Origin of the sequence: Streptomyces sp. NPDC047042 (assembly GCF_040644035.1) — a bacterium.
GTDB lineage: Bacteria > Actinomycetota > Actinomycetes > Streptomycetales > Streptomycetaceae > Streptomyces.
Window position 1 is genome coordinate 1 of sequence record NZ_JBEYVP010000059.1, and the last position, 54720, is coordinate 54720.

Annotated in this window: 41 protein-coding genes; 33 read left to right on the forward strand and 8 right to left on the reverse strand. The window is 70.7% G+C overall.

Annotation, left to right across the window (positions count from 1 at the left end; genetic code table 11):
- The first annotated feature begins 145 nt into the window (after positions 1-145).
- The 7 genes from ABZ855_RS43825 (at position 146) to gatB (ending at position 9726) form a co-directional block, all read left to right on the forward strand.
- A complete protein-coding gene (locus ABZ855_RS43825; RefSeq protein ID WP_360818113.1) occupies positions 146-1147 on the forward strand; it encodes a methionine synthase in 1002 nt (333 codons plus the stop codon).
- Positions 1148-1162: 15 nt separating this feature from the next.
- On the forward strand, positions 1163-3358 hold the full coding sequence (ligA, locus tag ABZ855_RS43830; protein WP_360818116.1) for an NAD-dependent DNA ligase LigA: 2196 nt from the start codon (positions 1163-1165) through the stop codon (positions 3356-3358).
- 219 nt (positions 3359-3577) lie between these two features.
- Positions 3578-5959: a bifunctional diguanylate cyclase/phosphodiesterase gene (locus tag ABZ855_RS43835; protein ID WP_360818119.1), complete on the forward strand. Its 2382-nt coding sequence runs from the start codon at positions 3578-3580 to the stop codon at positions 5957-5959.
- A 183-nt stretch (positions 5960-6142) separates the two neighbouring features.
- Entirely contained in the window at positions 6143-6439 is a 297-nt protein-coding gene (gene gatC, locus ABZ855_RS43840) for an Asp-tRNA(Asn)/Glu-tRNA(Gln) amidotransferase subunit GatC (protein WP_037622623.1), read from the forward strand.
- A gap of 5 nt (positions 6440-6444) precedes the next feature.
- Complete coding sequence (gatA, locus tag ABZ855_RS43845) at positions 6445-7950, forward strand: Asp-tRNA(Asn)/Glu-tRNA(Gln) amidotransferase subunit GatA (protein ID WP_319209553.1); 1506 nt, start codon at positions 6445-6447, stop codon at positions 7948-7950.
- Complete coding sequence (locus ABZ855_RS43850; RefSeq protein ID WP_319209556.1) at positions 7947-8189, forward strand: hypothetical protein; 243 nt, start codon at positions 7947-7949, stop codon at positions 8187-8189. Before gatA ends, ABZ855_RS43850 begins: the two co-directional genes overlap by 4 nt.
- A gap of 16 nt (positions 8190-8205) precedes the next feature.
- A complete protein-coding gene (gene gatB / locus ABZ855_RS43855) occupies positions 8206-9726 on the forward strand; it encodes an Asp-tRNA(Asn)/Glu-tRNA(Gln) amidotransferase subunit GatB (protein WP_360818123.1) in 1521 nt (506 codons plus the stop codon).
- Positions 9727-9818: 92 nt separating this feature from the next.
- On the opposite strand, the gene ABZ855_RS43860 is transcribed toward gatB, so the two are convergent.
- Positions 9819-10634: a methyltransferase domain-containing protein gene (locus tag ABZ855_RS43860; RefSeq protein WP_360818126.1), complete on the reverse strand. Its 816-nt coding sequence runs from the start codon at positions 10632-10634 to the stop codon at positions 9819-9821.
- A 193-nt stretch (positions 10635-10827) separates the two neighbouring features.
- Here ABZ855_RS43860 and ABZ855_RS43865 point away from each other — a divergent pair, with 193 nt between their 5' ends.
- From ABZ855_RS43865 to ABZ855_RS43900, 8 genes are all read left to right on the forward strand, one after another.
- Positions 10828-11112 carry a hypothetical protein gene (locus ABZ855_RS43865; RefSeq protein ID WP_360818129.1) on the forward strand — a complete coding sequence of 95 codons (285 nt, stop codon included), beginning with the start codon at positions 10828-10830 and terminating at the stop codon, positions 11110-11112.
- 211 nt (positions 11113-11323) lie between these two features.
- A complete protein-coding gene (locus tag ABZ855_RS43870) occupies positions 11324-13609 on the forward strand; it encodes an MMPL family transporter (protein WP_360818132.1) in 2286 nt (761 codons plus the stop codon).
- Entirely contained in the window at positions 13587-14162 is a 576-nt protein-coding gene (locus ABZ855_RS43875; protein ID WP_360818135.1) for a GNAT family protein, read from the forward strand. Before ABZ855_RS43870 ends, ABZ855_RS43875 begins: the two co-directional genes overlap by 23 nt.
- Before the next feature lie 35 nt (positions 14163-14197).
- Positions 14198-14815, forward strand: a complete 618-nt coding sequence (locus ABZ855_RS43880) for a hypothetical protein (protein ID WP_360818138.1) — start codon at positions 14198-14200, stop codon at positions 14813-14815.
- A gap of 214 nt (positions 14816-15029) precedes the next feature.
- Positions 15030-15215, forward strand: coding sequence for a hypothetical protein (locus tag ABZ855_RS43885; protein ID WP_360818141.1), 186 nt, complete (start codon positions 15030-15032; stop codon positions 15213-15215).
- 221 nt (positions 15216-15436) lie between these two features.
- Complete coding sequence (locus ABZ855_RS43890) at positions 15437-18478, forward strand: AAA family ATPase (protein ID WP_360818217.1); 3042 nt, start codon at positions 15437-15439, stop codon at positions 18476-18478.
- Between the two features lie 32 nt (positions 18479-18510).
- Positions 18511-18771 carry a hypothetical protein gene (locus ABZ855_RS43895; RefSeq protein WP_319209572.1) on the forward strand — a complete coding sequence of 87 codons (261 nt, stop codon included), beginning with the start codon at positions 18511-18513 and terminating at the stop codon, positions 18769-18771.
- 15 nt (positions 18772-18786) lie between these two features.
- Positions 18787-19071 carry a DUF6191 domain-containing protein gene (locus ABZ855_RS43900; RefSeq protein WP_360818145.1) on the forward strand — a complete coding sequence of 95 codons (285 nt, stop codon included), beginning with the start codon at positions 18787-18789 and terminating at the stop codon, positions 19069-19071.
- 390 nt (positions 19072-19461) lie between these two features.
- Here ABZ855_RS43900 and ABZ855_RS43905 read toward each other — a convergent pair whose 3' ends face one another.
- On the reverse strand, positions 19462-20673 hold the full coding sequence (locus ABZ855_RS43905; protein ID WP_360818148.1) for a PQQ-dependent sugar dehydrogenase: 1212 nt from the start codon (positions 20671-20673) through the stop codon (positions 19462-19464).
- Between the two features lie 56 nt (positions 20674-20729).
- The gene (locus tag ABZ855_RS43910; protein ID WP_360818151.1) at positions 20730-21740 is read right to left on the reverse strand and encodes an aldo/keto reductase; all 1011 of its coding nucleotides are present in this window, start codon (positions 21738-21740) and stop codon (positions 20730-20732) included.
- A 76-nt stretch (positions 21741-21816) separates the two neighbouring features.
- Here ABZ855_RS43910 and ABZ855_RS43915 point away from each other — a divergent pair, with 76 nt between their 5' ends.
- The 6 genes from ABZ855_RS43915 to serA all read left to right on the forward strand — a co-directional run bounded on the left by ABZ855_RS43915 (position 21817) and on the right by serA (position 31745).
- Complete coding sequence (locus ABZ855_RS43915) at positions 21817-22767, forward strand: 2-hydroxyacid dehydrogenase (RefSeq protein WP_360818154.1); 951 nt, start codon at positions 21817-21819, stop codon at positions 22765-22767.
- A 360-nt stretch (positions 22768-23127) separates the two neighbouring features.
- Positions 23128-26124 carry an EAL domain-containing protein gene (locus ABZ855_RS43920; RefSeq protein ID WP_360818157.1) on the forward strand — a complete coding sequence of 999 codons (2997 nt, stop codon included), beginning with the start codon at positions 23128-23130 and terminating at the stop codon, positions 26122-26124.
- Positions 26125-26379: 255 nt separating this feature from the next.
- Positions 26380-28227, forward strand: coding sequence for an acetolactate synthase large subunit (locus ABZ855_RS43925; protein WP_360818160.1), 1848 nt, complete (start codon positions 26380-26382; stop codon positions 28225-28227).
- Between the two features lie 20 nt (positions 28228-28247).
- The gene (ilvN, locus tag ABZ855_RS43930; RefSeq protein WP_053739835.1) at positions 28248-28775 is read left to right on the forward strand and encodes an acetolactate synthase small subunit; all 528 of its coding nucleotides are present in this window, start codon (positions 28248-28250) and stop codon (positions 28773-28775) included.
- Positions 28776-28906: 131 nt separating this feature from the next.
- Entirely contained in the window at positions 28907-29905 is a 999-nt protein-coding gene (ilvC, locus tag ABZ855_RS43935; protein ID WP_360818165.1) for a ketol-acid reductoisomerase, read from the forward strand.
- 250 nt (positions 29906-30155) lie between these two features.
- The gene (serA, locus tag ABZ855_RS43940; protein ID WP_360818168.1) at positions 30156-31745 is read left to right on the forward strand and encodes a phosphoglycerate dehydrogenase; all 1590 of its coding nucleotides are present in this window, start codon (positions 30156-30158) and stop codon (positions 31743-31745) included.
- A 116-nt stretch (positions 31746-31861) separates the two neighbouring features.
- Here the strand turns inward: serA and ABZ855_RS43945 are convergent, their stop codons facing one another.
- Positions 31862-33415 carry an MFS transporter gene (locus tag ABZ855_RS43945; protein WP_360818171.1) on the reverse strand — a complete coding sequence of 518 codons (1554 nt, stop codon included), beginning with the start codon at positions 33413-33415 and terminating at the stop codon, positions 31862-31864.
- 96 nt (positions 33416-33511) lie between these two features.
- On the opposite strand from ABZ855_RS43945, the gene ABZ855_RS43950 reads away from it, so the two are divergent.
- Positions 33512-34093, forward strand: coding sequence for a TetR/AcrR family transcriptional regulator (locus tag ABZ855_RS43950; protein ID WP_360818174.1), 582 nt, complete (start codon positions 33512-33514; stop codon positions 34091-34093).
- Here the strand turns inward: ABZ855_RS43950 and ABZ855_RS43955 are convergent.
- A complete protein-coding gene (locus tag ABZ855_RS43955) occupies positions 34090-34959 on the reverse strand; it encodes a LysR substrate-binding domain-containing protein (protein WP_360818177.1) in 870 nt (289 codons plus the stop codon). The two genes, ABZ855_RS43950 and ABZ855_RS43955, sit on opposite strands and share 4 nt — an antisense overlap.
- An 80-nt stretch (positions 34960-35039) precedes the next feature.
- On the opposite strand from ABZ855_RS43955, the gene ABZ855_RS43960 reads away from it, so the two are divergent.
- Positions 35040-35402, forward strand: a complete 363-nt coding sequence (locus ABZ855_RS43960; RefSeq protein WP_360818180.1) for a DoxX family protein — start codon at positions 35040-35042, stop codon at positions 35400-35402.
- A gap of 19 nt (positions 35403-35421) precedes the next feature.
- Here the strand turns inward: ABZ855_RS43960 and ABZ855_RS43965 are convergent, their stop codons facing one another.
- Positions 35422-36615, reverse strand: a complete 1194-nt coding sequence (locus ABZ855_RS43965) for a helix-turn-helix domain-containing protein (protein WP_360818183.1) — start codon at positions 36613-36615, stop codon at positions 35422-35424.
- 133 nt (positions 36616-36748) lie between these two features.
- Here ABZ855_RS43965 and ABZ855_RS43970 point away from each other — a divergent pair, with 133 nt between their 5' ends.
- Positions 36749-37675: a proline dehydrogenase family protein gene (locus ABZ855_RS43970; protein ID WP_360818186.1), complete on the forward strand. Its 927-nt coding sequence runs from the start codon at positions 36749-36751 to the stop codon at positions 37673-37675.
- 52 nt (positions 37676-37727) lie between these two features.
- Entirely contained in the window at positions 37728-39359 is a 1632-nt protein-coding gene (pruA, locus tag ABZ855_RS43975; RefSeq protein WP_360818189.1) for an L-glutamate gamma-semialdehyde dehydrogenase, read from the forward strand.
- Between the two features lie 63 nt (positions 39360-39422).
- On the opposite strand, the gene ABZ855_RS43980 is transcribed toward pruA, so the two are convergent.
- Positions 39423-41366 carry a glycoside hydrolase family 97 catalytic domain-containing protein gene (locus tag ABZ855_RS43980; RefSeq protein ID WP_360818192.1) on the reverse strand — a complete coding sequence of 648 codons (1944 nt, stop codon included), beginning with the start codon at positions 41364-41366 and terminating at the stop codon, positions 39423-39425.
- 139 nt (positions 41367-41505) lie between these two features.
- Here ABZ855_RS43980 and ABZ855_RS43985 point away from each other — a divergent pair, with 139 nt between their 5' ends.
- Together ABZ855_RS43985 and ABZ855_RS43990 are read left to right on the forward strand one after the other, a co-directional pair.
- Positions 41506-42045 (forward strand): GNAT family N-acetyltransferase, encoded by a 540-nt coding sequence (locus tag ABZ855_RS43985; RefSeq protein WP_360818195.1) that lies wholly within the window; start codon positions 41506-41508, stop codon positions 42043-42045.
- A gap of 245 nt (positions 42046-42290) precedes the next feature.
- Entirely contained in the window at positions 42291-42422 is a 132-nt protein-coding gene (locus tag ABZ855_RS43990; RefSeq protein ID WP_006374903.1) for a hypothetical protein, read from the forward strand.
- 38 nt (positions 42423-42460) lie between these two features.
- Here the strand turns inward: ABZ855_RS43990 and ABZ855_RS43995 are convergent, their stop codons facing one another.
- Positions 42461-44029 (reverse strand): metallophosphoesterase family protein, encoded by a 1569-nt coding sequence (locus ABZ855_RS43995; RefSeq protein ID WP_360818198.1) that lies wholly within the window; start codon positions 44027-44029, stop codon positions 42461-42463.
- A gap of 158 nt (positions 44030-44187) precedes the next feature.
- Between ABZ855_RS43995 and ABZ855_RS44000 the strand changes: the two genes are divergently transcribed.
- The 6 genes from ABZ855_RS44000 to ABZ855_RS44025 all read left to right on the forward strand — a co-directional run bounded on the left by ABZ855_RS44000 (position 44188) and on the right by ABZ855_RS44025 (position 54621).
- On the forward strand, positions 44188-45228 hold the full coding sequence (locus ABZ855_RS44000; RefSeq protein WP_319209626.1) for a 3-isopropylmalate dehydrogenase: 1041 nt from the start codon (positions 44188-44190) through the stop codon (positions 45226-45228).
- Between the two features lie 328 nt (positions 45229-45556).
- Positions 45557-46645: a branched-chain amino acid aminotransferase gene (locus ABZ855_RS44005; protein WP_360818202.1), complete on the forward strand. Its 1089-nt coding sequence runs from the start codon at positions 45557-45559 to the stop codon at positions 46643-46645.
- Between the two features lie 176 nt (positions 46646-46821).
- Positions 46822-48057, forward strand: coding sequence for a hypothetical protein (locus ABZ855_RS44010; protein WP_360818205.1), 1236 nt, complete (start codon positions 46822-46824; stop codon positions 48055-48057).
- Between the two features lie 309 nt (positions 48058-48366).
- Complete coding sequence (gene cimA, locus ABZ855_RS44015; RefSeq protein WP_360818208.1) at positions 48367-49980, forward strand: citramalate synthase; 1614 nt, start codon at positions 48367-48369, stop codon at positions 49978-49980.
- A gap of 168 nt (positions 49981-50148) precedes the next feature.
- Positions 50149-53175, forward strand: coding sequence for a glycoside hydrolase family 3 N-terminal domain-containing protein (locus ABZ855_RS44020; RefSeq protein ID WP_360818211.1), 3027 nt, complete (start codon positions 50149-50151; stop codon positions 53173-53175).
- Between the two features lie 87 nt (positions 53176-53262).
- Positions 53263-54621 (forward strand): hypothetical protein, encoded by a 1359-nt coding sequence (locus tag ABZ855_RS44025; protein ID WP_360818214.1) that lies wholly within the window; start codon positions 53263-53265, stop codon positions 54619-54621.
- The last annotated feature ends 99 nt before the right edge of the window (positions 54622-54720 follow it).

Consider the following 54720-nt stretch of genomic DNA (forward strand, 5'->3'; position numbering starts at 1 on the left):
TTCGGCCTGAACGGCCTCGTCCTCAAACGCCGGACGGGCTAAAAATTAGCCCCTCCGGCGTTTGAGGAGCGGGGGTTCGGGGGCAGCGCCCCCGAGGATGGGACGGGTAGGGGCGGCGGGGGCGAGAAAACATAGGCTTCGCCACGTGAACTCGAACCCCACCTTCGGCCCAGCCACCGGCATCGGTTCCCTCCCCGGCGGCGACGCCCGCGAAGCCGCCAAGGCGGCCACCGGCACCTTCGAGGACTTCCCCTTCCTCCCCGAACTCCCCGCCCGAGGCCCCGGCGCCGACATGATCGGCCGCACCACCGCCCTCCTCGTGGAGATGTACGCCCGCGTGGAACCCAGCGGCTGGCGCCTCGGCGACCGCCCGGGCAGGGACACCAAGCGGGCCCGTTCCTGGCTCGGCGAGGACATCGACGCGCTGGAGGAGTTCACCCAGGGCTACGAGGGCCAGCTGAAGGTGCAGGCAGTGGGCCCCTGGACGCTCGCCGCCGGCCTGGAACTCAGGAACGGCGAACGCGCCCTCTCCGACCCCGGCGCCTGCCGCGACCTCGCCGCCTCCCTCGCCGAAGGCATCCGCCTCCACCTCGACGACCTGCGCCGCCGCATCCCCGGCGCCCAACTCGTCCTGCAGCTCGACGAACCGTCCCTCATCGCCGTACTGCGCGGCCAGGTGAAGTCCGCGAGCGGCTACCGCACCCACCGCGCCCCGGACCGCCAGGTCGTCGAGGCGACCCTCAGGGAGATCGTCGCGGCGGCCGGGGAGGGGCCGGTCGTGGTCCACTCCTGCGCGCCGGACGTCCCCTTCGCCCTGCTCCGCAGGGCCGGTGCGGCCGCCGTCTCCTTCGACTTCTCCCTGCTCACCGAGCGTGACGACGACGCGATCGGCGAGGCGGTGGAGGGCGGTACGCGGCTGTTCGCCGGTGTCGTCCCGGGCACGGACGGCCCATTGTCAGACCCTGCCGGTAGCGTCAGTGGTGTCAGGTCGTTGTGGCGCAGGTTGGGGCTGCATCCGGGGCTTCTCGCGGAGGCGGTCACCATCACGCCGTCGTGCGGACTCGCGGGCGCTTCCCCGCAGTACGCGTGGAAGGCGCTCGCCCACTGCGTCCAGGCGGCGAGATCACTCGCGGACAACCCAGAGTAACGGGAGGACAACACGGTGGCCGGCGAACAGCACGCACAGTCCACATCGGTGCCCGCCGAGGCGCGCGACAGGCACGCCCAGCTCGCCGAGCGCATCGAGGAACACCGCTTCCGGTACTACGTGAACGACGCTCCGGTGATCAGCGACGCGGAGTTCGACAAGATGCTGCGCACCCTGGAGGCGCTGGAGGAGGAGTATCCGGAGCTGCGCACACCCGACTCCCCGACGCAGAAGGTCTCGGGGGCGTACGAGACGGAGTTCACCTCGGTCGAGCACCGCTCGCGGATGCTCTCCCTCGACAACGCCTTCGACGATCTGGAGCTGGCGGCGTGGGCGGAGCGCGTCCACAAGGACGTCGGGGCGTCCGAGCACCACTTCCTGTGCGAGCTGAAGGTCGACGGCCTCGCCGTCAACCTGACGTACGAGAACGGGCGGCTCACGCGCGCGGCGACCCGTGGGGACGGCCGTACCGGCGAGGACATCACGCCCAACGTGCGGACGATCGCCGAGATCCCCGACCGGCTGAAGGGCGACGGCGTCCCGGACCTGGTGGAGATCCGCGGCGAGGTCTACTTCCCGATGGAGAAGTTCGAGGAGCTCAACGCCCGCCTGGTGGAAGGCGGTGACAAGCCGTTCGCCAATCCGCGCAACGCGGCGGCCGGTTCGCTCCGCCAGAAGGACCCGCGCGTCACCGCGACGCGCCCGCTGCACATGGTGGTCCACGGCATCGGCGCCCTGGAGGGCTCCGCCCCGCTGACCCGCCTCTCCGAGGCGTACAAGCTGCTGCACGAGTGGGGCCTGCCGACCACGCGGTACGCGGAGGTGGTCGACGACCTCGACGGCGTACGGGAGTTCATCGCGAACTACGGCGAGAACCGGCACTCCGTGGAGCACGAGATCGACGGGGTCGTCGTCAAGCTCGACGAAATCCCGCTCCAGGGGCGGCTCGGGTCGACCTCGCGCGCCCCGCGCTGGGCCATCGCCTGGAAGTACGCGCCCGAGGAGGTCAACACCAAGCTCCTCAACATCCGTGTGGGCGTGGGCCGTACGGGCCGTGTCACGCCCTACGCCCAGGTCGAACCGGTCACCGTCGCCGGCTCCGAGGTCGAGTTCGCCACGCTGCACAACCAGGACGTCGTCAAGGCCAAGGGCGTGCTCATCGGGGACACCGTGGTGCTGCGCAAGGCGGGCGATGTCATCCCGGAGATCCTCGGACCGGTCGCCGACCTGCGCGACGGCACGGAGAAGCCCTTCGTGATGCCGGAGAAGTGCCCCGAGTGCCAGACGCCGCTGAAGCCCATGAAGGAGGCCGACGTCGACCTGCGCTGCCCCAACGGGCAGAGCTGTCCGGCCCAGTTGAGGGAGCGGCTGTTCTATCTCGCCGGGCGCAAGTGCCTGGACATCGAGAACTTCGGCTATGTGGCCGCCGCCGCGCTGACCAAGCCGCTGGAGCCGGCCGAGCCGCCGCTGATCGACGAGGGCGACCTCTTCGACCTCACCATCGAGCGGTTGCTGCCCATCAAGGCGTACGTCCTGGACCAGGACAGCGGGCTGCCCAAGCGCGACCCGAAGACCGGCGAGGAGAAGATCGCCACGGTCTTCGCCAACCAGGAGGGCGAGCCGAGGAAGAACGCGGTCTCGATGCTCGCCAACATCGCCGCGGCCAAGGACCGTCCGCTCGCCCGGATCATCACCGGTCTGTCGATCCGGCACGTCGGGCCGGTCGCCGCCGAGGCGCTGGCCCGTGAATTCCGCTCGATCGAGCGGATCGAGCAGGCCTCCGAGGAGGAGCTGGCCACCACGGACGGGGTCGGTCCGATCATCGCGGCCTCGCTCAAGGAGTGGTTCGCGGTGGACTGGCACCAGGAGATCCTGCGCAAGTGGCGGGCCGCCGGAGTCCGAATGGAGGAGGAGAGCTCCGGGGAGGACGAGGGCCCGCGCCCGCTCGAGGGGCTCACCGTCGTCGTGACCGGCACGCTCGCGTCCCACACCCGGGACGGCGCGAAGGAGGCACTGCAGAGCCGTGGAGCAAAGGTGACGGGGTCTGTTTCGAAGAAGACGTCATTCGTGGTTGTGGGTGACAATCCTGGTTCGAAGTACGACAAGGCCATGCAGTTGAAGGTGCCTGTGCTCAACGAGGAGGGCTTCGCCGTTCTGCTCGAACAGGGGCCCGAGGCGGCGGCCGAGGCGGCGCTTCCGAACGAGGAGTAGGGATTGAACACCACCCGATCGGCGCATACCAGATGCATACGGGTGGCTGGGACGCATTCGGGCAACCGTCGACGACCGCTGCCCGTGGAAGCGTTCCGCGGCCTACTGTTGACGTATGCGCCAGCCGTGCCCGGACGCGGTATCGGACGCGATGCCGTTGACGGTTGACGGAGAGCGGACCGCGTGGCGTGGGCACCGCCGGCTGTGAGAGGGACGGGAATGGAACCGACCGATAGCGCCGCCCCTCCCTCACGGCTGCGCACAAGCCGCATATCCGGCTTGTGGCGCCGGGGTTCCGGCCTCCTCGCGGGCCGCCCCCAGCCGGGCCGGGAAGAGGGCGCGGCCCGCCGGACGGCACGCTTCCTGGAACGGGCGGGCATCGGCGTCGGAACCCCGGGCCCAGCGAGCGGCGCAGGCGGGGCCGGCGGGACGAGCGGGACCGGTGGGGGACGTGGCAACGGGCAGCGCATCGTCGCCGACAGCAGGGTGTCGATCCCGTCGGCGGTCCCGTCGGCGGCCCACCTCACCGCCGAGGAACGCGTCGCCCAACTGCACGCCCACGATCCCGCCCGTCAGCTGACCTGGCCCGCGCTGCCCGCGGCGGTCGTCGCGGCGGCCGGGTTCGTCCTCGGCGCCGGCTTCTACCGCGGCTTCACCGGCCACAGCGCGCTCTTCCCCTCCGGCACCGCCGGCTGGGCCTTCGCGGTCCTCACCGGCGTCATCGTCGGCCACCTCGTCGCCCTCGGCCGCGCCCGCTGGTGGGGCGGCACCGGCTCCGGCTCCGCCCTCACCCTCGCCGTACTCCTGCTGTACGGGTGGGTGGCGGCAGGCATGGTCAGCCTCACCGTCGTCGTCCTGGTCGGCATAGCCCGGCGCCACCGCTGGCGGCAGGGCCTCCTGCACGGCTCGGTGGACATCCTCGGCATAGGCGCCGGCGCACTGGTGCTCGCCGCCTTCGGCCGGGTCCCCTCGGTCGAGGCACCGTGGGACCCGCAGACCTGGAGCGTCTACACGGCGCCCGAGGTGATGCTGGTCGCGGTCACCTACCTCGCGCTCACCCGCACCCTGGTCTGGTATCTGCACACCCCGCGCGGCGGACTGCCCACGGTCGCCCGCTCCGCCCTGGTCAGACAGGGCCTGGTCGCGATCGCGCTGCTCGCCATCGCGCCGCTGATCTGTGTCGTCGCCGTCGCTCTGCCGATCCTGCTGCCGCTGTTCGCCATCCCCCTCATCGCCCTCGACTCCACCCTGTGGATAGCCAGGGCCCGGGCCGAGGAACAGCTGCGCGACCCGCTGACCGGACTGCCCAACAGACAGTGGCTCCTGGAACGGACATGGACGGCCCTCGACGATGCCGAACGCATCGACGCGCGGGCCGCGTTGATGCTCATAGACCTCGACCGTTTCCGGTCCGTCAACGACACCCTGGGCCACCTCGCCGGTGACCGGCTCCTCCTCCAGATAGCGGAACGGCTGCGCCTGGCCCTGCCGCGCGGCGCGGAGGCCGCACGGCTCGGCGGTGACGAGTTCGCCGTGTTACTGCCGGTCGTCGACTCCACGACGTCCGCGACCCGCGTCGCCCGCAACCTGGTCACCGTGCTCGGCTCCCCGCTCGACCTCGACGGACTCACCCTCGTCCTGGAGGCCAGCGCCGGCCTCGCCGTCTTCCCCGACCACGCGCTCGACGCGGAGGGGCTGCTGCGGCGCGCGGACGTCGCGATGTACCAGGCGAAGCGGGACCGCACGGGCGTCGAGGTGTACGAGATCAAGCGGGACTCCAACACCCCGGACCGGCTCGGTCTGCTGGGCGACCTGCGGCGCGCGCTCGACGCCCACGAGGTCCAGCTGCACTACCAGCCCAAGGTGCGCTTCGACGGGCAGGTCGCCGGCCTGGAGGCGCTGGTGCGCTGGGTGCACCCGGAGCGCGGGAAGGTGCCGCCGGACGAGTTCATAGCGATCGCCGAGTCGTCGGGGCTGATGCCCCATCTCACCGAGTACGTGCTGGAGACGGCGCTCGAACAGGTCGCCAAGTGGCGCTCCCAGAAGCTGTTCGTCCCGGTCGCCGTCAACGTCTCCCCGCGTGACGTGCACACCCCCGGCTTCGCCGGTTCCGTCGCCGCGCGGCTGGCCCGGCACGGGGTGCCGGCGGGGGCGCTGCAGCTCGAGATCACGGAACACGTGCTGCTGGAGGACCCGCAGAAGGCCGCGGACACCCTGGCCGCGCTGACCGCGCACGGCGTGAAGATGTCGCTGGACGACTTCGGCACGGGCTACTCGTCGCTGGTGCATCTGCGGCGGCTGCCGGTGAGCGAGCTGAAGATCGACCGCTCGTTCGTGGCGCGGCTGGCGGTGGACACGGAGGACGCGGAGATCGTGCGGTGCACGGTGGATCTCGCGCATTCCCTGGGGCTGCTGGTGGTCGCCGAGGGGGTGGAGGACGACGAGACGTGGGAGCGGTTGCGGGATCTCGGGTGTGACGCGGTGCAGGGGTGGCTTGTCGCCGCCGCGATGCCTCCTGAGGAGGCCACGGCGTGGTTGCTGGCGCGGGGGACTCGGGGGTGGCAGCGGCCCCGGGCGGCTTTGCCCGCCGCGGAGTCCTGAGGGGAGATCTCCCGCCCGCGCACCGCCCGTTTGCCCCGGATTTCAAGGTGAGCTCTCCTGCGGGGGCTCGGCGCCATCGGCGGCTGCGGGTGCGTGGAAGCAAACCCGTGCGCGGGGTGGTTCCCCTGCCCCCTAGGATTGGGGCCAAAACCCACACCGCAACTCACCCCAGAGGATCGCTGCATGCCTGGCATCACGCGCGAGGAGGTCGCCCACCTCGCACGGCTGGCGCGTCTGGAGCTGAAGGGCGAAGAGCTCGACCACTTCGCAGGCCAGCTCGACGACATCATCGGCGCGGTCGCCCGCGTCAGCGAGGTCGCCGACCAAGACGTACCGCCGACCTCGCACCCGCTGCCGCTGACGAACGTCATGCGCGTGGACGAGGTCCGTCCGTCGCTCACCCCCGAGCAGGCGCTCTCCGGCGCCCCCGCCCAGGAGCAGCAGCGTTTCAAGGTGCCGCAGATCCTGGGGGAGGACTAATCACCATGACGGACATCAACGTCAACATCATCCGGCTGACCGCCGCCGAGACCGCCGCGAAGATCGCCTCCGGCGAGCTCACCGCCGTCCAGGTCACCGAGGCCCACCTCGCCCGTATCGAGGCCGTCGACGAGAAGGTGCACGCCTTCCTGCACGTCGACCGCGAGGGCGCCCTCGCCCAGGCCCGTGCCGTGGACGCCAAGCGCGAGCGCGGGGAGACGCTGGGCCCGCTGGCCGGCGTACCCCTGGCGCTCAAGGACATCTTCACCACCGAGGGGATGCCGACCACCGTCGGCTCCAAGATCCTCGAGGGGTGGATCCCGCCGTACGACGCGACCCTCACCAAGAAGCTGAAGGCCGCCGACGTCGTCATCCTCGGCAAGACCAACATGGACGAGTTCGCCATGGGGTCGAGCACCGAGAACAGCGCGTACGGGCCGACCGGCAACCCGTGGGACCTGAGCCGCATTCCCGGTGGTTCCGGTGGCGGTTCCTCCGCCGCGCTCGCCTCCTTCCAGGCGCCGCTGGCGATCGGTACGGACACCGGCGGTTCCATCCGCCAGCCCGCCGCCGTCACCGGCACGGTCGGCGTCAAGCCGACGTACGGGGCCGTGTCGCGGTACGGCATGGTCGCCTTCTCGTCCTCCCTCGACCAGGGCGGGCCCTGCGCCCGTACGGTCCTGGACGCCGCGCTCCTGCACGAGGTCATCGCCGGGCACGACCCGCTCGACTCGACCTCGATCGACGCCCCGGTCCCGCCGGTCGTCGAGGCCGCCCGCAACGGCAGCGTCGAGGGCATGCGCGTCGGTGTCGTCAAGCAGTTCCGGGGCGAGGGCTACCAGGCCGGCGTCATCCAGCGCTTCGACGAGTCCGTGGCCCTGCTCAAGGAGCTGGGCGCCGAGATCGTCGAGCTGGACTGCCCGTCCTTCGACCTGGCGCTGTCGGCGTACTACCTGATCGCGCCGAGCGAGTGTTCGTCGAACCTGGCCCGCTTCGACGGGCTCCGCTACGGCCTGCGAAGCGGCGACGACGGCACGCACTCCGCCGAGGAGGTCACCTCGCTCACCCGCGCGGAGGGCTTCGGCCCCGAGGTCAAGCGCCGCATCATCCTCGGCACGTACGCGCTCAGCTCCGGCTACTACGACGCGTACTACGGCAGCGCCCAGAAGGTCCGTACGCTCATCACCCGCGACTTCGAGAAGGCGTTCGAGTCGGTGGACGTGATCGTCTCCCCGACGACGCCCACCACCGCCTTCCCGATCGGCGAGCGCGCCGACGACCCGATGGCGATGTACCTCGCGGACCTCTGCACCATCCCGACCAACCTGGCCGGCAACTCGGCCATGTCCCTGCCCTGCGGTCTCGCACCGGAGGACGGACTGCCCGTCGGTCTCCAGATCATCGCCCCGGCGCTGAAGGACGACCGTCTTTACAAGGTCGGCGCTGCTGTGGAGGCCGCCTTCGTGGAAAAGTGGGGGCACCCGCTGCTCGAGGAGGCACCGTCGCTGTGAGCAAAGCTCTTTCGAAGGCCAAGGGCTTCAAGAAGTCCAAGTCCGGCACGTACCTGTCCATCGCGACCACCGCGTTCGGTGCGATCAGCGTCGCCAAGCAGGCCAAGAAGGCCCGCTCCGAGAGCGACACGCTGCGCCTCATCGACGCGGCCGTGTCCGCCGCCGCCATCGTCACCGGCCTCGCCATCCTCTACCGCGAGCTGAAGCGGCTGGGCGACGACGACGTCCTGCTGGGCTGAGAGGGAAGTTTTCACCGTGACCACCACGACCGACACCGAACTGGTGTCGTACGAGGACGCGTTGGCGTCGTACGACCCCGTCATGGGCCTCGAGGTCCATGTCGAACTCGGCACCCGCACCAAGATGTTCTGCGGCTGTTCGACCGAGCTGGGCGCCGAGCCCAACTCGCAGACCTGCCCGACCTGCCTCGGCATGCCCGGCGCGCTTCCGGTCGTCAACGCGACCGGCGTCGAGTCCGCCATCAGGATCGGTCTCGCGCTGCACTGCGAGATCGCCGAGTGGTGCCGCTTCGCCCGGAAGAACTACTTCTATCCGGACATGCCGAAGAACTTCCAGACCTCCCAGTACGACGAGCCGATCGCCTTCAACGGCTACCTCGACGTGCAGCTGGAGGACGGCGAGACCTTCCGCGTGGAGATCGAGCGCGCCCACATGGAGGAGGACACCGGCAAGTCGCTGCACGTCGGTGGCGCGACGGGCCGTATCCACGGCGCCTCGCACTCGCTCCTCGACTACAACCGCGCCGGCATCCCCCTCATCGAGATCGTCACCAAGCCGATCGAGGGCGCCGGCGAGCGCGCTCCCGAGGTCGCCAGGGCGTACGTCGCCGAGCTGCGCGAGCTGATCAAGGCGCTCGGCGTCTCGGAAGCCCGGATGGACCAGGGCCAGATGCGCTGCGACGTGAACCTGTCGCTGCGCCCGCACGGCCGCGAGAAGTTCGGCACCCGCAGTGAGACGAAGAACGTCAACTCGCTGCGTTCCGTGGAGCGTGCGGCCCGTTTCGAGATCCAGCGGCACGCCGCCGTACTGAACTCGGGCGGGACGATCATCCAGGAGACCCGGCACTTCCACGAGGACACCGGGTCGACGACCTCGGGCCGCGTGAAGGAGGAGGCCGAGGACTACCGGTACTTCCCCGAGCCGGACCTCGTGCCGGTGGCACCCTCCCGTGAGTGGGTCGAGGAGATCCGCGCCCAGCTGCCCGAACTGCCGCTGGCCCGCCGCAACCGGCTCCTCGCGGAGTGGGGCGTCTCGGCGACCGACATGCAGTCGATGCTCAACGCCGGTGCCATCGACCTCATCGTCGCCACCATCGACGCCGGCGCGGACGCGGCCTCCGCCCGTAAGTGGTGGATGGGCGAACTCGCGCGCAGCGCCAACGAGTCGGGCACCCCGCTCGACGCGCTGGCCATCACGCCCGAGCAGGTCGCCCGGGTCGCCGCGCTGGTCACCTCCGGCGACCTGAACGACAAGCTGGCCCGTCAGGTCCTCGAGGGTGTCCTCGCGGGCGAGGGCGACCCGGACGAGGTCGTCGAGAAGCGCGGCCTCAAGGTCGTCTCCGACGAGGGCGCGCTCACCACGGCCGTCCAGGAGGCCATCGCAGGCAACCCGGGCATCGCCGACAAGATCCGCGGCGGCAAGGTGGCCGCGGCCGGCGCCCTGGTCGGCGCGGTCATGAAGGCGACCAGGGGCCAGGCCGACGCGGCCCGCGTCAAGGAACTGATCCTTGAGCAGCTGGGCGTCAGCGAGGGCTGAGTCGAGCGGCCAAGCAGCCATGCAGTGAGCGAGGGGCGCATCGGGTTTCCGATGCGCCCCTCGGTCGTGCTACCTGATCACGTACGGCGTCATCACGTACGGCGTCCCACGACCCGTACGAAGCCCAGGGACCGGCCCTGGTCGGCGCGCAGCAGTTCGACCTGGTCGCGGGCCATGCCCGCCATGAACTCCTCGGTGCTCGCCTCGGCGCACACCTCGCTCCACAGCAGCCAGTCCCGCCAGCCGTCCGGCTGCCAGTCCGCGGCCTCCACCGTCACGGCCCCGGTGCGCGTCCACTGGCGCCGCCACCAGGCGGGGGAGTGGAACGCCCAGAAACCCGGGTCCCAGAACGGCTTCAGATGCTCCGGCGGCTCCACGCCGTCCGGCTCCTCGCGCAGCGCGGGCATGACGACACCGATCCGCCCGCCCGGCTTCAGCAGCCGGGTCAGGCTCGGCAGATACAGGTCGTTCGTGCCGAAGTACTGGTACGCGTCGATGCTCACGATCGCGTCGAACGACTCGTCGCCGAACGGCAGTTGATGCGCCTCGGCGTACACGGGCAGCACCCGGTCGGCGACGCCCGCCTCGGCGACGCGGCGCGCGTTCTTGCCGGGCTCGATCCACAGGTCGGCGGCGGTGACCTGGACGCCGTACTCCTTGGCGAGGAAGACGGACGTCATGGCCTTGCCGCAGCCCAGGTCGAGCACCCGGGCGCCCGGCGGGAGGGTGTCGAGGCCGAGCGCGGGCGCCAGCCACTCCAGCAGCCACAGGGCGTTCGGGCCCATCTGGTTGTCGATCATCCAGCGGGCGTCGTACCGGTTGCCGCGCGGGCGGCGGGGGTCTGTCAGACGGTCAGCGAGCTGATCGTCCGATGATTTGTTCGAGGTCCTGGAGGTGATGTCGGACATCGGTGAACCGGCTCCTTGGGTTCTGCGGTGAAGAAGAACGGAATGCGTCGGAGCTCGGTCGGACCTTCAAACAATGCACCTGCTCGGGGAGGCGGCGAAAAGCCGGATACAGACAGTTGACGGCCGGACGCTAACAGTGGGCGTCGGTCCTCCGCATCCGAATTTCCAGCCGGGCGCGCTACGCTGCCGCGCCATGGACGAGAACGAGGGGGAATACGACGAGGACGCGGCGCTGGACGCGCGGCGCGCCCGCTGGACGGCGACCGGAACCGGGGTGCTGCTGGCCCTCGCGGGTCTCGCGGCCTCGACGCTCCGCCTCACCGGCTCAGCGCCCGTCCTCGTGCCGGGCGCGTACGCCTTCGGCGCCGCCGTCTGCGCGCTCGCGGCGGTGCTGGGGGCGCGGGGGCGCACCCGGCGGGCCCTGTGGCTGCTGATCGTCGGCGTGATGGTGATGGCGCTCGGCGACCAGTTCGATTGACCAGCCCGGTCGAGGTGACAGAGTTCATGTGATTGTCCTGTGATGTGACTCGCAGTCCTGTGAGTAAGGGCACGAATGGCTCAAACGATCATCGACGCCTGTAACAGTGGTTCGGTATCGCTCTTGCGTTCTTTCGTTTCTTTGCGGGCCTTTCTGTTCACACACGACTGTTCCCGGTCAAAGATCCACTCGTTATCCAGGGAGCACGTCTGTGGCAGTCCTCGCACGCTGGTGTGTCAGGCACCGCCTCGTCGTCCTGCTGATCTGGCTCGCCGCCTTCGCCGGTGTGAGCGCCGCCGCCGCCGTCATGGGCTCGGCGTACTCGAACGACTACGAGGCTCCCGGCACCGAGTCGGGCCGTGCCACGCAGCTCCTGGAGAAAGGTTTCCCCGGGCTCGGTGGCGACACCGACACCGTGGTCTGGCACACCACCGCCGGCACGGTCCGGGCCGCCGACGTCGAACAGACGATGACCGGCACCCTGGACCGCATCGCCGACCTGCCCGGAGTCGCCTCGGTCGACAGCCCGTACGAGGGCCACGGCGCGAGCCGGATCAGCGCCGACGGCCGTACGGCGTACGCCACCGTCACCTTCGACCGGTCCGCCGAGGACATCGGCAAGGGTGAGGCGCAGGCGGTGGTCGACGCGGCCGTGGCGGCACGCGCCGACGGGCTCCAGGTGGAGCTGGGTGGCAGCGCCATCGCGCTCACCGAGTCGTCCGGCGGGCATGTCGCCGAGGCCGTCGGTGTGGTCGTCGCGGCCGTCGTGCTGTTCCTCGCCTTCGGCTCGCTCGCCGCCTCCCTGCTGCCCATCGCCACCGCGCTGGTCAGCGTCGGCACGGCGTACGCCGGGATCGTGCTGCTCGGGCACGCGATGACCGTCGCCGACTTCGCGCCCATGCTCGGCATGCTGATCGGGCTCGGCGTCGGCATCGACTACGCGCTGTTCATCGTCACCAGACACCGACGCGGCCTCAAACGCGGGCTGTCGGTCACCGAGGCCGCCGTCAATGCCGTCACGACCACGGGACGGGCCGTCGTCTTCGCGGGTGCGACCGTTTGCATCGCCCTGCTCGGGATGCTCATCCTGCGCCTCGGCTTCCTCAACGGCGTGGCCATCGCGGCCTCGCTGACGGTGATCCTGACCGTCGCGGCCTCCGTGACCCTTCTGCCCGCCCTGCTGTCGTTCATCGGGCCGCGCGCCCTGAACCGGCGTGAGCGGCGCAGGCTGGCCGAGCGGGGGCCCGAGCCGGAGCTGCCCACCGGCTTTGCCGCCCGCTGGTCCGCGTTCGTCGAACGCCATCCCAAGGTGCTCGGTGCCGCCGCCCTGGTCGTCATCGCGCTGCTCGCCCTGCCCACCCTCGGGCTCCACCTCGGCACCTCCGACCAGGGCAACAACCCGAAGTCGACGACCACCCGGCAGGCCTACGACCTCCTCGCCCACGGCTTCGGACCCGGTGTCAACGGCCCGCTCACCCTCGTCACCCCCGTCGCCGACGCCGAGGACAAGCTCATCCTCGACAACCTGGCGGCCACCCTCCGGACCACCGAGGGCGTCGCGTCGGCCTCCCCGGTGACCTACAGCCCGAACGGCGCCACCGGGTACCTCACCGTCGTACCCGAGTCCTCCCCGCAGTCCGCGCGGACCAGTGACCTGGTGGAGCGGCTGCGCGAGCAGGTGCTCCCGCGCGCGGAGACCGGCACCTCGCTCGACCTGCACGTCGGAGGGGTCACAGCGAGCTACGACGACTTCGCGGATGTGATCATCGGCAAGCTGCCGCTGTTCGTCGGCGTCGTGATCGGCCTGGGCTGTCTGCTCCTCCTGCTCGCGTTCCGGTCGATCGGCATCCCGCTCAAGGCCGCCGCGATGAACGTCGCCGCCGTCGCCTCCGCGTTCGGTGTCGTCGTCGCGATCTTCCAGTGGGGCTGGGGGAGCGAACTGCTGGGTCTCGGCAGCGCGGGCCCGATCGAGCCCTTCCTCCCCGTGATCATGGTCTCGGTCCTCTTCGGGCTCTCCATGGACTACCAGGTCTTCCTGGTCAGCCGGATGTACGAGGAATGGCTGGAGACCGGCGACAACCGGCGGGCCGTCCGGGTCGGCCTCGCCGAGACCAGCCGCGTGATCAACTCCGCGGCGGTCATCATGATCTCCGTCTTCCTCGCCTTCGTCCTCAGCGGCGACCGGGTGATCGCCATGTTCGGCATCGCCCTGGCCGCCGCCGTCGCCCTCGACGCCTTCGTCCTGCGTACGCTCCTGGTGCCCGCCCTGATGCATCTGCTCGGCGGCGCCAACTGGTGGCTGCCGAGCTGGCTCGACCGCCGCCTGCCCCGCATCAGCATCGAACCGCCCGAGCGCCACGTCCCCGCCGCCGAAACTCCCGGCGTCGAGGAAGCCGCCCGTGCGAGCATTCCGGACGTGACCGACGCGGAGGTCATGGACGTACGGGATGTACTGCTGAAGGAGCGACCGCAGGATGTACGCGATATCCCTGGGTGACGACGGCGCCGAACTGCGCCCCCTGGAGCCCTGGCACGCCGAGGAGTTCCTCGCGCACCTCGACCGGGGGCGGGACTTCATCAACCAGCACGTCCCCTTCGGCATGAAGAGCACCGACGTCGACTCCGCGCGGGCGCAGCTCCAGCGCTACGCCGACCAGCGCGCCGCCGACACCGGGTCGCTGCACGGGATCTGGCTGGACGGAAAGCTCGTCGGCGGGGTGCTGTTCCTCAACTTCAGCGCGGAGCAGGGCAACTGCGAGGTCGGCTGCTGGCTGGAACCGGCAGCCACCGGACGCGGGCTCATCACGCGCGCGATGCGTGTCCTCATCGACTGGGCGATTGACGTACGCGGCATGCACCGTGTGGAGTGGCACGCGTCGTCCGTCAACGAAGCGAGCATCAACGTGGCGCGGCGGCTGGGCATGAGCCGTGAGGGGCTGCTGCGGGAGAACTATCCGCACCGGGGCGTCCGCGCGGACACCGAGATCTGGTCGGTACTCGCGCCCGAGTGGCGCGCCGCACGCGCGCGTGCCGCTCACAAGGAGCGTTAAGAAACTTCTCAGACGACATCCGTACGGTGCGAGGCATGGGAACCAGGACAGCAGACGAGACCGGCGCCGAGACCGGTACCGAGGCACAGAGCGACGACGCGAAGAGCGGCGGGGAGACAGTGGACATCACCAAGGACGAGCGGCCGGCGCAGGACACGGCCGAGACCGAGGCCGAGGTCCTGGGCGACGCGGACGAGTACGAGGGCGACGACCTGACGGACGGGTCCGACCCGGAGTCCGCGCCGGAGACCGACGGATCCTCCGGAGTGGGCCAGGGTGCCGCCGCCGTGGTGTCCGCGGTGCTCGGTTTCGTGTCGCTCAGCGGCAGCTGGCTGGGCACGGTGGCCGGCGCCCGCGAGACGCTCGTGGGCCAGCTGGAGACCGCGTCCTCGGCGAGCGTCGCCACCCAGATCAAGGAGGTCTACGGCGACGCCTGGCAGACCACCGCGCTGTGGGGCGGCATCTTCGCCCTCGCCGCGCTGCTCGTCGGTGTCGCCGCCCTCGCCCGGCCCGCGTTCGGCGCCCCGGGCAGGCCGCAGCCCGTCTGGATCAAGTCGGTCTCCTGGGCGGGCGTCGCCCTCGGCGTCCTCGGACTGCTCATCGCGGTCCTGAAGTACACCGACGTACTGCTGGGCCTGCCCTCCGCGACCTGACCCGGAGGCGGAATCACCGCAGCTCATGAGGGGCCTTAGGCCGGTCGTAAGCACCTTACGGCCCGCCCGGGGCCCCTCACCCGTTCCTAAGGCCCCCGCCCCCCGCGGAAGATGCGGAACTCTCCCGATGTGACGGACCCCCCTGGGAGACGAAGGTTGAGACATCGCGGAGAGCGATGAACGACCGAGCTCACCAGAGACCCGAGGGGCCCACATGTTCGAGTACGAGATCCAGCAGACCCGTTCCGCCCAGCTGCGCCGCGAGGCCGCGGACGAGCGCCTGGCCCGGGAGACGGTCCGACGTGCCCGCGCCGCCCGCCGTGAGGCGACCGGCCGCGCCGCCGAGGGCGAGGTGCATCCCGACCGCACGCGCCGCCACTGGTTCACCCGGGCCGCGTGAGCGCCGGGGGACGGGCGGACGGCCGTACGGGATCCGGCGCGCCGGAAGCCGGCCGCCGCGCGCCCCGTACCGCCGATCCCGCGACGGCACTCCTCCCCGCGCCCGCCGCGGCCGTCCGCTCCACGACCCGCGACGGGCCGGTCGCCGACAAGGCGACCGGCCCGTCCGGCGTGCCGTCGATCGGCGCGATAACCAGTCCCGCGATGTCAGAGCCCTGTGCGATGCTCTGGCCCGTGGAGACCAGGTCCGTCTGTCCGGAGTTCGTCGGTCGTGGCGACGAGTTGGAGGTGTTGCACGAGGCGCTGGCCCGCGCCGCCGCCGGTGAGCCGCAGGCGTTGCTGCTCGGCGGGGAGGCCGGGGTCGGCAAGACCCGGCTCGTCGAGGAGTTCGCCGACGCCGCCGACGGCCGGGGCGCGGTCGTCGTGCTCGGCGGCTGTGTCGAGATCGGCGCCGACGGGCTGCCCTTCGCGCCCTTCTCGACCGCCCTGCGCGCCCTGCGGCGGGCGCTGCCCGACGAGTTGGCCGCCGCCGCTGCCGGACAGGAGGAGGAACTGGCCCGGCTGCTCCCCGAGTTGGGGGAGACCGGTGCCGGACGGCACGACGAGGAGGGCATGGCCCGCCTCTTCGAACTCACCGCCCGCCTCCTGGAACGCGTCGCCGCGGACCGTACGGTCGTCGTCGCCCTCGAAGACCTCCACTGGGCCGACGCCTCCACCCGCCATCTCCTGGCCTACCTCTTCCGCACCCTGCGCACCGGCCGTCTCGTCGTCCTCGCCACCTACCGCGCCGACGACATCCACCGCCGCCATCCGCTGCGCCCCCTCCTCGCCGAACTGGACCGGCTGCGCACGGTCCGCCGCATCGAGCTGAGCCGCTTCAACCGTGCCGAGGTGAGCCGCCAGATCGCTGGCATCCTCGCCGCCGAGCCCGAACCGGCCCAGGTCGACGAGATCTTCGAGCGCTCCGACGGCAACGCCTTCTTCGTCGAGGAACTCGCCGTCGCCGCCCACGAGGGCTGCCGCACCCGACTCACGGACACCCTCCGCGACCTCCTCCTCGTCCGTGTCGAAAGCCTGCCCGAGAGCGCCCAGCGGGTCGCCCGGATCGTCGCCGAGGGCGGCTCCACCGTCGAGTACCGGCTGCTCGCCGCCGTCGCCGGACTCGCCGAGGACGACCTCATCGAGGCACTGCGCGCCGCCGTCGGCGCCAACATCCTGCTCGCCACCCCGGCCGGCGACGGCTACCGCTTCCGCCACTCCCTGGTCCGCGAGGCCGTCGGCGACGACCTGCTCCCCGGCGAACGCTCCCGCCTCAACCGCCGCTACGCCGAGGCCCTGGAGGCCGACCCGACCCTCGTCCCCGCCGACGAGCGCACCACGCGCCTGGCCAGCTACTGGTACCACGCCCACGACCCGGCCAAGGCCCTCCCCGCCGTCCTGGAGGCCTCGGTCACCGCCCGCCGCCGGTACGCCTACTCCGAGCAACTACGGCTCCTGGAACGGGCGATGGAGCTCTGGGACACCGTCCCCGACGCCGTACGGACCACGCTCCGGCCCGTCGACTACACCGAGGTCTATCCGCCCTGCGGCTGCGACCCGGCCACCACACCTCTCCACTACCTCGACCTCATGGCCGAGGCCGCCGTCGCGGGCCGGCTGTGCGGGGAGCGCGAACGCGCCCTGAAGATCATCAAGCGGGCGCTGCACCTTCTGGAGGACGACGGCGACCCCCTGCGCGCCGCCTGGTTCTGGTGCCAGCGCTCCCGCCTGGTCCAGGCCCAGTCCCGGGGCGACGGCTGGAAGGAACTCGGCACCGCCCAGGAACTCGTACGCGGTCTGCCGCCCTCGGAGGTCCACGCCGAGGTGCTCGCCAACGTCGCCGCCTGGTCGATGATGCACTGTCCCGGCCCCGAGGCCCTCACCGCAGCCGAACAGGCGGTCGAGTACGCGCGCATGGTGGGCGCCCACGAGACCGAGCTGCACGCCCGCCTCACCCACGGCGGCCTCCTGGTCGACTCCGGCGCCACGGAGACCGGCTTCGCGCAGATGCGCGAGGTCAAGGAACGGTCGGTCGCGGAGAACATCTTCTTCGTCGCCGGACGCGCCTACGTCAACCTCCCCAACGGCCTCGAATCGGTCGGCCGCTCCCGCGAGTCCGTCCCCCTCCTGGAGGAGGGCCTCGCCTACACCCGTGAATTCGGGCTGCTGGACTCCGAGGCCTGGGTGTGGGGCAACCTCTCGGACTCGCTGTACTCGCTCGGCCGCTGGCAGGACGCCGCCGAGGCCGCCGCCAACGCGCTGCGCCGCGGCCAGAGCACCAAGCCGCAGGGCGCCGGCGCGATCTGCCTGGCCCGACTCGCCCTGGGCCGGGGCGACCTGACGGAGGCCGGGCACCAACTGGCCACCGCCCACCAGCACTTCGGCACCCACGATCCCATGCCCCAGCACGACCTGCTGCTCGCCCTCGTCGCCGTCGGCGTCGCCGCGGCGGAGGGCCGCCTCCTCGACGCCCGCACCGAACTGGCCCACGCACTGGACGCCGGCTTCCCGCCCGGCACCCACCGCTACGGCTGGCCGCTGCTCCTGGCCGCGGCCACCGCGGAGGCCGACGCCCGCGCCCTGCCCACCGCCGCGCCGGGCCGCCCCGAGATCCTCGCCCGCATTCTCGACACCGCCAAGAAGCTCGCCACGGGCGCCCCCGTCTGGCTCGCCCACGAGCAGTGGGTCCGCGCCGAACTCCAGCGCGCCGACGGCACCGCCACCCCCGACACCTGGTCCGGGATCGTCACCGCCTTCGAGACCCTGGACCGCCCCTACGACCTCGCCCGCGTCCGCCTCCGCCTCGCCGAGGCACTGCTCACGGACGGCGCCGAGCTCGACGACCGCGACCGGGCGAGCGAACTGCTGCGGCTGTCCGCCACCGTCGCCGGCCACCTGGGCGCCCGTCCCCTCGCCGACGCCGTCACCCTCCTCGCCCAGCGCGCCCGCCTCACCCCGACCGGCATCCCGTCCCGGCCCGCTGCGGACCCGGCCGAGTCCCTCGGCCTCACCAGCCGCGAACGGGACGTCCTGCGCCTGGTCTCCGCGGGCCGCACCAACCGCCAGATAGCCGAGGAACTCTTCATCTCGCCGAAGACAGCGAGCGTCCACGTCTCCAACATCCTGGCCAAACTGGGCGTCTCGGGGAGGGGCGAGGCGGCGGCGGTGGCGCACCGGCTGGCCCTGTTCCCGCCGGGGACCGAGAACCGCCTGGTGGCGGGATAATGGCAGCGGACCCACCTACGGGCGGAGGAACGGTGCTGTACCAGATCGAGTTCACCGAACGCGCTGCCGCGCAGCGCGACGCACTTCCCGAGGACCGGCGCAAGCTTCTGGAGCGGGGCCTGAACAAGCTCGCCGAGGACCCCTTCACGCCGGTGTCGCAGGCAGTGAGCGGTGAGGACATCCGCGTGGTGTCCGTGGCCACGGGCCTGACCGTCGACTACATGGTTCACCGGGCCTTCCTGATCCTGGTCTCCGTGGCGGTCCTCGACCAGTCGCTCATAGAAGACGAGTAGCCGGGAGCCGGGCCCGTGTTCAATATGTTCGAGGAGCTCTTCGCACCGGGACGCAAGCACACGCGTGACGAGCAGAACCGTCTGGAGCTGACCCGCGTGGACGTCGGCGACGGCGACCCCGGACGCGGGCCGATAGACCTCGCATCCGGAAAAGTCGTCGTACGGCGGGGCGAGCACCCGGAGGAAGCGGAACCGGCGGAGGAAGCATCGCCGCAGCCGCAGCCGCAGCCGCAGCCGCAGCCGCAGCCGCAGCCGCAGCCGCAGCCGCAGCCGCAGCCGCAGCCGGACCAGCCGGAGTAGCCGGGCGCCGGGCCCGGCCCGGCCGGCCGGGCCGCACCAGGCGGGCCAGCCGGGGCCCGGCGGAGTTGGAGCAGCCGGGCCAGGTGGAGCAGCCGGGCCAGGTGGACCGGTCGGGCCAGGTGGAGTAGCCAGGGTCCCGCGGAGTTGGAGCAGCCGGGCCAGCCGGGGCCCGGCGGAGTTGGAGCAGCCGGACCAGGTGGACCAGCCGGGCCAGGTGGAGCAGGCGGGCCAGCCGGGGCCCGGCGGAGTAGGAGCAGCCGGACCAGCCGGACCAGCCGGACCAGGTGGACCGGCCGGGCCAGGCGGAGTGGGAGCAGCTGGGCCAGCTGGACCAGGTGGAGCAGCCGGGCCAGGCGGAGTAGTCGGGCGGCAGGCCCGGGCCAGCCGTCCTCACGTCACCTGGAGTTCCAGGATCCGGTCGTCCCCGTCCTCCGGGGAGCCCCTGCCGTCCGTTTCGCTCGTCACCAGCCACAGCTTGTCGCCGCCCGCCGACACCACCGTCCGCAGCCTGCCGTACTCGCCCTCGAGGAACGCCTGCGGATCGGCCGCGGCCTCCGTGCCCTTCAAGGGGATCCGCCACAGGCGCTGACCCTTCAGCCCCGCCATCCATATCGAGCCCTCGGCGAAGGCGATCCCGCTGGGTGACGCGTCGTCCGTGTGCCACTTCGCGACCGGGTTGTGGAACGCGGGGTCGTCGCTGTCGCCCTCCGCCTCCGGCCAGCCGTAGTTGTCGCCCGGCTTGATCTGGTTGAGCTCGTCCCAGGTGTCCTGGCCGAACTCGGCGGCGAACAGACGCTGCTCGGAGTCCCAGGCGAGGCCCTGCACATTGCGGTGGCCGTACGAGTACACCGGGGAGTCCGGGAAGGGGTTGCCCGGGGCCGGTTCGCCCTCCGGGGTCAGCCGCAGGATCTTGCCGCCCAGCGAGGACTTGTCCTGGGACAGCCCGGTGTCACCGCTCTCGCCGGTGCCCGCGTACAGCATCCTGTCCGGACCGAAGGCGATCCGGCCGCCGTTGTGGATGAAGCCCTTGGGGATGCCGCGGAAGACCGTGTTCGGGGCGCCCAGCTGCTGGCCCGCCGGTTTCTCCTCCTCGTACAGCAGGCGGGCGATGCGGTTGTCCGACTCCGTCGTGAAGTACGCGTAGACCATGTGGTCCGACGCGAACGACGGCGACAGCGCGAGGCCCAGCAGACCGCCCTCGCCGGCCGCCGAGACACCCGGCACCTCGCCCACCTCGGTCTTCTTGCCCGTCTTCGTGTCCACCCGGGTGATCGTGCCCTCGTCACGGGAGGAGACCAGCAGATCGCCGTCCGGCAGCGGGGCCAGACCCCAGGGGCTCTTCAGGTCCTCGGTGACCGTGCGCAGCACCTTGACCGACCCCTTGGCCGGTGCGACCTCGTCGGTGGCCCGCGCGGAGGGCGGGGCCTGCGTGCCCGTGCGGCTGGGCGACGCCGTGTCGCCGCCGCCCGAGCCACCGCCGCCTCCGCTCTCGTCGGAGGAGCAGCCGGCCGTGAGCAGAAGCGTGGCCGCGGCCAGTACGGCCGTCACAGCTCTACGTTGCACGATCATGGTCCCTTCGACGCGACGGGTTCTCCTTGTCATACCTCGCTCGCGCCCCACGAGTTCCCGATCCGCGAAGTCCGACTCCGACTCCGGCCTCAGTCCCACGATCCCTGCGCCCTGGGCAGTCCCGCCACCTCGGCCAGGTCCGCCGCCGACAGCCGCAGCCGCGCCGCACGCGCGTTCTGCGCCACCCACCGCTCGTGCTTCGCCCCCGGTACGGGCACCACGTGCGGACCCTGCGCGAGCACCCACGCCAGCGCCACCTGGCCCGGTGTGACGTCCGGCCCGATCCGGGCCGCCACCCGGCGCAGGCCCGCCACGATCGGCTGGTTCGCCGCCATCATCTCGGCCGTGAAACGGGGGTGGCGGGCGCGCAGGTCCTCCCGCTCGAAGCCCTCGCCCGGGGTCAGCGTCCCGGTGAGGAAGCCGTTGCCCAGGGGCATCGCCGCCAGGACACCGATCCCACGCGCCGCACACCACGGCAGCAGGGTCTGAAGCGCCTCCCTCGACCACACCGACAGCTCGGCCTGCACCGCGCTGACCGGGAACACCTGCTGCACCCGTTCCAGTTGACGGACCGTCGCATCGTGCAGCCCCGCGCCCGCACCCGTCCCCGACCGGCGCCCGGCCCGCGCGCCCACGGCGGACAGCCCCAACGCCCGTACCTTTCCCGCCTGTACGAGTTCCGCCAGCGCGCCCCACGTCTCCTCGACGGGCACCTCCGGGTCCGCGCGGTGCAGCTGGTAGAGGTCGATGACATCCGTCTGGAGGCGGCGGAGCGAGGCGTCGCACGCCCGTTTCACATAGCCGGGGCGGCCGTTGGCCACGATGTGCTGATCGCCCACCAGCAGACCGACCTTCGTCGACACGAAGGCGTCGCCCCGCCGCTGCCTCAACACCCGCCCCACCAGCAGCTCGTTGGTGAACGGGCCGTACATGTCGGCCGTGTCCAGTAGCGACGAGCCCTCGTCCAGGGCCCGGTGCACGGCCCGCACCGACTCCTCGCCACGCTGCCGAGACGCGCTGTACGCCCAGCTCATCGGCATGCACCCGAGGCCAACGGCCCCCACCTCGAGCGCTGCCGCGCCGATCGTCCTGCGCTCCACCTGGTCGTGAACCTCTCTCTCCTTGCACCCCAAACCTAACCTCTGTACGCACAGGGGTTCGCCTACGCTCGTGACCATGACTGCTGACGTGTGGCTCCCCATCCCGCCGGAGGAGATCGAGGGCCTGCCCGAAGGGCCCGACTACCTCTTCTGGAACGGCGATCACGACTACCCCGGGGACCCGGCCGACTGCGCGTTCTACGTCGTCCCGTACATGAAGCCCGTCGAGGTGTGCGTACGCCCCTTGCCGGACATGACCCATGTCCAGGTGCTCCAGACGCTGTCCGCCGGCGTCGACAACGTCCTGCCCGGGCTCGGACACCTGCGCCCTGGCGTGCGGTTGTGCAACGCGCGCGGGGTGCACGAGGCGAGCACCGGTGAGCTGGCCCTCGCCCTGATCCTGGCCTCGCTGCGCGGCATCCCCGACTTCGTACGGGCGCAGGACCAGGGGAAGTGGCGGGGCGGGTTCCGGCCCGCGCTCGCCGACAAGTCCGCGCTCATCGTCGGCTACGGCTCGATCGGCGCCGCCATCGAGGACCGGCTCGCGCCCTTCGAGCTCGCGCGGGTGGCGCGCGTCGCGCGCTCTGAGCGCACCACGGCGCGCGGACCGGTGCATCCGCTCACCGAACTGCCCGCCCTCCTGCCCGAGGCGGACATCGTGATCCTCGCCACGCCCCTCACCGATCAGACAAGAGGGCTGGTGGACGCCGAGTTCCTGGCACGGATGAAGGACGGCGCACTGCTCGTGAACGTGGCGCGAGGGCCCGTCGTCGACACCAAGGCGCTGCTCGCCGAGCTGGAATCGGGCCGCCTCACGGCCGCCCTCGACGTCACCGATCCGGAGCCACTGCCTCCGGGACACCCCTTGTGGCAGGCGCCCGGCGTACTCATCAGCCCCCATGTCGGCGGCCCGACATCCGCGTTCCGGCCGCGCGCCGAACGGCTGCTCGTGGACCAATTGGGTCGATTCGTGAACCACGAACCGTTGCGGAACGTGATCCTTACGACGGGGGCGGGCGACGCCTAGTCCACTTCGGACACCCTCCGCATTCCCTCGGATGCGGGGTGTGTCGCTGTCGCCACTTGTCGTTACGGAGAGTAGAGGAACTATGTCCCTGAGTGACGAGACTGGTGTATCGTCCCGACAGGGGCTGCGCCGCGCACCGACCGGCGCCGGGGATGGACATTGCAGACTGTGAGGGGGGCGACGGGCGATGCACGGCCAATGGACGAACGATCCGACGCGGCGGGGCCGCCGACGGCAACCCTGGCGCACGGCCGCGCGCAGACGCGGCCACAGCGGCCATCACCAGCACCGCCGGAACAGCGGTCGCCGCCACCACGAACACCCCGCGCATCCGGCCCCCGCCGCGCACCGGAGGGTCCGGTGAGTTCCCCCGGGGCACTGTTGGCCCGCCGGGCGGTCCCCGGCGGAGGCACGAGCCTGGTCTCGCAGCTCGTCCTCGCCCTGGTGTGCGCGGCATACGCCGTCGGTTCCGCGCTCGGCTGGGGCTCCCCCCGACTCGCCCTGATCATGGGCGACTTCGGGCTGAGCGCCGCGGCGGGCACCGCGGCCGTGTCCTGTTTCCTCTACGCCCGGCGCCCGAGCCGCTTCCGGCCCGCCTGGCTGCTGTTCGCGCTGTCCTCCGCGATGGCCTCCCTCGGCAACCTCGTCTGGGGCTGGTACGAGGTCGTGCTCGGCAAGGACGTGCCGAGCCCCAGCTTCGCCGACCTGTTCTTCCTGTGCTTCGCCCCGCCCGCCATCGTGGGACTCCTGGTCCTCGCCAAGCGACCGGTGACCAAGGCCGGCTGGGTCTGCATGGTCCTCGACGCCTGGCTGATCGGCGGTTCGCTGCTCACCCTGTCCTGGAGCCTCGCCCTGGCCCAGGCGGCGAGGTTCGACGGGCCGAGCGTCGCGCACACCGCGCTGTCGCTGGCCTACCCCCTGCTCGACATCGCCCTCGTCAGCATGGTCCTGGCGCTGCACTTCCGGCGCTCCAGCGTGAACCGCTCCGCCGCGAACACCGCGATCGGCGCGCTCGCCCTGACCGTGGGCTGCGACGCCCTGTTCACTTCGCCCCTGATGCACAACAACTACCACTCGGGCCAGTTGCTCGACGCGGGCTGGTTCGCCGGCTCGCTGCTGCTGGCGTACGCGCCCTGGGTCGGCTCCGGCCACGGCGGGCCGGGCGAACCCGAGGGGCACACGCGCGTGGTGCACGAACACCGCCCCGCCCGGCAGCACCCCGGCAGGCCCGGCGGGCCCCGGCCAGTGCCCCGCCAGGTCCAGGGCCATGTCCAGGCGCCGCCCCCCGGGCAGGGGCCCGTGCCCGCCCCCGGAGGCGATCACGGCCGCTATCCGGTCAACCGGCCCATCACCGGCTCGCTGGCCGCGCTCACGCCGTATCTGGCCGCCGCCGTGTGCACGCTGGGCATCCTCTACAACGTCCTCAACGGCCGCAGCCCCGACCGCGTGGTGCTCATCACCGCGGGCGGCGTCGTCCTCGCCCTCGTCGTGCGCCAGGGCATCATGCTGCTCGACAACATCACCCTCACCCAGGAACTGGCGCAGAAGGAGAACCACTTCCGGTCCCTGGTCCAGGGCTCGAGCGACGTCATCATGATCGCCGCCCCGAGCGGGATGCTGCGGTACGTCAGCCCGGCCGCCGCCGGCGTTTACGGCCGGTCCGCGGAGGACCTCGTCGGCACCGAACTGGCCCACCTCATCCACCCGGAGGACCTGGGCTGCGTGGTGCACGAGCTGCGCCGCTTCCTCGCCGCCAGCCCCGGCGACGAACCCACCACCCGGATCGAGTGCCGCTTCAAGTCCGGCGACGGCGGCTGGCTGAACGTCGAGTCCACGGTCAACCGGCACCACGGCGGCCTCATCTTCAACAGCCGGGACGTCACCGAACGGGTGCGGCTGCAGGCACAGTTGCAGCACAACGCCGAGCACGACCCGCTCACCGACCTGCCCAACCGCGCGCTGTTCACCCAGCGCGTGCAGCAGGCCCTGTCGGGCCGCCGCTCCACCGACCGCGGCACGGCCGTCCTCTTCATCGACCTCGACGGCTTCAAGGCCGTCAACGACACCATCGGGCACCAGGCCGGTGACGAACTGCTCGTCCAGGCCGCCCGCAGGCTCCAGGACTCCGTCCGGTACGGCGACACCGCCTCCCGGCTCGGCGGTGACGAGTTCGCCGCCCTGATCGTCGGCGACGGCACCCGGGACCGGGGCGCGCGTGAACGCCACATAGTGGAACTGGCCGACAGACTGCGGCTGACCCTCTCGCAGCCGTACGACATCGGCGGCAACGATGTCCGGGTCAACGCCTCCATCGGCGTCGCCTTCGCGGAGCCCGGCCTCGGCGCGGGCGAACTGCTGCGCAACGCCGACCTGGCGATGTACCGGGCCAAGGCCTCCGGCAAGGGCCGCGTCGAGCTCTACGCGCCCCAGATGCAGCAGGACGTCGTACGGAAGGCGGAACTGGCCACGCGCCTGCGTGCCGCCCTGCACGACGGCGAGTTCGCGCTGCTGCACCAGCCCGTGGTGGCGCTGGACACCGGCCGGATCACCTCGGTCTCCGCCCAGGCCCGCTGGCGCTCCTCCCAGGGCGTCCTCTTCACGCCCGCCGAATTCCTGCGCGTCACCGAGGACGGCGACAAGACCGCCGAGCTGGACCGCTGGATGCTGGAGGAGGCCGTCGAACAGGCCGCCGAACGCGCAGCGACCGGGCTCGCCGTACCCGTGGCCGTCCGGATGAGCGCCCACCGGCTCCTCGACCGCTCCCTGCCCCTCGGGTCGATCGAGACCCTGCTGACCCGCCACGGGCTGCCCACGGGCGCCCTGGAGATCGAGCTGGCGGACACCGACGCCAGGGTCTCCCTGGACGAGCTGGAGCGCCGTCTGAACGCCTTCAGGCTGCTCGGCGTACGGATCGCGCTGGACGGCTTCGGCAGCGGCTACGCGGCGATCACGGCGCTTCGGCGGCTCCCCGTGGACGTACTGAAACTCGACCGCGGTCTGGTCGAGGGGGTCGTCGAGTCCCCGCGGCTGCACAAGATCACCGGCGGGCTGCTCAGAATCGCCGCCGATCTGGGGCTCCAGTCCGTCGCCGACGGGGTGGACCTGCCGGAGCAGGTGGTCGCCCTGCGCGCGATGGGCTGCACGCATGGTCAGGGCATGGCGTTCTCCGGGCCACTGGACGAGTACCGGCTGCGCCGGGCCCTGTCCACCGGCCGCTATCCGGTGCCGAACGGTCCGGCCGAGCCCGCGTTCGCGGGAGGCGGCCCGGGGGTGTACACAAGTACAGGTGTGCCCGCCGTTTTCGGGGGCGGAACCGCCCTCCGCTCACATAATGAGACTCCCGTCCCACCCACTTGACAGTCGGTGCGTGCCGGGGGGAGGGTCGACTCCATGCGCACCCGAATTCTCGTACTTGGAAAGCGCGTCGGCTGACGCTGGTGATCGTTTCGGACAGACCCGGAACTCCCAGCGACCGCACCCGACGCGCTCCCCTCGCTTGCCTCACGGCACGAGGGGTTTTTTGTTGCACCGGCACCAGTCGGACCGCGACGAAGACGCACGGCACACCGCACAAAACTCGCAAAAACCCTCAGCATCGAGAAGAGAATGCCGATGACCGAGCAGGCCACCGGGGCCCATCACCCGCAGCCGCGGCCCCGTTCCGGAGGACAGCAGTCCGCCCCCGAGCACGTCACGGGTGCGAAGTCCCTCATCCGCTCGCTTGAGGAGGTCGGGGCCGAGACGGTATTCGGCATTCCCGGCGGCACGATCCTTCCCGCGTACGACCCGCTGATGGACTCCACCCGAGTGCGGCATGTGCTCGTCCGGCACGAGCAGGGCGCCGGCCACGCGGCCACCGGCTACGCGCAGGCCACCGGCAAGGTGGGCGTGTGCATGGCCACCTCGGGCCCCGGTGCCACCAACCTGGTCACGCCGATCGCGGACGCGATGATGGACTCCGTGCCGCTGGTCGCGATCACCGGCCAGGTCAACACCAAGGCGATCGGCACGGACGCCTTCCAGGAGGCGGACATCGTCGGCATCACCATGCCGATCACCAAGCACAGCTTCCTGGTCACCAGGGCCGAGGACATCCCGAAGGCGATCGCCGAGGCCTTCTACATCGCCTCCACCGGCCGCCCGGGACCGGTCCTCGTGGACATCCCCAAGGACGTGCTGCAGGCGCAGACGACGTTCTCCTGGCCGCCGCAGCAGGACCTGGCCGGCTACCGCCCGGTAACCAAGCCGCACGCCAAGCAGATCCGCGAGGCCGCGAAGCTCATCACCGGCGCGAAGCGGCCCGTCCTGTACGTGGGTGGCGGCGTCGTGAAGGCGCACGCCACCGCCGAGCTCAAGGTTCTCGCCGAGCTCACCGGAGCGCCCGTCACCACCACCCTGATGGCGCTCGGCGCATTCCCCGACAGCCACCCGCTGCACGTGGGAATGCCGGGCATGCACGGCTCGGTCACCGCCGTCGCCGCGCTGCAGAAGGCCGACCTGATCGTCGCCCTCGGAGCCCGCTTCGACGACCGCGTCACCGGCAAGCTCTCCAGCTTCGCCCCGTACGCCAAGATCGTCCACGCCGACATCGACCCGGCGGAGATCGGCAAGAACCGCGCCGTCGACGTCCCGATCGTCGGAGACGCCCGCGAGGTCATCGCCGATCTGGTCCAGGCCGTGCAGAAGGAGCACAGCGAGGGCCAGACGGGTGACTACGCCGCGTGGTGGAAGGACCTCAACCGCTGGCGCGAGACCTACCCGCTGGGCTACGAGCACCCCGACAACGGCTCGCTCTCGCCCCAGCACGTCATCGAGCGCATCGGACAGCTCGCCCCCGAGGGCACGATCTTCACGGCGGGCGTCGGCCAGCACCAGATGTGGGCCGCGCACTACATCCAGTACGAGAAGCCCGCGACCTGGCTGAACTCCGGCGGCGCCGGGACGATGGGATACGCGGTCCCGGCCGCGATGGGAGCCAAGGCCGGCGCCCCGGACCGCACGGTCTGGGCGATCGACGGCGACGGCTGCTTCCAGATGACCAACCAGGAACTCACCACCTGCGCGCTCAACAACATCCCGATCAAGGTCGCCGTCATCAACAACGGCGCCCTCGGGATGGTCCGCCAGTGGCAGACCCTGTTCTACAACCAGCGGTACTCCAACACGGTGCTGCACTCCGGCCCGGACGACGTCAATCCGGACGCCAAGGGCACCCGGGTCCCCGACTTCGTGAAGCTGTCCGAGGCGATGGGCTGCTACTCGATCCGCTGCGAGTCCCCGGACGACCTCGACAAGGTCATCGAGGAGGCGAACTCGATCAACGACCGCCCCGTCGTGATCGACTTCATCGTCCACGAGGACGCCATGGTGTGGCCGATGGTCGCCGCCGGCACCTCCAACGACGAGATCATGGCCGCCCGGGACGTCCGCCCCGACTTCGGCGACAACGAAGACGACTGAGCGAGGAAGACCCCCAAGACATGTCCAAGCACACCCTCTCCGTCCTCGTCGAGAACAAGCCCGGTGTCCTCGCCCGGATCACGGCCCTGTTCTCCCGGCGCGGCTTCAACATCGACTCCCTCGCGGTCGGCGTCACCGAGCACCCCGAGATCTCCCGCATCACCATCGTGGTCAACGTGATCGAGGCACTTCCCCTCGAACAGGTGACCAAGCAGCTCAACAAGCTCGTCAACGTGCTGAAGATCGTCGAACTGGAATCCGGCTCGGCCGTTCAGCGTGAACTCGTTCTGGTGAAGGTGCGCGCGGACAACGAGACGCGCTCCCAGATCGTCGAGATCGTCCAGCTCTTCCGCGCCAAGACGGTCGACGTCTCCCCGGAGGCCGTCACCATCGAGGCCACCGGCAGCAGCGACAAGCTGTCCGCCATGCTCAAGATGCTGGAACCGTACGGCATCAAGGAACTGGTGCAGTCCGGCACGATCGCGATCGGGCGCGGCGCGCGCTCGATCACGGACCGGTCGCTGCGGGCCCTCGACCGGTCGGCGTAACCAGCGTCAAGGTCGGCGGATTCGGGCGGTCGGGTGATACCGGCCGCCCGTATACCGAGACCCCCGAACCTCACTTCCGCCCGCCGTCATACGGTGGGACGCAACACCTGCACTCAAGGAGAGAACCCAAAGTGGCCGAGCTGTTCTACGACGCCGACGCCGACCTGTCCATCATCCAGGGCCGCAAGGTCGCGGTCATCGGTTACGGCAGCCAGGGCCACGCCCACGCGCTGTCGCTCCGTGACTCTGGTGTCGACGTCCGTGTCGGTCTGCACGAGGGCTCCAAGTCGAAGGCGAAGGCCGAGGAGCAGGGCCTGCGCGTGGTGACCCCCTCCGAGGCCGCCGCCGAGGCCGACGTCATCATGATCCTCGTCCCGGACCCGATCCAGGCCCAGGTCTACGAGGAGTCCATCAAGGACAACCTCAACGAGGGCGACGCGCTGTTCTTCGGCCACGGCCTGAACATCCGCTTCGACTTCATCAAGCCGCCGGCCGGCATCGACGTCTGCATGGTCGCCCCCAAGGGCCCGGGCCACCTCGTCCGCCGCCAGTACGAGGAGGGCCGCGGCGTTCCGTGTATCGCGGCCGTCGAGCAGGACGCGACCGGCAGTGCCTTCGCGCTCGCCCTGTCCTACGCCAAGGGCATCGGCGGCACCCGCGCCGGCGTCATCAAGACGACCTTCACCGAGGAGACCGAGACCGACCTGTTCGGTGAGCAGGCCGTCCTCTGCGGTGGTACGGCCGCGCTGGTCAAGGCCGGTTTCGAGACGCTGACCGAGGCCGGCTACCAGCCGGAGATCGCGTACTTCGAGTGCCTGCACGAGCTCAAGCTGATCGTCGACCTCATGTACGAGGGCGGCCTCGAGAAGATGCGCTGGTCGGTCTCCGAGACCGCCGAGTGGGGCGACTACGTCACCGGCCCGCGGATCATCACGGACGCCACCAAGGCCGAGATGAAGAAGGTCCTCGCCGAGATCCAGGACGGCACCTTCGCGCGTGAGTGGATGGCCGAGTACCACGGCGGTCTGAAGAAGTACAACGAGTACAAGTCGCAGGACGAGCAGAGCCTCCTGGAGACCACGGGCAAGGAGCTGCGCAAGCTCATGTCCTGGGTCGACGACGAGGCGTAAGCCTTGGAGAATGGGGCCGTGGCGCATGCTGCGGCCCCATTTCCGAACCCCGGATCGGGCCTTGTCCGCGGTGACCGGCCACGGATGAGTGATCCTTGCGCGGGGGCGGGAGCCGCCCTTCGCCGCGCCACTACACTGCCGTACTACATACGCGTCAGGCCCACAGCGTCGTGCGTCTCCACGCGGTAGCACCTCCACCGCCTGCGGCCGTCGGGACGGCCGTCCGCATAGGACTGAGTGAGGACCTCACGTGAGCTCGAAACCTGTCGTACTCATCGCTGAAGAGCTGTCGCCCGCGACCGTCGACGCGCTCGGCCCGGACTTCGAGATCCGGCACTGCAACGGAGCGGACCGAGCCGAACTGCTCCCTGCCATCGCCGATGTCGACGCGATCCTGATCCGCTCGGCCACCAAGGTCGACGCCGAGGCGGTCGCCGCCGCCCGCAAGCTGAAGGTCGTCGCACGAGCCGGCGTCGGCCTGGACAACGTGGACGTCTCCGCCGCCACCAAGGCCGGCGTGATGGTCGTCAACGCCCCCACCTCGAACATCGTCACCGCCGCCGAGCTCGCCTGCGGTCTGCTGCTGGCCACCGCGCGCCACATCCCGCAGGCCAACACCGCGCTCAAGAACGGCGAGTGGAAGCGCAACAAGTACACCGGCGTCGAGCTGGCCGAGAAGACCCTCGGCGTCGTGGGCCTCGGGCGCATCGGCGCGCTCGTCGCCCAGCGGATGTCCGCGTTCGGCATGAAGGTCGTCGCGTACGACCCGTACGTCCAGCCCGCGCGGGCCGCGCAGATGGGCGTCAAGGTGCTGTCCCTGGACGAGCTCCTCGAGGTCTCCGACTTCATCACCGTGCACCTGCCGAAGACCCCCGAGACCCTCGGTCTCATCGGCGACGAGGCCCTGCACAAGGTCAAGCCGAGCGTCCGCATCGTGAACGCCGCGCGCGGCGGGATCGTCGACGAGGAGGCGCTGTACTCGGCGCTCAAGGAGGGCCGTGTCGCCGGCGCCGGCCTCGACGTGTACGCGAAGGAGCCCTGCACGGACTCCCCGCTGTTCGAGCTCGACCAGGTCGTCTGCACCCCGCACCTCGGCGCGTCCACGGACGAGGCGCAGGAGAAGGCCGGTATCGCCGTCGCCCGCTCGGTGCGTCTCGCGCTCGCCGGTGAGCTGGTCCCGGACGCGGTGAACGTCCAGGGCGGCGTCATCGCCGAGGACGTCAAGCCGGGTCTGCCGCTCGCCGAGAAGCTCGGCCGGATCTTCACCGCGCTCGCGGGCGAGGTCGCGGTCCGCCTCGACGTCGAGGTGTACGGCGAGATCACCCAGCACGACGTGAAGGTGCTGGAGCTCTCCGCGCTGAAGGGCGTGTTCGAGGACGTCGTCGACGAGACCGTGTCGTACGTCAACGCCCCGCTGTTCGCCCAGGAACGCGGCGTCGAGGTGCGGCTGACGACCAGCTCGGAGTCCTCGGACCACCGCAACGTGGTGACCGTGCGCGGCACGCTCGGCAACGGCGAGGAGGTGTCGGTCTCCGGCACGCTGGCCGGTCCCAAGCACCACCAGAAGATCGTCGCGGTCGGAGAGTACGACGTCGACCTCGCGCTCGCCGACCACATGGTGGTGTACCGGTACGCGGACCGTCCCGGTGTCGTCGGCACGGTCGGGCGGATCTTCGGTGAGGCCGGGATCAACATCGCCGGGATGCAGGTTTCGCGGTCGGTGGCCGGGGGCGAGGCCCTCGCGGTACTGACGGTGGACGACACGGTTGCCCCCGGCGTGCTGACGGAGGTCGCCGAGGAGATCGGCGCGACGTCTGCTCGATCGGTCAACCTGGTCTGAGGTGACCGTCGTCTGGGGGCTGCCGCCCCCAGGCCCCCGCTTTCGGCCCTGAAGGGGCCTCGTCTCAAACGCCGGACGGGCTGGTATGTCAGCCCGTCCGGCGTTTTACCGTTCGCCTAGACGTGACAGTCCTCCTCAACCGTCTCCCGTACCGTCACCCCGCGAAGCGTCCGCAACGCCACCATCGCCGCCCCCAGCAACATCACCACCCCCGCGATCGCCGCCGTCTGCATCCCGTGGGCGTAGGCCTCCCTGGCCGTCGTGACCAGCGCGTCTCCCGTGCGCGCCGGGAGCTGTCGGGCCACCGCCAGCGCCCCACCCAGGGTCTCCCGGGCAGGCCCCGGCGCCGAGCCCGGCATCTCGTGGCGGTAGACCGCCGTACCGATCGAGCCCAGTACGGCCATGCCCAGCGCGCCCCCGAACTCCGCGCCCGTCTCCAGCAGGGAGGACGCGGCGCCCGCCTTGTCGACGGGGGCGGTGCTCAGGCCCAGATCCATCATCTGGGACATCACGACCACGATCCCGGCCGCCAGGACACCCGCCCCGGCCAGCACCAGCCACAGCGAGTCCGTGCCGACCAGGGCCAGCAGGCCGTAGCCGCAGGCCGCCGTGACGAAGCCGCCGGCGACGACCTGGGCGCGCCGCACGCCCCGCTGGACCAGGGCGCCGGCGAGCGGTGCGGCGACGCCGACCAGGACCGTCGGCAGCAGGCCCCAGAGGGCGGCCTCCAGGGAGCTCTTGCCCAGCACCGACTGGAGGTACTGCGTGGTGAAGTACGCCGAGCCCATCATCGCCAACGCCGAGAGCAGGTTCAGGAAGACGGCCGGGCCGAAGCCCCGACCCCGGAACAGCGCGGGGGAGATGAGCGGTGAGGCGGTCGTGCGCTGGCGCTGGACAAAGAGGTACGCGAAGAACAGGCCGACGGTGACCGAGAGGACGTACTCGGTGTGCCAGCCCTCCGAGGGGATCTCCTTCAGGCCGTAGACCACGGGGAGGACGGCCGCCATCGACAGGGGGACGCCGAGGAGATCGAAGCGGCCGGGGTCCGGGTTCTTCGACTCCGGGAGCAGTACCGGGCCCAGGACCAGCAGCAACGCCATCGCGGGCAGGTTGACCAGGAAGACCGAGCCCCACCAGAAGTACTCGAGCAGCAGGCCGCTCATCACCGAGCCGAGAGCGACGCCGCCGGTCATCACACCGGACCACATGCCGATCGCCTTGGCGCGCTGGCCGGGGTCGCGGAACATCGTGCGGATCAGGGCCATCGTCGACGGCATGAGGGTCGCGCCGCCGACACCGAGGACCGCGCGGGCCGCGATCAGGGTCTCCGCGCTGTTCGCGTAGGCGGCGAGCAGCGAGCCCGCGCCGAAGGCGGCGGCGCCGACGAGGAGGAGCCTGCGGCGGCCGACACGGTCGCCGAGCGAGCCCATCGTCATCAGCAGACCGGCCAGGACGAAGCCGTAGATGTCGAAGATCCACAGCTGTTGGGTGCCGGTCGGCTCCAGGTCCGAGCTGATCGCGGGGACCGCGAAGTAGAGGACGGACACGTCCATCGAGACCAGCAGCAGCGGCAGCATCAGCACGCCGAACGCGGTCCATTCGCGGCGTCCGGCACGGGCGCCGGGCCCGGGGGAGACCGTCGTGCTCTTGGGTTCCGTCGAGTTCGTCATGCCGAGGAATGTACGGCTGTATTAAACGGTTGTCTAGAACGATTGTGTAATTCGTTTGTCTAGGACGGCCGTATGGATCGCGGGTAGGGTGGACCCATGGGACACCGTGAGGATCTGCTCGAAGGCGCCAAGCGCTGCCTGCTGGAGAAGGGCTTCGTGCGCACGACGGCGCGCGACATCGTCAAGGAGTCGGGGACCAACCTGGCGTCGATCGGCTACCACTACGGCTCGAAGGACAAGCTCCTCGCGGAGGCGTACGTCTCCCTGGTGGAGGGGCTCTCCGACGACTTCAGCCCCGCCGCCGGGACGGCCGGCGACACCGAACCCGGCTCGGTCGACCGCTTCCAGGAGGTGTGGGCGAACATCATCGGCACCATGCGGCAGCCGGCGTCACTGTGGCGTCTGAGCATGGAGATCGTGGCCCTGGGGGATCAACTGCCGACCGTCCGCGACCACTTGGCGCAGGCTCAGCGCGACGCGAAGCGCGGGCTCATCCCGCTGTTCCTCGGGGGCCGCGAGGAGGACGTGCCGGAGGAGGACGTCGACTCCGCCGGCCAGTTCTACAACACCCTGATGACCGGCCTCATCTGCCAGTACGTCTTCGACCCGACGACGGCACCGACCGCGGAGCAGCTCACCGAGGGGCTGCGGCGGGTCATCGGGGCTTCGGCGCGCTAGACGTACCGCGGGGGCGGGGCGTGGTACGCGGCCGTCGCGATCTCGACGAACGAGCGGAGCAAAGGGTTCGTGTCGCCCTCGTTCCAGGCCACGACCACACGGCTCGGCGGCATGTCGGTCAACGGCACCACGACGAGCCCCTCCGCCGTCCGGTGGTCCAGGACGGTCATGCCGACCGTGCCGTTCCACAGAACGGCCTGCCGGCATTCCTGGACGGCGCGCACCACCGGGCCCTCGCGTGGTTCGCCGCCGCTCCAGTACGACTGCCAGCGCGGGTCGGTCCCCGCCGGGAACACGAACCAGCGGCGGTCCGCCAGATCCGCCAGCCTCAGCCGGTCCCGGCGGGCCAGCGGATCGTCGCCGCGCAGCAGCGCTCCCACCGGGTCGGCGCGCAACTCGTGCACGGTCAGACCCTTCTCGTCGAACGGTCCGCGCGTGAGGGCGATGTCGACCAGACCGGCGCGCAGTCCGCAGGTGGGATCGGTCAGGTCGCTCTCGCGGACGCGGACCTCGACACCCGGGTGCCGACGCCGGTAGGCGTCGGCCAGCCGGGCCGCGCCCGGATCGGTACTGTCGCCCAGCATGCCGACGGTGATGGTGGTGGCCCCGGCCGCCGCCGCCACGCGTACGCGTGTCCGTTCGGCCCGGTCGAGCAGGGCGCGTGCCTCGTCGAGCAGGACCGCGCCCGCCGCGGTGAGCGTGACTCCGGCGGACGACCGGTCGAGCAGCCTGGCGCCGACCTCGGTCTCCAGCTGCTTCATCGCCCGGCTCAGGGGCGGCTGGCTCATGTGCAGCCGGGTGGCTGCCCGGCCGAAGTGGAGTTCCTCGGCGACCGCCACGAAGTAGCGCAGCGTGCGTAGCTCCATGCTGCGACGATACCGAGCCGGTATCGAGGCCGCCGAACGGGTCTTGGACAGCGGTGGTGCCCCGACAGTGGAATCGGAGCATGACAGTTGCGTATGGGATCGCCGCCGGCCTGCTGGCCCTCTTCTATCTCTACTCCGGCGGGGTCAAGGTCGTCCAGACCCGTGAGCGGCTCCGACCGATGATGGCCTGGGTCGACAGCATGCCGATGCCGGCCGTCCGGGCCATCGGAACGATCGAACTCCTCGGCGCGCTCGGGCTGGTCCTCCCGCCGCTGACCGGTGTCGCGCCCTGGCTGGCCCTGGCCGCCGCCATCGGGTTCGTGGCCCTGCAGCTCGGCGCGACCAGAGTGCATCTGCGCCGGGGAGAGCGCGACATCGCCCTCAACCTCACTCTCCTCGCCGCCGGGGCCGTGACTGTCTGGCTGGCGACGACCTGGCTGTGACCAGCGAGGGGACGACGCTCTAGAGCCGCGCACCCTTCAGCGCCATGTGCAGCAACAGCCGGTCCTCCCCGTCGTCCAGGTCCAGGCCCGTCAGCTGCTCCACCCGGGACAGGCGGTAGTACAACGTCTGGCGGTGGATGCCCAGCTCCGCCGCCGTGCGGCCTGCCTGGCCTGCCCGGTCGAGGTAGACCTCGGCGGTGCGGGCCAGTTCCTGGTGGGCGGGGGAGAGCAGGGTGCGTACGGCGGGGTCCTGGGCCAGGTCCGGGGGGAGTGCTGTCAGGAGGCGGTACGGGCCGATGGCGCCCCACTCCGCGACCGGGCCGAGATGCGGCTGGGCCAGGGCCGCGCGGGCGGCCGCCGATGCCTCCTGCCAGGCGGCGCCCAGACCGGCCAGGCCGGTGCGCGGCGCGCCGACACCGGCCGCGACCCCGCCCTCCGTCTCCTTCAGCAGCCGGGACGCCGCCGCCAGCGCCGGGGCGGGTACGTCCGTCGCGCGGAGCCTGATCAGCAGGGCCAGGCTCTGGGCCGCCGTACCCCACGGCACCGTGCACACCGCCGTCGCGTGCGGCACCGTACGGGCCGACGGGGCGTCGTCGGGGTCCGCCGACGGCCAGGGCGCGACGCACACCACCGTGTGCGGGCCCTCGCCGCGCGTCCCCAGGGCCGTACGCAGCGCCGCCACCGCCATGTCCCGCTGCCAGCCGCGCTCGGCCGTCAGCACCGTCCGGAACTCGCGGGTCAGGTCGGCGCCCGCCTGCGCGTCGTCCGCGAGCAGCGCGCCGATCCGGTCCGTCACCTCCATGGCCGCCGTGAGCTGCTCCGCCGAGGGCCCCGGATCGTCGTCCAGCAGCCAGACGTAACCGACGACGACACTCCTATGGCGTACGGGGAGGCAGATCCGTCCCCGGTACACCCCCGCCTCCGGTGTGGGCGGGATACGGACCGGGCCGGTCGCCCGGGTGATGCCGAAGCCCTCGAACCACGCGCGTACCGCCGATGTCGAGCGGCGGGTCAGGATCGAGCGGGTGCGGACGGGGTCCAGCGCCGACGGGTCCAGCTCGACCTCGTCGTACGCGCCGAAGGCGAGCAGCTCGAAGTCGCGGTTCTCCAGCGTCGCGGGGGCGCCGAGAAGCTCCGAGATGTCGTCCACCAGTTCCTGATAGTCGCCGTGGTGGTCGCCGCTGGCCTGGCTCATACGGGCATTCTCGCGCATTCCCCCGCCGCCTTCAGACATCTGTATGAGATCTGGGGCACGGATGCGTGACAGCTGTCGATGGCCCACGATCGGAGGGATCCTTAGGTTTCACGGTGGTTCTCCGTTTACCGGCCTTTTGTGGAGGTGCCCCGTGCTGGGTCCCGTGATTCTCGCCGCCTCGCGCAGCGACCGGATGCGCCGGCTGATCTCGGCCGCCCCGGTGACCAGGCCGGTCGTCGACCGCTTCATCCCCGGCGAGACCGTCGACGACGTCGTACCGATCGTCCAGGACCTCACCGACCGGGGCCTGGAAGTCACCCTCGATGTGGTCGGCGAGGACATCACCACCCCCGAGCAGGCCGCCGCCGCCCGGGACGCCTACCTCGAGCTGGTCGAGCGGCTCGGGGAACTGGAACTGGGCACCCGCGCCGAGATGTCCGTCAAGCTGTCGTTGTTCGGGCAGGCGCTGCCGGGCGGCCACGAGCTGGCCCTCGCCAACGTCAGGCCCGTCGTCGAGGCGGCGGCCGCGATCGGTACGACGGTCACGCTCGACGCCGAGGACCACACCACCCTCGACTCGATGTTCGCCGTCCACGAGGAGCTGCGGAAGGACTTCCCGCAGACCGGCTGCGTCATCCAGGCCTACCTGTACCGCACCGAGGCCGACGCCCGCCGCCTCGCCGACAGCGGCAGCCGCGTACGGCTCGTGAAGGGCGCCTACAAGGAGCCCGCCGAGGTCGCCTACCAGCAGAAGTCCGAGACCGACAAGGCGTACGTCCGCGTCCTGCGGATCCTGATGGAGGGCGAGGGGTACCCGATGATCGGGTCCCACGACCCGCGCCTCATCTCCATCGCCCAGGAACTCGCCCGGCGCTCGAGCCGCAAGCCCGACGAGTACGAGTTCCAGATGCTGTACGGGATCAGGAGCGACGAGCATCTGCGGCTCGCCGCGGAAGGTCACCGGATGCGCGTCTACACCGCCTACGGGACGGACTGGTACGGCTACTTCATGCGGCGGCTGGCGGAGAAGCCCGCCAACCTCCTCTTCTTCGGACGATCGATCCTCACCAAGGGCTGAGCCCGACCCGCCGAGCCCGACCCCCCGCTCGCTTAAGGAGTTTCAGGACACCATGGACGCCGTCACCCAGGTCCCCACCCCCGTCAACGAGCCGGTGCACGGCTACGCCCCCGGATCGCCCGAGCGGGCCCGCCTCGAGGTCAAGCTCAAGGAGCTCGCCGAGAACCCCGTCGACCTGCCGATGACCATCGGCGGTGTGAAGCGGATGGGCGGCGGCGAGGCCTTCCAGGTCGTGCAGCCGCACAACCACAAGGCGGTGCTGGGCACCTACCGCAACGCCACCCAGCAGGACGCCCAGGACGCGATCGACGCGGCCCTCGCCGCCGCGCCCGCCTGGCGCGCGATGTCGTTCGACGACCGGGCCGCGATCATCCTGCGCGCCGCCGAACTGCTGGCCGGCCCCTGGCGCGAGACCCTCGCCGCCTCCACCATGCTCGGCCAGTCGAAGACCGCCCAGCAGGCGGAGATCGACTGTCCGTGCGAGCTGGTCGACTTCTGGCGCTTCAACGTCAAGTACGCGCGTGACCTGCTCGCCGAGCAGCCGCCCGCCAACTCCCCGGGCGTCTGGAACCGTCTCGACCACCGCCCCCTCGAAGGCTTCGTCTACGCGATCACCCCCTTCAACTTCACGGCGATCGCGGGCAATCTGCCCACCGCGCCCGCCCTCATGGGCAACGTGGTGGTCTGGAAGCCGTCGCCCACGCAGACCCACGCCGCCGTCCTCCTCATGCGGCTGCTGGAGGAGGCCGGACTCCCCAAGGGCGTCATCAACCTCGTCACCGGTGACGGCCTCGAGGTCTCCGAGGTCGCCCTGGAGCACCGCAACTTGGCCGGGATCCACTTCACGGGCTCCACGAAGACCTTCCAGCACTTGTGGAAGACGGTCGGCGCCAACATCGAGAAGTACCGCTCCTACCCGCGGCTCGTCGGCGAGACCGGCGGCAAGGACTTCGTCGTCGCCCACCCGAGCGCCGACCGGGCGGTCCTCAAGACGGCCCTCACCCGCGGTGCCTTCGAGTACCAGGGCCAGAAGTGCAGTGCGACCTCCCGCGCCTACATCCCGGCGTCCATCTGGAACGACGGTTTCCGCGAGGAGTTCGCCGCCGAGGTCGACCGCCTGACCATGGGCGACGTCACCGACCTCACCCACTTCATCGGGGCGGTCATCGACGAGCGCGCCTTCGCCAAGAACAAGGCGGCCATCGACCGGGCGAAGTCCGACCCGACGTGCACGATCGTGGCGGGCGGCTCGTACGACGACTCGGTGGGCTGGTTCGTCCGCCCGACGGTCGTGGAGTGCACGGACCCGGCGAACCCGGTCTTCACCACCGAGTACTTCGGCCCGTTCCTCGCCGTCTACGTCTACGAGGACGACAAGTACGACGCCATGCTGACGCAGATGGAGTCCGTGTCCGACTACGCGCTGACCGGCTCGGTCATCTCCGGTGACCGCGCGGCGGCCGCGTACACGATGGAGAAGCTGCGCTACGCGGCCGGCAACTTCTACATCAACGACAAGTCGACCGGCGCGGTCGTCGGGCAGCAGCCGTTCGGCGGGGGGCGCGCGTCCGGCACCAACGACAAGGCGGGCGCCCCGCAGAACCTGATGCGCTGGACCCTGACCCGCGCCATCAAGGAGACCCTGGTCGCCCCGACCGACTACACCTACCCGCACATGGGCTGACGGCCACGGACAACGGATCAATGACGCCGGGCCCGCACCCACACGGGCCCGGCGTCCGCTCCGTTACCCCTTATCGCAGGTCGTACGGCCCGGCTGCCAGCGACAGGCGAGCGCGGCGAAGCCGCCGTCCGTGACCACCGGTACGGCCAGGGTGGCGTCGCCGCGTACGGTCCGCGCCTCGCGCACCAGACCCGACGGGCCGTCCGTCACCGTCTCCACCAGCCAGCGTCCGGCGCCGAGCCGCAGCGGTACGTCCGCCGTCCGCGCCGCGCCCGCGAACGTGCCGCCGACGAACCAGCGGCCGTCCGCCGCCCGCCGGGCCAGTACGGCGGAGCGCCCCGGGTCACCGGTCAGCAGCCGGGTCTCCTCCCAGCGTCCGGGCAGCTGCTCCAGATAGCGGCGGGCCTCGGGCCGGGCCTCGTAGGACTCCGGGGTCCCGGCCAGATTCTGGATGCCCGACTCGTAGAGCACCGTCAGGCCCAACTCACCCGCGTCGGAAGCCGCGTTGGGGCGCGCCGGGCGGTGGAAGGCGCCCGGGGTGAAGTCCATCGAGCCGATCACGTTACGGGTGAAGGGGAGCGAGGCGAGCTGCTCGGCGGTGTTGTTGCGCTTCTCCTCGCCGCCCACGCCCTCCATCGTCATGACCTGCGGCCAGGTGCGCTGCATGCCCTTAGGGATCGTCGAACCATGGAAGTTGACGAGGAGGTGATGGCGGGCCGTCGCCTCCAGGACCTCGTCGTACCAGCGCATGCGGTCCTGCGACTCCGAGTCCATGAAGTCGATCTTCACGCCCCTGACGCCCCAACTGGCCAATGTGCCGAGCCATTTCTCGCGTTCCGCCGGGTCCGTGAGCAGGCTGTAGTGCAGCCAGACCTGGACGCCGACACCCTTCGCCGCCGCGTAACGGACCAACTCCGGCATCCAGTTGTTCGTCTGCCAGTCCGGGTCGATGACGTCCCATTCCCCGGGCTTGTAGTACCAGCCCGCGTCCACGACCTCGTACGGCCAGCCCCGCTCGGCCGTGTAGTCGACGTAGGCCTTCTGCGCCGCAAGGCTCTGCCCCGCCGTCTTGCCGCCCGCGAGCCAGGTCCACAGGGCGGGGCCCGGCTTGATCCAGGCCGTGTCCCGGACCCGGGAGGGCGCGGCGAGGTCGTCGACGAGGGTGGACTCGGTGACGGTGGCCAGGTCGCCGGTGACGATCGTGCGCCAGGGAGTGGTCAGGGAGCCGGTCGTGGTCCGCACCGGCTCGTCGTTCCAGAGGCTCACCTTGTACGTCGGTGAGTTCGCTTCGTGCGTCAAGTGGGCGCCCGCGTAAGCGCCGTTGAGGTCCGACTCGGCGATGAGCGCGTAGCCGCCGGGAGTGTCGAAGAGGGCCTGCATCGAGTAGCCGCCCGCCGGGGCCGTCGCCGCCGACTCGTAGCGTTTGAAGGGGAGTTCGTTGTCAGCTCGGTAGGCGTTGACGACGGCGGTGGTGTCCGGGGGGAGCGTGAAGGCGGAGGCTTCGCGCAGGACGTCGCCGGTGGTGCGCGGCAGGGTGTAGCGGTAGGCGACGCCGTCCGGGGCCACCCGGACCAGCAGCTCCAGGCGGGCACCTTCGGCCGTACGGAAGCGGAAGCGGGACTCGGTCATCCGGGCAACCCGCTTGCGGGACTTGCCCGTTGTCGAGGTGTACCGCTCGGTGACCGTGCGGGTGGAGCGGCCGGCCAACTCCAAACCCCTTGATAAGTCGGCCTGTTCGGTGACCAGGCCCAAGGGGGAGGGGGCGAGGACCTGTTCACCGGCGCGGCTCACCGTGAGGGTCGGCCGCCCGTCGGCCGGGTCCAGTGCGACAACGGCCGTGGGGGAGCCGGGCGGGGCCTTCACCTCCCAGGCCGCAGCCGCCGTTCCCGTATGCCCTGTCGCGGCAGCCTCGGCAGGCAGTGCTGTCACCGCGGTGGCGAGCAGGGCGGAGGCGAGTGTCAGCGCGATCGACATAGAAGTACCCCGCCAGTCGTCATTCAGCGTCATTCATCCGATGACTGTGAGGCTGGTGGGTGGAAATAGGGCTGTCAAGGTGTAGTGCAGCGCCGTCTGTATGCCGTAGGTCGGATCAATCGAGCTTCGGCCATGCGTAGGCCATTCCTAGGCCACTCGGAATACTGGAACCATGGCTCCCGCGCTGCGCACCGCCCACACCGCTGACCTCACCGCCGCCCAACTCGCCGCCGCCCGCGGCCTCTTGGACGCCGCCTTCGACGGTGACTTCTCCGACGAGGACTGGGACCACGCGCGCGGCGGCATCCACGCCCTCGTCCACGACGACACCGGGCTCCTCGCCCACGGCTCGGTCGTCATGCGCCGCGTCCTGCACCGGGAGCGCTGGCTGCGCGTCGGCTATGTGGAAGCGGTCGCCGTCCGCGCCGACGCCCGCCGCCAGGGCCTCGGCGGACAGGTGATGGACGCGCTGGAGCGGTACGTCGACGGCGGCTACGACTTCGGCGCGCTGTCCGCGAGCGCGGCCGGCTCCGCCCTCTACACGGCCAGGGGCTGGCAGCGCTGGCCGGGGCGGATCAGCGCCCTCGGCACGGCGGGAGTGGTCCGCCTTCCGGACGAGGAGGGCCACCTTTTCGTCCGCCCGGCCGCTGTCACTTCCCTCGACCCCTCGGACGGGCTGATCTTCGACTGGCGCGATGGCGACGTGATGTGAAAAGGCCAGGTCAGCCGGGTGTGACCCAATCGACCGTCTCAGATAGTAGGAAGTCCGAGTAATTGTGGAGACAGATGCCCTGTCCTCACCTAGCTTTGTAGAAGCCGAACGTGTCGCATGACCAAGCGAATGACGGTAGTGAGCCGGTACCCGGCGCAGGCAACCCCTGCGGTACCGCCGCTCCCCGTCCGACCCGGCGTCTCCCCCTGCCGTACTCCCTGCTTCCCTGAAGGAGTCGATCTCCCATGGCCGAGACGACCGTCCGCCGCCGAGTCCGCCACGTCTCCCCGACGAGCGAGTCCGACCGCAAGAACGCCGCCGCAGCCCTCCAGCGCGCCCTCGACCGCCGGGACAACGGCGGCCAGACAGGACACTGAGGCGTCACGGAGGCGTCATTGAGGTCGGAGAGGGCTCGCTAGGCGCGCCGCACCTCGAAGTGGTCGATGCGCTCCCCGCTCTGCGCCAGCGCGGACACCACGAGCCGGGGAGCGGTGCCCGGCACGCCCGCCTTCGCCTCCACCGAGAGGAACGAGTAGCCGGTGTAGCGCACGCGTGACCACTCCACGGTGTCCTCGTGCCGCTCGCCCGACTTCGTCCAGAAGTAGCTGTCCACCGATTCCCGGTCGGCGACCTTCCCCTCGAAGCTGTCCTTCACCCCGTACGGGAACCCGTACAGGCTCTGGCCCGCGCCGCCCGCGGTGACGTACACGGTGCCGTCCCGCGTCGGGTCGGTCGACGCGCCGACCGGTACCCGCCGGCCCACCCGGCCGCCCCTGAGGGCGTCCGTCCGCTCGTACACATGGTTGTGGCCGTTGATCACCAGATCCACCTGGTGCTTGTCGAAGAGCGGCAGCCAGGCGTCCCGTACCCCGTCGTCGGAGGCGTGGGTGGACGTCGAGTACGTGCAGTGGTGGAAGAAGACCACGACGAAGTCGATCGCGTCCGACGCGCGCAGCTCGGCGAGCCGCCGGTCCAGCCACGCCGTCTGACGGCCGTCGGAGTGGCCGAAGTTGGCGGGGATCTCGTACGACACGTCGTTCGCGTCGAGCGCCACGACCCCGACGTTGCCGTACGTGAACGAGTAGGCGCCCGGGGTCCGTCGGGCGTCGAAGCCGTTGTCCGGGAGCGACCAGCGGGCCGACTGGCCGCCGTACCCGTTGGGCGAGTACCAGGCCTCCATGTCGTGGTTGCCGGTCGTCACCATCCACGGCACCGATTTGGCGACCGTCTCCGTCTGCTTCAGGAACAGGTCCCAGGCGGTCGGGTCGTAGCTGTCCGACTTCTCGCCGTGCCCGGTGACGTCCGCGTAGCAGATGTCGCCCGCGTGGAGATGGAAGGCGGGGTTCCGGGCAAGGAGCCCGCGGTCGTTGGCGAGCGCGTCGGGCGTGACGCCCTGGTCGCCGAAAGCCGTGAACACGAAGCTCGCGGGAGCGGTCGCGGGCGCCGTGCGGAAGGTGTGGAGCGTCGCGGCATGCGCCCGGGAAGCCGGGTCGAAGCCCTCGTGGCCGACTCCGTAGTAGTACGTCGTCCCGGGCCGCAGCCCGTCGAGGGCCGCGTGCACGTAGTACTGGTCCAGGTCGAGGCGTACGCCCGTCAGGCCCGGCGTGTGCAGGGGGCGCAGCTCGGCGTCGACGCGGTGGCTCAGGTTCCCGGGCGTCGGTCCGACCCGCACGTACGGCTTCCGCACCGCGAACGGCACCTGCCAGGAGATCCGCATCTGCGTCTTCGGGTCGGCGCCGAAGGCCAGATGGCGGCCGAAGGGGGTCACGGCGGAGCCGGGGACCCTGCGGGTCGCGGGATTCGCCGTACCCGTGCTCGACGAACAGCCCGTGACCAGGCCGCCGCCGGCCAGCGCGCCCGCCGTCACCAGCGCGCGGCGCCGGGTGAACCGCGTGCGCAGGTACTCGTACTGCTCCGCCATGCTCATCCGGCGGGCCAGCTGGGGCGGAATGCCGACGTCGGGGGTGTCCGGATGACTGTCCATGGAGGGGAACCTCCCAGGAATCACCGACGTTTGCCATACGTGCAGGTGAACGGCGGTCGAAGAGCGGTGGCCGGCGGTCCGCTCCTTGTGGCTGGGACACGGCGTCCGTATCGCGGACATGGTGTGTCATCCCATGGGACCAGGAGTACGGTGCCGTTATGTCTCGCAGCATCAATCTCGCAGTGATTCCCGGTGACGGCATCGGCCAAGAGGTCGTGGCCCAGGGGCTGAAGGTGCTCTCCGCCGTCCTTCCGCAGGATGTGAAGCTGGAGACCAAGGAGTTCGACTTCGGCGCCCGGCGCTACCACGCCACCGGTGAGACCCTCACCGACGCCGACCTGGACGCCCTGAAGAAGCACGACGCCATCCTGCTCGGCGCGATCGGCGACCCGAGCGTGCCGTCCGGCGTCCTCGAGCGCGGCTTCCTGCTGAAGCTCCGCTTCGCCTTCGACCACCACGTCAACCTGCGTCCGTCGAAGCTCCTGCCGGGTGTCGCCACCCCGCTCGCGGGCCAGCCGGAGATCGACTTCGTGGTCGTCCGTGAGGGCACCGAGGGCCCGTACACCGGCAACGGCGGCACCATCCGCAAGGGCACCGAGCACGAGGTCGCCACCGAGGTCTCGGTGAACACCGCCTTCGGCGTCGAGCGTGTCGTGCGTGACGCCTTCGCGCGTGCCCAGGCCCGTCCGCGCAAGAAGCTGACGCTGGTCCACAAGAACAACGTGCTGACCTTCGCGGGCCACCTGTGGACGAACATCTTCAACAAGGTGGCCGAGGAGTTCCCCGAGGTCACCACGGACTACATCCACGTGGACGCGGCGACGATCTACCTCGTCACCGACCCCGCCCGCTTCGACGTGATCGTCACCGACAACCTGTTCGGCGACATCATCACCGACCTCGCCGCGGCCGTCTCCGGCGGCATCGGCGTCGCCGCGAGCGGGAACATCAACCCGTCCGGCGAGTTCCCCTCGATGTTCGAGCCGGTCCACGGTTCCGCGCCCGACATCGCCGGCCAGGGCAAGGCCGACCCCAGCGCCACCGTCCTGTCCGTCGCCCTGCTGCTGCGCCACCTCGGCTACGAGACCGAGGCCGCCCGGATCGAGGACGCCGTCACCGCCGACCTCGCGGAGCGCGGCACCACGACCCGTACGACAGAAGAGATCGGCGACGCCCTCGCCGTACGAGTAGCCGGCTGACCCGCGGCGCTCACTCGAAAACCAGTACCTTTCGAAGCCGCCGGGTCCTGGGGCCTGTCGTCACATTCCCGCCCGCCCTTCGGGCGGACACCGGGAATGTGACGACAGGCCCCAGCCGCACCCGGCGGCTTCTCTTATGTCCCCGCCGGGTGTCACCATCATCCCCTGGGTCGCTTTCACGCCCTTTTCGTCCATGGCCCCCTTCACGCGATAATCGAACGCGGAGCCGCGGACGAAGGCAATGCTCGGACGTCCTCACACCGACCACCCGTGGTCGAGGGCGTGGGGCGCGGCCCGTCACACACAAACCGGTGAAGGACAACCACTCATGACGACGCCCACGATCGAGCTCAAGCCCTCGGCCTCGCCACTTTCCGGCGCGGAGCGCGAGGCGATCCTGGCCAACCCCGGCTTCGGCCGCCACTTCACCGACCACATGGTGACGATCCGGTGGACCGAGGGCCGCGGCTGGCACGACGGCCAGCTCGTCCCGTACGGCCCGCTCTCGATCGACCCGGCCAACATGACCCTGCACTACGCGCAGGAGATCTTCGAGGGACTCAAGGCCTACCGCCGTCCCGACGGCTCCGTCGCCACCTTCCGCCCGGAGCGCAACGCCAAGCGCTTCCAGCACTCCGCCCGGCGCCTGGCGATGCCCGAGCTGCCCGTCGAGACGTTCATCGAGGCCATCGACCTGCTCGTCCGGCAGGACATCGACTGGGTGCCCGCGCACGGCGGCGAGGAGTCCCTCTACCTGCGCCCCTTCATGATCGCCACCGAGGTCGGCCTGGGCGTCAAGCCGGCCAACGAGTACCTGTTCCTGGTGATCGCGTCCCCCGCCGGCGCCTACTTCCCCGGTGGCGTCAAGCCCGTCTCCATCTGGCTCTCCGAGGACCGCGTCCGCGCCGTCCCCGGCGGCATGGGCGACGCGAAGACCGGCGGCAACTACGCGGCCTCCCTGCTCGCCCAGGCCGAGGCCGCCGAGCACGACTGCGCCCAGGTCTGCTACCTCGACGCCGTCGAGCACAAGTGGATCGAGGAACTCGGCGGCATGAACCTGTACTTCGTGTACGGGGACCGGATCGTCACCCCCTCCCTCACCGGCTCCATCCTGGAGGGCGTCACCCGCGACTCCCTCCTCACCGTCGCCCGCGACCTCGGCTACACCGCCGAGGAGGGGCGCATCTCCATCGACCAGTGGCAGCGTGATGCCGAGAACGGCAGCCTGACCGAGGTGTTTGCCTGCGGCACGGCGGCGGTGATCACTCCTGTCGGTACGGTCAAGCGGCCGGGTGTGGAGTGGCAGCACGGTGAGGGCGAGCCCGGTGAGGTGACGCTGCGGTTGCGTGAGGCACTTCTTGACATTCAGCGGGGGACGGCGGAGGACCGCCACAACTGGATGCATCAGCTCGGCTGAGGGCTTGACGGGGTCGGGGGTTTTTGGCTGCGGGTGCGTGGGGGCTGGTCGCGCAGTTTCCCGCGCCCCTAAAGACGGGCGCGTTTCATTCGTTCTGGTGAATGTGGGTGTCGGTGGGTAACTGGCGTTTTACTGTGGGTGGTTGAGGGAGAACTGCCAAACACGGGGGAACTGTCATGTATGCCTATCGGAACGCGCCTCGCCGCGCCGCCGCTCTGGTGATCGCCGTCGTTGCGTCGGCGGCGCTCACCGTGCCCGTCGCCGGGGCCGCGGTCAGGGTGCCGTATACCGAGGCGGTCAGTGTCACGTCTGCGGGGAAGGCGGGGAACGGGCCCACGCGTGTGTCCGTCATCAGCCGCAACGGACGTCATCTCGCGCTCACTTCGGACGCCGAGGACCTCGACCCCAATGTGTCGCACAGCGGCATGTACGTACGCGACGCGCGCACCGGCAAGCTCCGCTTCGCGGGGTTCGGCGGACTGGTGGCGGTGCTCAACGACGGCCGCTACGTGTACGTCCAGTACGCGCCGTCCGCCGAGGACACCGACGTGTGGATCCACGACCTCGGCACCGGCAGGCGGGTGGGCTTCGGGATCGAGATCCCGGACGGATTCACCGGACAGCCCTCCGAGGTCTCCGTCAGCCCGAACGGCCGCTACGCCGTCTACGCGCTCCAGGAGACCGCCCAGAACAACAGCAGCGTCGTCTTCCTGCGCGACCGCGTCGCCGGGACCACCCAGCGGATCAGCCATCCCAAACCGACCTGGGAGGCACGCAACGCCTTCCGGCCGACGGTCAGCGACGACGGGCGCCGCGTCGTCTACCAGTACAACTACATGAACGGCCCGCGCGGCGACGACTGGGGCGACGTCTGGCTGTACGACCGCACCACCCGCAAGCACACCCAGATCGACCGCTCCCACGACGGCTCGGCGACCGAGAAGGAGTCCCTGAACCCGTCCATCAGCGGCAACGGCCGTACGGTCGTCTTCGAGTCCCGCGACACCCACCTGGTCCCCGGCGACAACGACGCCAGCTGGAACGTGTTCGTGCACGACCTCCGCACCGGCAAGAACCGGCGTATCCACGGCACCCAGGGCGGCCCCGGCGAGGTCTACACCCGGGACGCCGCGATCAGCGCCGACGGCCGCTACCTCACCTTCACGTCGGAGGTGACGGAAGCCGGCAGTCAGTACGGCAAGGAGTACCCCGTCTATCTGCGGGACCTGAAGAGGGGCACCACCACCCTGGTCACGCCCGACACCCACGGCGGCACGGCGACCGCCGAGGTCCTGCCGGGCCGGATCGCCGACGGCGCCCGCCGCATCCTCTTCCAGTCGTCCGACCCGACCCTGATCCCCAAGGGCGACACCAACGACGGCGCCGACGCGTTCGTACGGCACGTTCGGTGATCAGCCCAGTGCTCGCATCCTGAGACGGAGGGTGAGCACGGGGGTGGTGTGTGCCAGACTGCCCCCGTGCTCTCGTTCGCCACGATTATTGGCAGCAGGCGCGCCGGTCCGCAGTGACCGCCTCGTACGACCAGGTACGGGCGGCCATCGTCGTCTTCGACCCGCGCGCAGACCTCTCGCACCCGCGAGGGGTTTTTCGCTTTTCTGGCCCACCTTCAGCCGGAGAAGGAGCGCGAGGGATCATTGGGGGACGGTGGAACCGGTCATTCCGGTACAGACCGAGATCGACATCCCAGGAGCCTTGAGACCATGACGGAAACCAGCGAACCCAGCGAACTCGACGACTCGTTCCACGTCTTCGACACCACCCTGCGCGACGGCGCCCAGCGCGAGGGCATCAACCTCACCGTCGCCGACAAGCTGGCGATCGCACGGCACCTGGACGACTTCGGCGTCGGCTTCATCGAGGGCGGCTGGCCGGGCGCCAACCCGCGCGACACCGAGTTCTTCGCCCGCGCCCAGCAGGAGATCGACTTCAAGCACGCCCAGCTGGTGGCCTTCGGCGCCACCCGCCGCGCCGGCGGCACCGCGGCCGAGGACCCGCAGGTCAAGGCCCTCCTGGACTCCGGCGCGCCCGTCGTCACCCTGGTCGCCAAGTCCCACGACCGGCACGTCGAACTGGCGCTGCGCACGACCCTCGAAGAGAACCTGGAGATGGTCCGCGACACCGTCGCCCACCTGCGCTCCCAGGGCCGCCGCGTCTTCGTCGACTGCGAGCACTTCTTCGACGGCTACCGCGCGAACCCCGAGTACGCCAAGGACGTCGTCCGGGCCGCGTCCGAGGCCGGCGCCGATGTCGTCATCCTCTGCGACACCAACGGCGGCATGCTCCCGGCCCAGGTCCAGGCGGTCGTCGCCACGGTCCTCGCCGACACCGGGGCCCGCCTCGGCATCCACACCCAGGACGACACGGGCTGCGCGGTCGCCAACACCCTCGCCGCCGTCGACGCGGGCGCGACCCACGTCCAGTGCACGGCGAACGGCTACGGCGAGCGCGTCGGCAACGCCAACCTGTTCCCCGTCGTGGCCGCCCTCGAGATCAAGTACGGCAAGAAGGTCCTGCCCGAGGGCGCGCTGCGCGAGATGACCCGTATCTCCCACGCCATCGCCGAGGTCGTCAACCTCACGCCGTCCACGCATCAGCCGTACGTGGGTGTCTCCGCCTTCGCCCACAAGGCGGGCCTGCATGCCTCGGCCATCAAGGTCGACCCCGACCTCTACCAGCACATCGACCCCGAGCTGGTCGGCAACACCATGCGGATGCTGGTCTCCGACATGGCGGGCCGCGCCTCGATCGAGCTCAAGGGCAAGGAACTCGGCATCGACCTGGGCGACGACCGCGAGCTGGTCGGCCGGGTCGTCGCGCGGGTGAAGGAGCGCGAGCTCAAGGGCTACACGTTCGAGGCGGCCGACGCGTCCTTCGAGCTGCTGCTGCGCGCGGAGGCCGAGGGCAGGGCCCGTACGTACTTCGAGGTCGAGTCCTGGCGCGCGATCGTCGAGGACCGCCCCGACGGCAGCCACGCCAACGAGGCCACGGTCAAGCTCTTCGCCAAGGGCGAGCGGATCGTCGCGACGGCCGAGGGCAACGGCCCGGTCAACGCCCTCGACCGCGCCCTGAAGGTGGCCCTGGAGAAGATCTACCCCCAGCTCGCCAAGCTGGAGCTGGTCGACTACAAGGTCCGCATCCTCGAGGGCAAGCACGGTACGCAGTCCACGACCCGGGTCCTGATCTCCACCTCGGACGGCAAGGGAGAGTGGTCGACGGTCGGTGTCGCCGACAACGTCATCGCCGCGTCGTGGGAGGCCCTGGCGGACGCCTACACGTACGGGCTGCTGCGGGCGGGCGTACAGCCCGCGAAGTAGGGAGGGACCCGGCAGGGGTGAAGTGGCGCGAGGCCTGTTCGGGCGCTTGACGGTCGCATGTGGCGCTTGTTGACTCGCGGCGTGTTCCAAGCCGTGAGTCCACGCCAGGTGTTCAAGTGGGCTCAAGGATCCAAGGACTCCAGGTCTCCGAGAGCCGAGGGAAGGTCCATGCGACGAACCGCCCTGCTCGTCTGTGCCACGTTACTCACCGGGCTGTTGCCCCTGGCCGCCGCGGGCACGGCGGTCGGGGCCGACGACCCCGCCCCCGTCCCGGTGGACCGCTTCGAGGGCGAGGTCCCCTTCGCCTCCCCGCCCGCCGACGGCATCTTCACCTGGGGCGGCGACAGCGACGACCCGCCCCGGCTCGCCCTCACCGAACGGTCGGACGCCCCCGATGGCGCCAAGGTCCTCACCGGCACCTACGACATCAGCGGCTACGGCGGCTTCACCCACGACTTCGCCTTCGCCGAGCCAGCCCACGACTGGTCGGCGAGCAAGGGCATCCGCTTCTGGTGGGAGGGCCGGAACAACGGCAGGAAGGTCAACTTCGAGCTGAAGGACGGCGGCGCCAACGGCGAGGCCTCCGAACTCTGGACGACCTCCTTCACCGACGACTTCACCGGCTGGAAGCAGCTCGAGCTCCCCTTCACCAGCTTTGTGTACCGCACGGACTACCAGCCGGTCGGCGGCATCGACCAGATCCTCGGCCTCACCGAGACCTGGGGATACGCCCTCACCCTCCCCGTCGGGATCAGCGACCGATTCGCCATGGACGGCGTGGAGTTGTACGGCAGGGCGGACCCGGCGCTGCGCGCGTCCGTCACCACCGGCTCCGCCGTGTACCCGGTGAAGGAGGGCGGCACGGCGAAGGTCGGCGTCACCCTCGGTACGACCGGTTCCGCCCCGCTCACCGAGCCCGTCACGGTCACCTACGAGACGACGACCGGCGGTACGGCGTCGGACGGCGCCGACTACCGCCCCGTCCACGGCGAGTTCACCTTCCCGACGGGCACCGCCTCCGGCACCACCCGCACGATCCAGGTTCCCACCCGCAAGGACAGGACGGCGGAACCGGCCGAGACCATCCCCCTCAAACTCACGGTCACCGGAGCCAAGGCCCCCGCCGAGATCCCGCAGATCGTCATCGACGCCCACGGACTCCCGTATCTGAACGCCAAGTTGCCGGTGAAGCAGCGCGTCGCCGACCTCCTGGCCCGGATGTCCCTGGCGGAGAAGGCCGGCCAGATGACCCAGGCCGAGCGCGGCGCGGTCACGGCGACGCCCGGTGACATCGCCTCCTACGCTCTGGGCTCCCTGCTCTCCGGCGGCGGCTCGACACCCACGCCCAACACCCCGGCGGCCTGGGCGAAGATGATCGACGGCTACCAACTCCGGGCACAGGCAACGCGTTTCCAGATCCCGTTGATCTACGGCGTGGACGCGGTGCACGGCCACAACAACCTCGTCGGCGCCACGATCCTGCCGCACAACATCGGTATCGGGGCCGCCCGCGACCCCCAACTCGCCTACGGGGCAGGGAAGGTGACGGCAGCCGAAGTCCGCGCCACCGGCATCCCCTGGGACTTCGCGCCCTGCCTCTGCGTGGCCCGTGACGAACGCTGGGGACGGACATACGAGTCGTTCGGCGAGGACCCGGCGCTCGTCGAGTCGATGGAGACGGTGATCCAAGGTCTCCAAGGGCGTCCGAACGGCACGCAGTTGAAGGACAACGACAAGGTCCTCGCCACGGCCAAGCACTTCGTCGGAGACGGCGGCACGACCTACGGCTCCTCCACCACCGGCTCGTACACCATCGACCAGGGCGTCACCCAGGTCACCCGCAAGCAGCTCGAGGCGGTCCACCTGGCCCCGTACCAGGACGCCGTGGACCGGGGTGTCGGCTCGGTCATGCCGTCCTACTCCTCCCTCGACATCGCGGGCGACGGCCAGGGTCCGGTGAAGATGCACGCCCGCGCCGACATGATCAACGGCGTGCTGAAGGGCCGTATGGGCTTCGACGGCTTCGTCATCAGCGACTGGCAGGCCATCGACCAGATCCCCGGCGACTACGCCTCCGACGTCCGTACCTCCGTCAACGCGGGCCTCGACATGATCATGGTCCCGTACGCCTACCAGGACTTCCGCACCACCTTCGTCGCCGAGGCGAACGCCGGCCGGATCAGCGAGAAGCGGATCGACGACGCGGTCTCCCGCATCCTCACCCAGAAGTTCAAGCTCGGCCTCTTCGAGAAGCCGTACGCCGACACCAGCGGCGCGGCGGACATCGGCTCGGCCGAACACCGGGCGGTGGGACGGGAGTTGGCGGCGAAGTCACAGGTGCTGCTGAAGAACGCGCACAGTGTCCTGCCGCTCGCCAGGTCCCAGAAGGTGTACGTCGCAGGGTCCAACGCCGACGACATCGGCAACCAGACCGGCGGCTGGACGGTCACCTGGCAGGGCTCGTCAGGGAACATCACGAAGGGCACGACGATCCTGGAGGGCATGCGCAGGGCGGGCGGCGACATCACGTACTCCAAGGACGCCTCCGCCCCGACCGCCGGATACGACGTGGGCATCGTGGTCGTCGGCGAGACCCCGTACGCCGAGGGCATGGGCGACGTGGGCAACGGCAACGACCTGGAGCTGAGCGACGCCGACAAGGCGGCGGTCGACCGGGTGTGCGCGGCGATGAAGTGCGCGGTGCTGATGGTCGCCGGGCGCCCCCAGCTCATCGGTGACCGGGTCGGTGACATCGACGCCCTGGTCGCCTCCTGGCTGCCGGGCACCGAGGGCGACGGCGTCGCCGACGTGCTCTACGGCAAGCGGGCGTTCACCGGCCAACTCCCGCTCACCTGGCCGAAGTCCGAGGCCCAGTTGCCGATCAACGTGGGCGACACGACGTACGATCCGCAGTTCCCGTACGGCTGGGGCCTCACGACGAAAACCGGGATCCCGGAGGGCGGCGAGAAGACCCTGAAGGCGCTGTCGACCGCGGCCGGCGCGGCACAGAAGGCCCACGACGACAGGGCGGGACGCGCACTGGTCACCAAGGCGCGACTGCTGGTCCAGGAGAGGATCGGCCAGGGGATCACACCGGCCACCGCCAAGCCCTTCGCCGACGCCGACCACCTGCTGCTGACCGGCCGCTACGGCGCGGCCGTGGAGAAACTGAGGGCCGCGTACCGAGCGGCCTGAGAGAAGGGCGGAACGGAGAAGATTGTCATCGGGAGCCCCACCAGCCCCGATCTCCGTTTCCGCCCTCCTTCGGGTAGCTTCGAAGATATGAAGGCCGTGCTGGTCCGTCGTGTCGTACGCCTGCTGCTGATGCCCTTCGCCGTGACACTCGCGGCGCTGATCCTGCTGACGTCCGCGCCGGGCGCGCACGCGGCCACCGACCTCTCCAAAGTCGCCGAGGCACTCCGCGCGAGCCCGGTGTACGTGGACCCGGCCGCCTCCGACCTGCTGTCCGCGTCCGACGCCGACGCGCTCGCCGCCAAGATCGAGGACGCCGACAAACCGGTGTTCGTGGCCGTCCTCCCGGCCGACTACCCGACCCAGAACCTCTTCACGAACCTCCGCACGGAGACAGGTGTCACGGGCCTGTACGCCGTACGCCTCGGCGACCGCTTCGACGCGCGCGCCGACAGCAGTGTGCTCGGCCAGCCGGCGGTCGCCAACCTCGTCACGGCGGCCCGGAGCGCGGGCGACACGAAGGCCCAGCTCAACGACTTCGTCGACGCCGCCCTGCGCGGCGACGTCGGCGGTTCCGCGCCGGCCACCTGGAGCGGCTCGGGCGGCGGCGGTGGCGTGGACACGGGGGCGCTGATCACCGCAGGCGCGGTACTGGCGGCGGGCGGCGCCGGCGCGTACGCGCTGGTACGGCGCAACCGGCGGCGGCACGAGGAGGAGCGGAGGGCCGCGCTCGCCAAGCTGACGGTCGTCGTCGACGAGGACATCACCGCGTTCGGCGAGGAACTTGACCGGCTCGACTTCCACCCCGCCGAGGCGGGCGCCGACGACGCGATGCGCGCGGACTACGAACGGGCGCTGGACTCGTACGAGAAGGCGAAGTCGCTGATGGCGGCCACGCGGCGTCCGGAGGAGGTGCGCGCGGTGACCCAGACCCTGGAGGACGGCAGGTTCTCCCTGGCCCAACTGGCCGCGCGCCGCGAGGGCCGCCCGTTGCCCGAGCGCCGAGGCCCCTGCTTCTTCGACCCGCGCCACGGCCCCTCGGTCACCGACGCGACCTGGACCCCGGCGGGCGGCACCCCGCGCGAAGTCCCGGTCTGCGCCGCCGACCAGGCCCGCCTGGCCAACGGCCACGACCCGGCGTACCGAGAGGTGGAGACCGCCTCCGGCCCCCGCCCCTACTGGGACGCGGGCCCGGCGTACGGCCCCTGGGCGGGCGGCTACTTCGGCGGCGGCATCCTCCCCGGCCTCCTGGTCGGCACGATGCTGGGCAGCATGATGGCCACCCCGGCCTATGCGGCGGACTACGGCGCCGGCTACGGCGACTTCGGAAACTCGGGCGGCTTCGAGGGCGGCGACATGTCAGGCGCGGACTTCAACCCCGGCGACTTCGGCGGCGGCTTCGGAGGAGGGGACTTCGGGGGAGGCGGGGACTTCGGCGGGGGGTTCTGAGTTCTTCAGCCCCTCCGGCGTTTGAGGAGCGGGGGTTCGGGGGCGGAGCCCCCGATGGGGGTCCCCCCTCTGGGGGAGGGACGGGTAGGGGCGGCGGGG

What these genes read in the sequence shown, in the direction of transcription:
- ABZ855_RS43865 (WP_360818129.1), top strand. Translation starts at nt 10,828, where the DNA reads ATGGACGAGAACGAGGGGGAATACGACGAGGACGCGGCGCTGGACGCG.
- ABZ855_RS43915 (WP_360818154.1), top strand. Translation starts at nt 21,817, where the DNA reads ATGACTGCTGACGTGTGGCTCCCCATCCCGCCGGAGGAGATCGAGGGC.
- ABZ855_RS43905 (WP_360818148.1), bottom strand. Translation starts at nt 20,673, where the DNA reads ATGACAAGGAGAACCCGTCGCGTCGAAGGGACCATGATCGTGCAACGT.
- ABZ855_RS44020 (WP_360818211.1), top strand. Translation starts at nt 50,149, where the DNA reads ATGCGACGAACCGCCCTGCTCGTCTGTGCCACGTTACTCACCGGGCTG.
- ABZ855_RS43955 (WP_360818177.1), bottom strand. Translation starts at nt 34,959, where the DNA reads ATGGAGCTACGCACGCTGCGCTACTTCGTGGCGGTCGCCGAGGAACTC.
- ABZ855_RS43885 (WP_360818141.1), top strand. Translation starts at nt 15,030, where the DNA reads ATGTTCGAGTACGAGATCCAGCAGACCCGTTCCGCCCAGCTGCGCCGC.
- ABZ855_RS43985 (WP_360818195.1), top strand. Translation starts at nt 41,506, where the DNA reads ATGGCTCCCGCGCTGCGCACCGCCCACACCGCTGACCTCACCGCCGCC.
- ABZ855_RS43980 (WP_360818192.1), bottom strand. Translation starts at nt 41,366, where the DNA reads ATGACGCTGAATGACGACTGGCGGGGTACTTCTATGTCGATCGCGCTG.
- ABZ855_RS43950 (WP_360818174.1), top strand. Translation starts at nt 33,512, where the DNA reads ATGGGACACCGTGAGGATCTGCTCGAAGGCGCCAAGCGCTGCCTGCTG.
- ABZ855_RS44000 (WP_319209626.1), top strand. Translation starts at nt 44,188, where the DNA reads ATGTCTCGCAGCATCAATCTCGCAGTGATTCCCGGTGACGGCATCGGC.
- cimA (WP_360818208.1), top strand. Translation starts at nt 48,367, where the DNA reads ATGACGGAAACCAGCGAACCCAGCGAACTCGACGACTCGTTCCACGTC.
- ilvN (WP_053739835.1), top strand. Translation starts at nt 28,248, where the DNA reads ATGTCCAAGCACACCCTCTCCGTCCTCGTCGAGAACAAGCCCGGTGTC.
- ABZ855_RS43965 (WP_360818183.1), bottom strand. Translation starts at nt 36,615, where the DNA reads ATGCGCGAGAATGCCCGTATGAGCCAGGCCAGCGGCGACCACCACGGC.
- ABZ855_RS43925 (WP_360818160.1), top strand. Translation starts at nt 26,380, where the DNA reads ATGACCGAGCAGGCCACCGGGGCCCATCACCCGCAGCCGCGGCCCCGT.
- gatA (WP_319209553.1), top strand. Translation starts at nt 6,445, where the DNA reads ATGACGGACATCAACGTCAACATCATCCGGCTGACCGCCGCCGAGACC.
- ABZ855_RS43875 (WP_360818135.1), top strand. Translation starts at nt 13,587, where the DNA reads ATGTACGCGATATCCCTGGGTGACGACGGCGCCGAACTGCGCCCCCTG.
- ABZ855_RS43945 (WP_360818171.1), bottom strand. Translation starts at nt 33,415, where the DNA reads ATGACGAACTCGACGGAACCCAAGAGCACGACGGTCTCCCCCGGGCCC.
- ABZ855_RS44010 (WP_360818205.1), top strand. Translation starts at nt 46,822, where the DNA reads ATGTATGCCTATCGGAACGCGCCTCGCCGCGCCGCCGCTCTGGTGATC.
- ABZ855_RS44005 (WP_360818202.1), top strand. Translation starts at nt 45,557, where the DNA reads ATGACGACGCCCACGATCGAGCTCAAGCCCTCGGCCTCGCCACTTTCC.
- gatC (WP_037622623.1), top strand. Translation starts at nt 6,143, where the DNA reads ATGCCTGGCATCACGCGCGAGGAGGTCGCCCACCTCGCACGGCTGGCG.
- ABZ855_RS43990 (WP_006374903.1), top strand. Translation starts at nt 42,291, where the DNA reads ATGGCCGAGACGACCGTCCGCCGCCGAGTCCGCCACGTCTCCCCGACG.
- ABZ855_RS43860 (WP_360818126.1), bottom strand. Translation starts at nt 10,634, where the DNA reads ATGTCCGACATCACCTCCAGGACCTCGAACAAATCATCGGACGATCAG.
- ABZ855_RS43890 (WP_360818217.1), top strand. Translation starts at nt 15,437, where the DNA reads ATGCTCTGGCCCGTGGAGACCAGGTCCGTCTGTCCGGAGTTCGTCGGT.
- ABZ855_RS43995 (WP_360818198.1), bottom strand. Translation starts at nt 44,029, where the DNA reads ATGGACAGTCATCCGGACACCCCCGACGTCGGCATTCCGCCCCAGCTG.
- pruA (WP_360818189.1), top strand. Translation starts at nt 37,728, where the DNA reads ATGGACGCCGTCACCCAGGTCCCCACCCCCGTCAACGAGCCGGTGCAC.
- ABZ855_RS44025 (WP_360818214.1), top strand. Translation starts at nt 53,263, where the DNA reads ATGAAGGCCGTGCTGGTCCGTCGTGTCGTACGCCTGCTGCTGATGCCC.
- ABZ855_RS43880 (WP_360818138.1), top strand. Translation starts at nt 14,198, where the DNA reads ATGGGAACCAGGACAGCAGACGAGACCGGCGCCGAGACCGGTACCGAG.
- ABZ855_RS43835 (WP_360818119.1), top strand. Translation starts at nt 3,578, where the DNA reads ATGGAACCGACCGATAGCGCCGCCCCTCCCTCACGGCTGCGCACAAGC.
- ABZ855_RS43960 (WP_360818180.1), top strand. Translation starts at nt 35,040, where the DNA reads ATGACAGTTGCGTATGGGATCGCCGCCGGCCTGCTGGCCCTCTTCTAT.